Genomic DNA, 54,363 nt, shown 5'->3' with positions numbered 1-54,363 from the left:
AATTGAAAAATCTGGCTGATACCCTGGAAGAAGTGCTGAGCAGCTCAGCAGATAAATCCAAAGGTGAGCTGGATAAACTGCGTCATAAAGCGCGCGGCGCTATTGAAAGCTCCCGTGAACGTCTCGGCGATTCCGGCGAACGTATTGCACAAACCACGCGTGAAGCAGCGGAAAAAGCGGACGAATACGTGCGCGACAATCCGTGGCACGGCGTGGGTATCGGTGCAGCGGTAGGTATTCTCATCGGCATTTTAATCTCACGGCGTTAATGATGAGTGATAGTCAGCAAAGCCACGGCCCCGGCAAAGGGGTCTTTAACATCGGTCAACGGGTCGTTACCACGCTGGTTAGCATGGTCGAGACGCGCGTCAGACTGGCAATTGTGGAACTGGAAGAGGAAAAGGCCAACCTGATTCAGATGCTGATGATGGTGGGCCTTACTATGCTGTTTACCGCTTTCGGTCTCATGAGCCTGATGGTGTTGATCATCTGGGCGGTGGACGCACAATATCGCTTGATGGCGATTGCCATCACTACGGCGGTGCTATTTGCTCTGGCGCTCATCTTCGGTTTGTGGACGTTATACAAATCGCGTCAGTCAACGTTGTTGCGCCATACGCGTAAAGAGCTGGATACCGATCGCAAACTGCTGGAGGAGCATCGCTCATGAGCCGCCGCGAACGTGAAGCACGCATTCACGAACTGCTCAATCAGGTGCAGCAGCAGCGGCTTGACCTCAGCGCCGACAGCCGCGACTGGCTGACCAGCACCGCACAGTATGATCGCGGCTGGTTAACCATCATTGGTATGCGTCGTTATCTGGCGATTGGCAGCAGTGCATTGGCCATTTGGTCGATTCGCAGCCCCAATCGTCTGCTGCGCTGGGCCAAGCGCGGTTTCGGCGTCTGGAGCACCTGGCGCATGATCAAATCGACTTTAAATACCCGCTAGCTTCTCTCTCTAAAACCGGATCGAATTGATTCGGTTTTACTCCCCCTCAAATTTACTGAACAACATTGACAGTTTATCTCGCTTACAACTCTTTCAACCTGCGATTATCATCTTCCTCCATCAGCCCAGTGAACTGAAACAACCGGTTCAAGGGGATTCAAAACCCGCAGGCCAACAACCTGCAACAAAAACCTTGTTGGAGTAGATGATGAAAAAATTCGAAGACTCAGGCCTGCTGGTAGCACGCGTATTAATGACCATTCTGTTTATCACCGCAGGCTGGGGCAAAATCACCGGTTACGCCGGTACCGCACAATACATGCAGGCAATGGGCGTCCCAGGCTTCCTGCTGCCGCTGGTTATTCTGCTGGAGTTCGGTGGCGGCCTGGCGATTCTGTTCGGTTTCCTGACGCGCTTTACCGCCCTGTTCACCGCTGGCTTTACTCTGCTGACCGCGTTCCTGTTCCACAGCAACTTCGCGGAAGGTGTTAACCAGCTGATGTTCATGAAAAACCTCTCCATCGCCGGTGGCTTCCTGGTGTTGGGTCTGGTAGGTCCAGGCGCTTACAGCATTGACCGACTGATTCGTCAGCGCGTTCAGCCAGCAACCGCACGCTAAGCAGCACAAGCGTTAGAGAACACATATACTGAATTGCAGGGGCGGGGATTTTCCTCGCCCCTTTTTATTATGGAGGGCTTATGGGACAGCTGATTGACGGTGTCTGGCATGATACCTGGTACGATACGAAGTCAACCGGTGGCCGCTTCAAGCGCACAGAAGCCGTCTGGCGTAACTGGGTTACCGCCGATGGTAGCGCCGGTCCAACCGGCAAAGCGGGCTTCGCCGCTGAGCGTGGTCGCTATCATCTTTACGTCTCGCTTGCCTGCCCGTGGGCGCATCGCACGCTGTTAATGCTTAAACTCAAGGGATTGGAGGAGATGATTTCAGTTTCGGTGGTGCATCCGCTGATGCTGGAGAACGGCTGGACCTTTGACGCCAGCTTCCCTGACGCCACCGGCGATGCGTTGTATCAAAAAGAGTTTCTCTATCAAATCTATCTGCACGCCGATGCGCACTATTCCGGCCGTGTGACCGTGCCAGTGCTGTGGGATAAAACCCAGCAAACCATCGTCAGTAATGAATCTGCCGACATCATGCGCATGCTTAACAGCGCTTTTGATGCGCAAGGTGCCCGCGCGGGTGACTATTATCCGGCGCAGCTACGCGACAAAATTGATGAAGTGAACAGCTGGGTTTACGACACGGTCAACAATGGCGTGTATAAAAGCGGTTTTGCCACTTCGCAGGCGGCGTACGATGAATCGGTAACGGCGCTGTTCCATTCGTTAGCGCGTCTCGAACAGATTCTTGGCCAACACCGCTATCTCACTGGCAACCAACTTACCGAAGCCGATTTGCGCTTGTGGACCACACTGGTGCGCTTCGATCCGGTCTACGTCACCCACTTTAAGTGCGATCGTCACCGCATCAGTGATTACCGTAATCTGAGCGGCTTCCTGCGCGATATCTATCAGATGCCAGGCATCGCTGACACGGTTAATTTGCCGCACATTCGCCATCACTACTACTGCAGCCACAAAACCATCAACCCAAGCGGCGTGATCTCGCTGGGTCCAGCCTTTGACTGGGATGAGCCACACGGCCGGGGTTGATGCTCTTACCCTCTCCCAACGTGGAGAGGGGACTTTAGGCAAACTTAATCAGCACCATACCGACCAACAACAATCCCACGCCCAGCCAGCCAACCCGACTCAGACGCTGGCCAAACAGAATCCAGCCTGCCGCCACGGTGGCGACCAATCCCAGCCCGCCCCATAACGCGTAGGCTACCGTCAAATCAATGCCTTTAACCGCCTGCGCCAGCGCACTGAACGCCGCCAGCACCGCCACCAGCGATAACACGCCAAACAGTGGACGGCGGAAACCGTTGGAGTATTTCAGGAAGATATTGGCGACGATCTCCAGGCCAATGGCCAGCGCCAGCCATGCGATATGCAGCCAGTTAAACGTTGCCATGGCGCAGCTCCTTGCGGCTCAGCGTGCCGGATTTGATCAGGACAATGCCGAGGATCAGCGTCAGCAGGCCGGCTACTTTGATGGCGGATAAGGCTTCATCGAACAACAGCACGCTAAACAGCGTAATAAACAGAATGCCAATGCCTTCCCACATGGCATACGCCACGCCAAGGGCAATACGTTTAATGGCGAAGGATAAACAAATATAAGAAAGTGCGATCATCACCAGCATAAAAATATAACCGGCGTTGCCACCGTTTACGCTGGCCCATTTCATTGAGACGGTGCCAATAATTTCCGCGGCGATCGCCAGCGCTAATAAAATCCAATACAGCATGATTTCTCTCCTGAACGAGAAATAAACGCCACCCACGCGAAAATAGGCGTGTTAGCAAAGTTAAATTAAAAGGTCGGAATAGGAGAGAACGGAACTAAAGCGCGAAGCGCCAGTGCTGATCGCAGATTGAGCAGTTTGATTCAGAGAGAGAGGAGGAGAGTGAAGCCTTATTTGACGCAAACATTTTGTCCATAAAATTACAACTTATCCACGTTGTTGCTTCTCGTCAGTGTGGATTAAATTTGTCCTCAGTAGTTAAACACGCGCTTATTCTGGCATAGCGGCAGTAATGTTTTCAGGGATTTTCATTTCTTTACGTGGAGGCGTTTAATTAATGTTATTAGACTGATGCCCTCACCCTAGCCCTCTCCCACAGGAGAGGGAACTGTTTATTGCGGTTTGAAAGATCGCTCGCTCCCGCCTGCGTGAGAAGGTTAGGATGAGGACCAGCACGCACAAGCCCCAGAAAACACAAAACCCGCCGAAGCGGGTTTTGTGTTTAAAAAAGTCGAAACTGACCGATAAGCCGGGTTCTGTCGTGGACAGTCATTCATCTAGGCCAGCAATCGCTCACTGGCTCAAGCAGCCTACCCGGGTTCAGTACGGGCCGTACCTTGTGAACCCCTATTTGGCCTTGCTCCGGGTGGAGTTTACCGTGCCACGAACTGTTGCCAGCCGCGCGGTGCGCTCTTACCGCACCCTTTCACCCTTACCTGATCCCATTACTGGGCCATCGGCGGTTTGCTCTCTGTTGCACTGGTCGTAGGCTTGCGCCCCCCAGGCGTTACCTGGCACCCTGCCCTATGGAGCCCGGACTTTCCTCCCCTTTGCCCGTCTCCCCCCGAAAGAGGACGACGACAAAGCGGCGACTGTCTGGTCAGCTTCGGCGCGGGATAATAGGCGATCTGCCAGCGTTTGTCACGCCTCTTGCTGCTCCAGCGCGTACTTATAAAGCGCGTTCTTCTTCACCCCATGAATTTCCGCCGTCAGCGCAGCGGCTTTCTTCAATGGCAGCTCTTTTTGCAGTAGCGCCAGCGTGCGCAACGCCTCCGCTGGCAGCGCTTCTTCATCCGCTTTATGGCCTTCAACAATCAGCACCATCTCGCCTTTACGACGATTTTCATCTTCCTGCACCCACGCCAGCAGTTCACCGACCGGTGCGCCTTGAATAGATTCCCACGTTTTGGTGATCTCACGCGCCAGCACCACGTAGCGCTCGCCGCCCCACACGCTGACCATATCCTGCAGGCTATCGATCAGGCGATGGGTCGATTCATAGAAAATCAGCGTACGCGGCTCTTCACCCAGCGCGCGCAGCACATCGCAACGTCCTTTGCTTTTGGCCGGTAGAAACCCTTCGTAACAGAAACGATCGGACGGTAACCCCGCCGCGCTTAATGCTGTAATCGCCGCGCAGGCACCTGGCAACGGCACCACGCGCACACCAGCCTCACGGCAGCGACGTACTAAATGGTAGCCGGGATCGTTGATTAACGGCGTGCCGGCATCGGAGACCAGCGCGATGCTCTGGCCCTCTTGCAGCTTAGCTAACAGCACCTCAGCTTTCTGCTGTTCGTTGTGGTCGTGAAGTGCGAAGAGTCGCGCATTGATGGCGAAATGTTGTAGCAACAGCCCGGTATGACGTGTATCTTCCGCTGCGACTAGATCGACGCTTGAGAGCACCGTCAACGCTCGTTGAGTGATATCACCCAGGTTACCGATCGGGGTAGGAACGATATAGAGCGTGCTGGCAGAAATCTCTGCCCGATCGAGTTGTTTCATTGTTTCATCCGAATTGCCGATTTAATATTGAGCATCTTGAAAAAAACATCACTGGATACAGTATGCTTCCTTCAAAAGTCGTACGTCATAAAGCAGGACGCTTAGTACCTGTTCTTCTCGCTGGGCTGATTTTAGCCGCCTGTAGTGGTCAGGGACCGCAACAAACCTCTAACGTCAATATTCAGGGTCCTGCGACTGGCCGGTCTGACTATTATCTGCAGCAGGTGCAGCAAAGCAGCGATGATAGCAAGACCGACTGGCAATTACTTGCCATCCGTGCCCTGTTGAAGGAAGGAAAGTATCCGCAGGCGGCGAATCAGCTCAATCAATTGCCGCAGCAGTTAAGCGAAGTGCAACAGCAAGAACTGCTGCTGCTGCGCGCGCAGATGCAGATTGGGCAGCAGGATTACACCGGTGCGCAACAGCTGCTGGGCCAGGTGAAAAGCGGCGGCCTGTCGCAGGACCAGCAGGTGCGTTACTACGCGCTGCAAATCGCGGCGGCACAGAATCGCCCTTCACTCTCGCTGCTGCGTGCCTATATAGCGCAGGAGCCGCTGCTGAAAGGTGCCGATCACCAAAGCAATATCGATGCAACCTGGCAAGCGCTGACGCAGATGACCCAGGATCAGATCAACAGCCTGGTGATCAATGCTGATGAAAATACCCTGCAGGGCTGGCTCGATCTGCTGAATACCTGGCGCGCAAACAGCCAGGACCCACAAATGTTGAAAGCGGCGATTCAGGACTGGCAGACGCGTTATCCGCAGAACCCAGGCGCGAAGACACTGCCAACCCAGCTCAGCCAGGTGCAGAACTTCACCAAAGCGTCGACCAATACCATCGCGCTGCTGCTGCCGCTTAACGGCCAGGCGCAGGTGTTTGCCAATGCGATTCAGAAAGGCTTCACCGATGCGCGCAATGGCGTGCTCAATGCACCGGCACCGCAAGCCGCTCCTGAGGCTAATACAGCCGATGCCAGCGCACAGCCGCCAGCGGACGCCAATAGCGTGGTCAGCCCCGCCGTTGCAGGTAACACACCGCCGCAAACCGAGCAGTCACAGCCAGCCGCACAACCCGCCGCCCCACAGGGCAACAGCAATGCGCAGGTGAAAGTGTATGACACCAGTAGCCAGCCGATTGCGCAGGTGATGCAGCAGGCGCAGCAAGATGGCGCCACGCTGGTGGTCGGCCCGCTTCTAAAAAATGACGTTGAAACCGTCGCCAATAGCAACACGCCGCTTAACGTGTTGGCCCTGAACGAGCCAGAACAGATCCAGAACCATCCGAATATTTGTTACTTTGCGCTTTCTCCTGAAGACGAAGCACGCGATGCCGCGCACCATATCTACGAGCAAGGCAAACGCCAGCCATTATTGCTGGTGCCGCGCAGCAGTTATGGCGACCGTATCAGCAAAGCGTTCGCGCAAGAGTGGCAAACGCTGGGTGGCTCAACCGTACTGCAGCAGCGTTTTGGCGGCGTCGGCGAACTCAAGCAAGGCATCAACAGCGGTGCGGGTATCGCGTTAAGCGGCACGCCGCTCAACGTTGAGCCTGCGCAATCGCAGAGCGTGGCGATTGCTGGCCTGACGATTCCTGCACCGCAAACCAGCGCACCGGCGCCAACGGCCGATGCCAGCAGCGGTAGCGTGGATGCGGTGTACATCGTCGCCAGCCAGGATGAGCTGCAGCTGATCAAGCCGATGATTGCGATGCGCACCAGCAGCCGCAACAACACCGCGCTGTACGCCAGCTCACGCAGTGCGCAGGCGGGTGCAGGCCCGGACTTCCGTCTGGAGATGGATGGCCTGCAGTTCAGCGATATTCCGCTGCTGTCCGGTAGCAATCCGGGCTTAATGCAGCAGGCGGCGAAGTCGTTCAACAACGATTATTCGCTGGTTCGCCTCTACGCTATGGGCATTGATGCCTGGACGCTGGCGAATAACTTTAACCAGATGCGTCAGGTGCCTGGCTTTGCCATTGATGGCAACACCGGCAAGCTGAACGCCGACACGGATTGCGTGATCAACAGGAAGTTGGCATGGAACCAGTATCGTCAGGGACAGATCGTTCCGGTGCAGTAAACCGCCAGCGCATTGGCGCTGAGCAGGAACAACTGGCGCGTCGCTATCTGGAGCGCGCCGGGCTGCAGTGGTTTGCCAGCAATGTACGCTGTCGCAGCGGGGAAATTGACCTGATTATGCGCGACGCCGATTGCTGGGTATTTGTTGAAGTGCGCTATAGACGCGATGCGCGCTACGGCGGTGCCGCCGCCAGCGTAACGCGCCAGAAACAACAAAAGCTGCTGCGTGCCGCCGCGCTCTGGTTGCTGGCGCGTGGCGGCAGTTTTGATACGGTGAATTGCCGTTTTGACATCATTGCCATTACCGGGCGTGAGCTGGAGTGGCTGCCCGATGCCTTTAATGCCGATGGATAGAACCAGGTGGTCTTGTGCAGGACAGAATTAAAGCGTGTTTTACCGAAAGTATTCAGACCCAAATCGCCGCAGCCGAAGCGCTGCCCGATGCGATTTCCCGCGCCGCGATGACGCTGGTGCAGTCGCTGCTTAACGGTAACAAAATCCTTAGCTGCGGTAACGGTGCGTCGTCGGCGAATGCCCAGCATTTTGCCGCCAGCATGATTAACCGTTTCGAGACAGAGCGCCCTAGCCTGCCTGCGCTGGCGCTGAGCGCTGATAATGTGATGCTGACGGCGATTGGTAACGATCGTCTGCACGATGAAATCTACGCCAAGCAGGTTCGAGCGCTTGGTCAGGCTGGTGATGTGCTGCTGGCCATTTCCACCCGTGGCAACACCCGCGATATCGTCAAAGCGGTTGAAGCTGCGGTTACCCGCGATATGACCATCGTTGCGTTAACCGGCCACGACGGCGGTGAGCTGGCGGGCCTGCTCGGTCCGCATGATGTGGAAATTCGCATTCCATCACATCGCAGTGCGCGCATTCAGGAAATGCATATGCTGACGCTGAACTGCCTGTGCGATTTGATTGATAACACTTTATTCCCACACCAGGAATGACTGAAGGAGCTCAAATGAAAGCATTGAACGCTGTCGCCATTCTCTTAACCGCCATGCTGCTGCAAGGTTGTGTTGCCGTGGTGGCCGGCGGCGCGGCCGTCGCCACCAAAACCGCCACTGATCCGCGCACCGTGGGCACGCAGGTCGATGACGGTACGCTGGAGCTGCGCGTCTCGAACGCACTGGCAAAAGATGAACAGATCAAAAACCAGGCGCGCGTGGTTGTCACCGCTTATCAGGGCAAAGTACTGCTAACCGGCCAGTCGCCAACCCCGGATCTGGCAAGCCGTGCCAAACAGATCGCCATGGGCGTTGATGGAGCCACCGAGGTGTATAACGAAATCCGTAATGGACAGAAAGTCAGCCTCGGCACCTCGTCATCGGATACCTGGATCACCACCAAAATCCGCTCGCAGCTGCTGGGCAGCGATCAGGTGAAATCCTCCAACGTGAAAGTGACCACCGAAAACGGTGAAGTGTTCCTGTTAGGACTGGTTACTGCAGAAGAAGCGAAGGCGGCGGCCGATGTTGCCAGCCGGGTGAGCGGCGTGAAGCACGTGACTACGGCCTTCACCATTCTCAAATAAGCGTTGCAGCAAAGCATCAGGGCGACTTCGGTCGCCCTTTTTTGTGCGTGAGGGTTAGGCGGGAAGGTCAATCACCAGCGCGCGCAGCGGCGTTCTGGCCTGCAGGTTAATCTGGTTCTCATCGCTGAGAAACGCGCCGTCGCCGCAGCCTAGCGGCTGCTGGTTGGCGCTGCTGGCCTGCACATCCAGCGAACCATGGATCGATTGCAGGTAAGCGCGCGGTCCGTGCAATTTCACCGTGTACTGCTCGCCCGGCGCTAGCGTCACCTGATGCACCCAAACCTGCTGGCGCAGCTGCAGGCTGCCCTGCGCGCCATCGGGCGAGGCGATCAGTACGCTGGTTTGTTGCGGCAGGTCGAGCTTCTGCAACAGCGGGTTTTCACGTTCCGGACAGGCCGCCAGCCACAGTTGCATGCGGGTTAACGGGCGATCTTTGCTGATGTTAATTTCACTGTAATTCACGCCCTGACGCGCAGAGAGCAGCATCGCCTCGCCTTCACGCGCCACCAGATGATTGCCTTCGCTGTCGCGATACTCGGCTTCACCCTGCAACACCAGATTCAGCACATCGACCTGCGGATAACTGCGCGGCTGGAATGCGGCGCCCGGTGCCAGAATTTCCTGGTTGAGTACGCGCAGCGACGCATAACCCATTAATTTTGGATCGAAATAGTGGCCAAATGAGAAGCTGTAGCGCGCCTGCAACCAACCGAAATCGGCCTGGCCACATGCGGACGCGCAGCGGGTTGTCATCATGATAATCCTCCGACGCGCTGCGGTGAGAACCGACCGCAGGCTTGATAGGATTATGGTAAAAGTCTGGACGCCGGATTGTAAGCCAGTTAATCTGCCTGGCATGTTCAAATTTACTGACAGAGAATCGGCATGGCAAAAGACCGCGCGTTAACCCTTGAAGCTTTACGTGTGATGGATGCTATTGACCGTCGTGGCAGCTTTGCCGCTGCGGCCGATGAACTGGGTCGCGTCCCTTCCGCGCTGAGTTACACCATGCAGAAGCTGGAAGAGGAGCTGGATGTGGTGCTGTTTGACCGTTCCGGCCACCGCACCAAGTTCACCAACGTGGGCCGCATGCTGCTGGAACGGGGCCGCGTGCTGCTGGAGGCCGCCGATAAGCTCACCACCGATGCCGAAGCGCTGGCGCGCGGTTGGGAAACGCATCTCACCATTGTTGCCGAGGCGCTGGTGCCTTCCGAGCGTTTATTCCCGCTGGTTGAGAAGCTGTCAGAAAAAGCCAATACGCAGATTTCGCTGATCACGGAAGTGTTAGCCGGCGCCTGGGAGCGGCTGGAACAGGGCCGCGCCGATATCGTGATTGCCCCGGATATGCACTTCCGCGCCTCAACCGAAATCAACACCCGCAAGCTGTACAGCACGATGAGCGTCTACGTTGCCAGCCCGGATCATCCCATTCATCAGGAAGCTGAGCCGCTATCAGAAGTGACGCGCGTGAAGTATCGCGGCATCGCGGTGGCGGACACCGCGCGCGAGCGCCCAGTGCTGACGGTGCAGTTGCTGGATAAGCAGCAGCGTCTGACGGTTAGCAGCATGGATGATAAACGCCGCGCGCTGCTGGCCGGTTTGGGTGTGGCGACCATGCCGTATCCGATGGTAGAGCAGGATATCGCCGAAGGTCGTTTACGCGTGGTGAGCGCCGAGTATACGCGCGAAGTGGACATTATTATGGCGTGGCGCCGCGACAGCATGGGCGAAGCCAAAGCCTGGTGTCTGCGTGAGATTCCGAGGTTACTGGCGAAGCGTGGGTAGATTGTGCGGGGTTTCCCCCTCCTCGGTCCTCCCCCATAAATGGGGGAGGAAGATGCTGCCACATGTTAGTGATGAAGCTGCATGGGGAGGAAGATGCTGCCACATGTTAGTGATGAAGCTGCATCTCCTTCCCCCGCTTGCGGGGGAAGGCCGGGATGGGGGACAGCACGCACAACCCTTACAGCCGACTCAAACAATCGATCGCCACCGCTTTAAAACTGACAAAATCCGCGCAATCACGCAGCCGCGTCATCGCCCTTTCGCGCAGGAAGGTGACGAACAGATCGTAAATCGCCATCGCCTCTTCGTATTCACTCTTGCTGATCGCCAGCAGGAAAATCACCGATGCTGTCTCCTCGCCCCAGCTCACGCCATGCGGCGCCAGCACCGTGTAGACCACGGTTTTCTGCGCCAGCAGTCCGAGTGAATGCGGCAGCGCGATGCCTTCGCCGAGCAGGGTGCTGACAATCGCTTCGCGCTCCTCAACCGACGGATAAAAATCCGCATCGACAAAACCTTCGCTCTCCAGCTGATAGCACAACAGGCGGAACAGCTCTGACTGCGTCATCGGCTTATCCAGCACCATAAAGTGCTGCGCGTCGAAGTACTTCTCCAGCATGTACGGGCGCGTGCGATCCACCAGCACCAACTTGCCGAGCTGCTCCAGCTGGAACTCGGTTGGGAATGGCGACATCACCGCAATCGGCTTGTTCTTCTCGCTGAGCCGCGCGGTGGAGATCACGAAGTCTTCATCGATATGCTCGCGCAGTTCATAGTCGCGCTGCGACAGCCGCGCCGTCACCACCAATTGCGGGTATTTGCGCAGCAGCAGCGCCTCAATCATGCGCAGCGTGGAGTTGCCGCTGTCGCACACCAGCAGCACCTGTGGATGGCGCTGATAGCCGACGTCGTAATGCCTCTCCAGCCCAACACCAATGTGCAGCACCAGAAAACCGATCTCGTTCTCACTGATAGTGTAAGGGGTGTATTTACCCCAGCTGGTCACCGCCGCCAGCGTCACATCGTAGGCCATTGGATAGTGCTGTTTGATGTTGCTCAACAGCGGATTGGGGATATGGATTTGGTAGCGCACCCGCGTGATCATGGTTTTGATATGGGTGAGCAGATCGGCGCGCAGCTGCTCATCGTGCTGCAGCCGATAGTTGTAATGGGTGTTGATGTAATTTAGCAGGTAATCGACCAGCGCATCGGCGTCGTCAGCGTTAATGGTGCTCGGTGCCAGCGCCTGAATCTGGCGTGCGGCGATGTTGACCCGCAGCCAGTTCTCTTCCGCCTGTGAAATCGGTTTGCCGACCAGCGGACGCATCAGGTTAATCAGATCGTGCGCCGCCTCGCGCACTTCCTCGCCCACATCTTCCGCACCCGGATCGTTGAGCGGGAAACCTTCGCTGATGCGTCGTACCGCCACCGCGCAGTAGATTTGCAGATAGCGGTCGCCTTCATCGCTGAGGCGAATGGCGTGCTGGGCGAAGCACTGTTGCAGCAAAGGTTCGAGCTGCGCCAGAATGCCGCTGTGCAGCGCTTCTACCGTCAGCAGCGGGCTGTCCGGCGTCTCCTGATCGATCTGCCACAGCAGGTCGGTTAAGCAGGTGCGGATCGCCGCCTCGCTGCCAAACAGCTTCATGCCATAATGCGGTTTGGTTTCGATATTGAGGTGATAGCGGCCCAGCCATTCGCGCACTTCTGCCATATCGCTTTGCAGCGTGGCGCGGCTGACAAACCACTCTTCGGACAGATCTTCCAGCTTGATCGAATACGCCGCAGTCAGAAAGCGCGTCAGCAGATAGCGCACGCGCTCCTGCGAGGTACGCGGTACGCGCAGAGGCGTCGCGCTCTCTTGCTGTAAGCGGCCAAAGCGCGCCGCATCGTCAATTTTGAGTTGATATCCCGCGCCGCGCGCCAGCACAAACTGCGCGCCATGTTGTTCCAGCAGCGCATTCAGCGCGGTGATATCGGTGCGCACCGTGCGCGTTGAAACGGAAAAGCGACGTGCCAGTTCATCCTGCGGCAGCGTTTCATTTTGCAGCGCAGCGAAAAGCTGAGTCAGACGCTGGTTGGGAAATCTCACGGAGCCTCACCTGTTACTCATTTGTTACAGCAGTTTCTTGCACGTTGCCAGAAGCTGACGTACATCGTCAATGCGCGTGTCGCCGCTTGCGCTATCGATAATCGAACTGTAAACGTGCGGGATCACTTTGCTAACGCCTGCATCGAGCGCAATACGCACAATCTCTTCGAAGTTATTGAGATCGATGCCGCCGGTGGGTTCCAGCCAGAAGTCGTGACGCGCGCAGGCTTCCGCCACCGCGCGATACTCATTTACCGCTTTCAGGCCGCCCATCGGAAAGTATTTCACCGAGCTGCCGCCCATGTCCTGCAACATGGCGATGGCGCTGTCGATCGGTACAATCGCGTCGGCGTTCTTCGAGCTGCGCGGTCCGGTGGAGATTTTCACCAGGCCCGGCGTGCCGGTCGGTGAAATCAAACCATTTACCACGGTTTGATTCTGGCCGAGCAGCGCACGGCTGGTCGCCACGCCGGTGAAGACCTGATTGACGTGCTGCGGTTGCAGCACCGCCGAGATCTCACTCACCATCGCTGACTGGTTGGGATCGCCCGCGCCCAAACCCACGGATAACGCATTGTCGATCAGCGCCGCATACTCGCGCATATCGGCAATGGCTTCTTCGTTGCTGGCGTAGTTTTTTGACAGCACGCCCACCAGCACATGACCTTCAGCCGCCTGCCAGATCGCTTTGGCGTTCTGCTTCGAACCGGCCAGCACGTTAAGGCACAGGCGATCCTGATAGAAATTCGGGTTCAGACTCATGCGCGTTTTCCTCCGCTGATCAACGCCTGAATAGCGCTAAAGATGATGTGCAGCTGATCGGCGCTAACGCTGCGCACATCGGCTTCGATAATGCCTTCGTTGGCTTTGTAGCCACGGAAATAGATGGCGATGTCGCCAGTTTTCAGCGCCTGCACCAGTTCGCCAGTCGGCCAGCCGGTGACCGCTTCATCAAACTTGATCTCGGCACGCGCAATATCGCGTCCGGCGGCATCCCACACCACGCGGGCGGTGACGCCGTTCAGCGTGTTGAGGTTGTCGATAAACGGCGTCATGTTGGCCACCATCTCGGCGCCGGTGGTTTTTGGCTGCACCAGATAGTTTTCAATCGCCTGCGTCAGGCCGAGAATGCCCTCTTTGCCGACTTTCATCGCGCGGCCAATGCCGTTGCTCTGACGCTTCACCCACTCAACGTATTGCGTGCGACCAATCACTAAGCCGCTGGTCGGCCCTTCAATCGCCTTGGCGCCGCTGTAAATCACCAGATCCGCGCCCATTTGGTAGTAGCACTGCAAATCTTCTTCCGCTGCCGCATCAACGATCAGTGGAATGCCGTGCTTGCGCGCCACTACCGCTGCCTGCTCCACGCTAAGATGGCTTTTCTGCACGCAGTGGTGCGATTTGATGTACATCAGCGCCGCCGTGGTCGGCGTGATTGCCGCCGCCAACTGCTCTGGCGAACATTCGTTGCTGTAACCGGCTTCGATCAAACGCCCGCCGCCCAGCGCCACCATCGTGCCAACCGGCGCGCCGAAGTTCACGTTGTGCCCTTTTGGCACCACGATATCGTGCGGCACGCTGAGCGGCGCGGCGTGCAGGTTCTCCAGCAGCCAGTCGTTATCTTTAACAATCACCGCCGCCACGCTCTGCGCAATGCCCGCTGAGGCGCACGACACCACCACCGCGCTCTCCACATCCAGCAGTTTGGCGATGTAAGCGCCGGTCTTGTTGACCAGATCTTTCATCTCGAAATAGTGATTCAGACCGTAGCTGACGGTATCCACCACATCCGCAGACGGCGTGGAGACGCCGAGAATGGTCATGCGGCCCGAGGCGTTGATGACCTGTTTCAGGTCATATTTTTCATAGATCGAAGACATGATTCGCTTTCCCTTCATCAGTCAGATGCCAGTGACCGGCGATAACCACGGCCAGCGGCAGAATATGTTGTTCACCTAATACCCGTTCGCCTTCAGCATCAACGAACGGGCAGGCTTCCTCTTTGACGGTAAAAATGGTCAGGTCGGCGTCATAACCGGCGGTCAAGCGCCCTTTGCCCGCCAGACGCAGGCCAGCAGCGGCATTAACGGTGACGCACTCGACGATTTGCGGCAGCGTCATGCCAATGCTGAAGAATTTCGACATCACGTGCGCCAGGCTATGCACCGGGCCGTTGATGCGGTTACGACAGTAAATGTCGGAGCTGATGGTGTCGGGCAGAATGCCCTGCGCAATCGCCTGACGCGCCACCTCAAAACTGAAGCTGGCGCCGCCGTGGCCGATATCCAGCTTCACGCCGCGCGCGATGGCATTTTTCACCGCCGCTTTCAGTTCGCCCTGCGGTGACAAGATACGGTTCGGCTTGCCGTTAAAGCAGTGGGTAATGATGTCGCCGGAGGTCAGCAGATCGGCGATCTCTTCCAGCACTGGCGGATTGTTGCCAATGTGCACCATCAGCGGCAAGTTTCCGGCTGCCTGCTGAATCGCCTTGGCCCGCACCAGCGGCTGAATGCCGTTCTCGCCCACCACGCTGCTGCTCATGCGCGCTTTCAGGCCAACGATAAAGTCGGGACGGCGTTTCACCGCCTGCACCACCGCATCGCCATCAATCTGCGCCATATCGGCCAGCTCGTTTTGCGTCACAATGCCGGTGCGTGAAATGTTGATCAGCGCGCGTACTTCGGTGGTAGCCGAACGCGTGAGCTGATAAAAGTCGTCGATGTCGTCAGCGCCGGTGCTGCCGGCATCCACCACCGTGGTGACGCCTTGCGCCATGCCAATGGTGTCGGCGTCGTCGTGATAAATCGGGGATTGGGGATAACAGTGCACGTGGCTATCAATCCAGCCAGCGCTGATATAGTAACGTCCGGCAAGATCGCGCTCCTGCTGTGCCGGACCACTCACCTCGCCGACGGCGGCAATTTTGCCGTGCTGGATAGCAATATCCACCAGCTGTTCGTCGCACAGACGTGCGCGGCGCAGAATCAGATCAAACATGCTTACTCCTCACATACAAACGCTCATTTCGTAGCGGCGTGATTTATCGCGCAATAAATGGCGCCGCTACGGATATGTGCAGCCATATGGCCGCACATCGGTATCAGAGTGAGATTGGGAACATCGCACCCAACACCATCGCGCCCAAAATCGCGCCGCCGGTAATAGGCTTATTCCACAGGTAGAACAGCAGCGCGCCCACCAGCGAACCGAGACCAATGGGAATCGACGCCGCCATGGCAGAAAGGATAATCAGCGGCCCGAGGAAACGGCCCGATGCGTTACCCGCGCCCATCATCACGTCTGCGCCGTAGGTTGAGTCGCTCTGGTTGATGGTGAACTTACGCGCCAGGATGATCAGATAACCTATCGCTAAGCCCACCACCAAACCCGTAGCCAGCGATGCGGCAAAGTTGGCGACCGGGAACACAATGCCGGCACCGAGCAGCAGCGCAGGCACGCCGAGGCCGACGCCGGTCTGGATCGCGCCGCCAATATCGAGAATCCCCACCAGCGAACCTTCGATAATGCGTGCAAACAGGAAGCTGGCACCAAACGCCGCCACCGCGCCATACACGCCGGTTTCCATACCGGAGCGCAGCATCGAGACAAACGCCACTTCGTTAAAAGCACCAATGCCGTACAGGTAATACATGTGCGTACCGGCAAATACGCCGGAGGAGAGCAGGCCAACAAAAATCGGGAAAGACCAGTCGGCGTACCAGAACCCTTTGTTTTCGTTCTCGTTCATGCTGATGGCTCCTTATTTGCCGCTGACGCTGTTGTGGATCATATCCAGCCAGCCCGGAATACCTAGCTGGAAGGATTGCAGCAGTTTCAGATCGAAACCGCGGAAGAAGCCGCTCAAGGCAAACAGCAGCACGATGGCAAACATCATCACCTTGGTGACTTTGTTCCAGCCGCTCTCTTCCACACCCTTACCGATCAGGATGCCCAGCACCAAACCCGGTACGGCGTTACCCATGATCAGCTGCGCCAGACCGCCAAAAATGGTGGCCCAGAAGCCAGATTTCTTACCGGCATCAATCGCTGCCAGCCAGAAGATCACTGGCATCACGGTATTCACCAGCAGGTTAGCCGCCGGCACCAGCACTTTTACTGCGGTAACCTGCAGCGCCGCCGGAACCGCAGACGCCGTGCTGTTAAGGAAGGCCACCACAATCATGCCGATGATGCCGCAGGCAATCGCCATGCGTTTCGGGTTGTGCAGCGTTTCCGCCACGTTGCGGTTTTTCACCATCAGTGCCGCCGCGCCCCAGTTCGGCAAAATGCGGTGATCGACGTCCTGCGTGAAGGAACCCGCTGCCACGGATGATGCCCAGGCGTTAAAGAAGAAGCCGAGACCAAAGGAGAAGTGCGATGCCGGATCGCCTTCACAGGAATTGAGTTCTCCCAAGGTACGGAACGCGCCCATACCTTGTGTGGTCGGTGCGTGGAACATGCGCGCTGCGCCCGCTCCCACCCCGACGCCAACCAATCCGCCAATGATTAACGACTTAAACAAAATGATTAAAAACATGTCGTCGTACCCTTGTTGTCGTTTTTATTAAGTCTCTATGAAGTCCACCTTGTCGGTGTCGATCACAGTGACGCTAACGGTAATGTTCAGCTCAACGCTGTAATTCCGTCGCTCACGCGCGAGGAAGAAGAACAAGAATTTTTCCTTGCGCACGCTCTCCTGCGCGCGCAGCACCCGCACATCTATGGGTTCAATGCGCAACAGAATCTTTTGGCTGGTGCGCAGCACTTGCTGCTGCACCTTGCTGAGCGCATCGGCAAAGGCTTTTGCTTTACTGTCGCCTTTGCCCTGCACCGTTACCTGCGTCTCGTATTGCTGTTTCATACTTAGCTGCCGTGTTTTTTAGTCCAGGCCTGCACCAGACGCTCACCCAGCTCTTCTTTATCCATAAAGCCGAAGCCCAGCACGGTGGCACCTTCATTGATGGCGGTAACGCCTTCGTCAATCGAACGCATCCCGTGTTTGGCTTTGTAGCCATATTTGTTCTGCGCGGTAATCGCACCGGCACCGCCGCTGCCGCAGAAGGAGATACCGAAGTCGGCGTTTTCCGCTTTCATCACATCGCCCAGCTTCATGTCGGCTGCCACGCCTGGCACCACCACCGCACGACCACCGGCTTTCTCGATGCCCGCTGCTACTTTCTGACCTTTACCCAGACGATCGCCAATCACTACAGTTACCATGTTCAATTCCTCGCAATTTATGCTTCGTTCGATTTCGCCACTTCGATATGGACGGACAACAACCAGGCTTCCTCTTTGGGCAGATTGCCAAACAGATCCACCACCTGCTGCGCCAGCGCCATGGTTTCCGGCGAGATATCTTCAAACAGCTCAGCTTCTACTTCCGGTAGCGCTTCACCCGTTAAAGAGCGCGATGCCATCGCCCGGACATGCGAAGCCAGCATCTGATGCTGCACGGCGTTGGCTTCGATATGATGTGCGGCGTAGATCGCTGCAATTTGGCTTAACACCTTATCCGCCAGCGCCTGGATCGCTTCCGGCGTGCTCTGTTTCAGCGGGACAGCTTCACTCCTCACCTTGTTACTCCTGTTTACAGCGGACAATTACAGATATTTCTCGTTGATAAGAAAGTACGCTTTCCCCTTGAGGCTGTTGAGTCGCAACTTTTCCACCTCAAAGTGGAAATCCCGCGGGCGAGTGTGCGCCAGATCTCAGGACGCACGAAGTGTGCGAAAGCGGTCACAAAATGCGAGAAGTGATGGATTTAGGCGGATTAAAACGGAGAGAAAGCAAAGAGGAATAAGGCCAGCCACGGGGCTGGCCGGGTTATCAGCGGAATTTCTTATGGTTGGCGTTGCGAATATCTTCCAGTTTCTTCGCTTCGGCCTTGGCTTCGTCCAGCTTGTTGGCTTGCGCCAACTGATCAACCACATCGATCTGGGCAATCAGCGAATCCAGACCGGCGTGATAATCCTTGATCTGCGCGCTATCGGCCGCCTGACCTTCCAGTTTTTCCGGCGTGGATTGCTTAGCATCCGTTGCCGCCTGACGCATTTTGCCCAACGCGGTATGCATTTCCTGCGCGTCAGAGGTTTTCTTCACCACGCTCAGACCATCTTTGAGCGCATCCATATCTTTTTCTAAATCGGCTGCAAACACGCTAGCCGAGGAGAACAACAGCGATAACGACAACACTGCAATCACATGCTTATTACGCATTGGTATGTCCTTTTATTATTGTCGGGCCAAAAAAAAGCAGCCTTGCGGGCTGCTTTCAGAAAGCGATGACTCTTATTGTCCGGCGATTTTCATCTCCGGCAGCAGCACCGAACCGCATTGTATATTGCTGCGGGTTTCAATGTCGTTACCGACGGTTACCATATTGAGCCACATCTCCTTGAGGTTACCAGCGATTGTGATCTCGCTCACAGGATATTGAATCTCACCGTTTTCCACCCAGAACCCGGATGCGCCGCGTGAATAGTCGCCGGTCATGCCGTTGATGCTGGAGCCCATCATCTCGGTTACCACTAAACCGGTGCCCATCTGCTTCAGCAGGTCGTCAAAGCTGTGGCCCTGACCGGCAATACGCCAGTTATGGATGCCGCCTGCGTGGCCGGTGCTCTGCAAGCCGAGCTTGCGCGCCGAGTAGCTGGTCAACAGCCAGTTCTGCAGCACGCCATCTTTAATGATGTCACGCGATTGGGTGCGCACGCCTTCGCTGTCGAACGGCGTGGATGCCAGGCCTTTCAGCAGGTGCGGATGCTCTTTAATGGTCAGCCACTCGGGCAGAATCTGCTTACCGAGCGAATCAAGCAGGAAGGTCGATTTGCGGTATACGCTGCTGCCGCTGATCATGCCCACCAGATGACCAAACAAACCGGTCGCCACTTCTGGCGCGAAGATCACCGGCGCTTTCATGGTCGAAAGCTTGCGCGGTGCCAGACGCGACAGCGTGCGGCGGGCGCACTCGGCGCCAACCCATTCCGGGCTTTTCAGATCGTCAAAAGCGCGGCCAATGGTATACGCGTAATCGCGCTCCATATTGCCGTCCTGCTCGGCAATCACACAGCTGGAGAGCGAATGGCGGCTGGAGCAGTAGCTCTGCAACATGCCGTGGCTGTTACCAAAGACTTTGATACCAACGTGGCTGTTGAAGCTGCCGCCTTCGGTGTTGATGATGCGCTTGTCGGCCTGCAACGACGCTTGTTCCGCCTGAGCGGCCAGTTCGATAGCGCGATCGGCATCGATCTCCCACGGATGGTAGAGATCGAGATCCGGCGCGTCAAACGCCAGCAGATCGGGATCGGCCGGTGCGCCAAATGGATCCACCGAGGTGTAGCGCGCAATGTCGATCGCCGCCTGCACGGTGCGTTTGATCGCGTCCGGGCTGAGATCGGTGGAGGAAGCGCTGCCTTTTCGGTTTTGATGGTAGACGGTGATGCCGAGCGCACCATCGCTGTTGAATTCGACGTTTTCCACTTCGCCATAGCGGGTACTGACGCCGATGCCGGTGGTTTTCGTGACCGCCACTTCAGCGCCATCGGTGCTGGCTTTTGCCAGTTCCAACGCCTGCGCGACAGCCTGTTCCAACACTTTACGTTGTTCTGCAACCTGAGTAGATACGTTCATCGACCTGCCGTCTAATCTTAAGTATGAATTGTTTGAGTCTATCAGACTCAGAGAACAATTTCGCAGTCGCCCGATAAACTGGTAGGATTAGCCTCTTTTTTTTGGGAGCCAAGAGATGACCAAGCAGCCCGAAGACTGGCTCGACGATGTGCCGGATAATAATGACGAAGAAGATGAAGAGATTATCTGGGTCAGCAAAAGCGAAATTAAACGCGATGCCGAAGAGCTAAAACGCCTTGGTGCCGAGCTGGTTGAGCTGGGGAAAAATTCCCTCGACAAGATCCCACTCGACGAACAACTGCGCGACGCGATTGAACTGGCGCAGCGCATCAAGAAAGAAGGCCGCCGCCGTCAGCTGCAGCTGATCGGTAAGATGCTGCGTTCACGCGATGAAGATCCGATTCGCCAGGCGCTGGATAAGCTGAAGAACCGTCACAACCAGCAGGTTGCACTGTTCCATAAGCTGGAGATTTTGCGCGATCGTTTGATCGAGCAAGGTGATGACGCGGTCGCTGAAGTGTTTAACCTCTATCCGCACGCCGATCGTCAGCAACTGCGCAGCATGATCCGTAACGCGCAGAAAGAGAAAGCCGCGAATAAGCCGCCAAAATCTGCCCGCCTGATTTTCCAGTATCTGCGCGAGTTGGCAGAAGCGTAAGTTTTCTGCGGTTTTCCCCTCATCCCAACCTTCTCCCGCAAGCGGGAGAAGGGGCTGACCGAGCTCCACCTAAATATTCCCTCGCCCGCTTGCGGGAGAGGGCCAGGGTGAGGGGAAAACCCGCACCATCACCGCCCTAACCGCTCCAGCAGTTTCTGGTGAATACCACCAAATCCGCCGTTACTCATCACCAGGATCGAATCGCCTGGCTGGGCTTTCTTCGCCACCATTTCCACCAACGTATCGATATCCGCGCTCCACTGCGCTGGTTGAATGCACGCCTCAGCGACATCGGAAACCTGCCACGGAATATGGTGCGGCTGGAACAGGAACACTTCGTCTGCGCGGCCCAGCGATGGCGCTAACTCGTTCTTGCTCACCCCCATCTTCATGGTATTTGAGCGCGGCTCCAGCACCGCCAGAATGCGTGCGGTGCCGCCCACTTTGCTGCGCAGCGCCGCCAGCGTGGCGAGAATCGCGGTAGGATGGTGAGCGAAATCGTCGTACACCTTGATGGCATTCACTTCACCACGCAGTTCGAGACGACGACGCGCATTGATGAAGCTGCTCAGTGCTTCACCGGCATCCCCCGGTTTCACCCCAACATGACGCGCCGCTGCAATCGCCATCAGGCCATTGTGCATGTTGTGCTCGCCCACCAGCGCCCAGTTCACTTCGCCGACTTTCTCGCCGTCGAGCCAGATCTCCCAATGTGAAGAGTCGGGCGTCAACTTTTTCGCCTGCCAGTGACCGTTATCGCCCACCGTTTCCTGCTCGCTCCAGCAGCCCATCGCCATCACTTGCTTGATGTTGTTGTCGTGCTCCGGCAGCAGGATCTTGCCCTGGCCCGGCACGATACGGATCAAATGATGGAACTGCTTCTGGATGGCGCGCAGATCGTCAAAGATATCCGCGTGATCGAATTCGAGGTTGTTGAGGATCAGCGTGCGCGGGCAGTAATGCACAAACTTGGAACGCTTGTCGAAGAACGCGCTGTCGTACTCATCCGCTTCGATGACGAAGAATGGACTTTTTCCTAATTTTGCCGAAACCTCGAAGTTTCCTGGCACACCACCGATGATAAAGCCCGGTTCCAGGCCGCAGGCCTCGAGAATCCACGCTGCCATGCCGGCTGTGGTGGTTTTGCCGTGGGTTCCCGCCACCGCCAGCACCCAACGATCGCGCAGGACGAAATCGTGCAGCCATTGCGGGCCGGAGAGGTAAGGAATGTTGCGTTCCAGTACCGCTTCGACACAAGGATTGCCGCGCGTCATCGCGTTACCAATGATCACCAGATCCGGTTGCGGATCGAGCTGGCTGGCATCGTAACCTTCAGTCAATTCAATGCCTTGCTGTTCCAGCAACGTGCTCATCGGCGGATAGACATTGGCGTCTGAGCCGGTCACTTCGTGTCCCAGCGAGCGCGCCAGCATCGCCAGTCCGCCCATGAAAGTGCCACAAATCCCGAGGATGTGAATACGCATAAAGAGATCCATTACTCAAAAGTTCGGCGCACAGTGTAACGCCGAGTTGAGAGGGAAGAAACGGATTAGGACTATGGTTTTTAAAGTTCAATCGGCTAAACTGCGCTCATACGTTGGTAGCTTGTTACAGCTGCTGCCACTCCATCGTAGATGCAGGGAATGTGTTATGAAAACGTTAGGCGAATTCATCGTCGAGAAGCAACACGACTTTCCACACGCCACAGGTGAACTGACGGCGCTGATTTCTTCCATTAAGCTTGGCGCTAAAATTATCCACCGCGACATCAACAAAGCGGGTCTGGTGGATATTCTGGGTGCCAGCGGCGTGGAAAACGTGCAGGGTGAGCAGCAGATGAAGCTTGATCTGTTTGCCAACGAAAAGCTGAAAGCCGCCCTGAAAGCACGCGGCGTGGTGGCCGGTATCGCGTCGGAAGAAGAAGACGAGTTCGTCATCTTTGAAGGCTCTGAGAATGGCAAATACGTTGTATTAATGGATCCGCTGGACGGTTCTTCAAACATCGACGTTAACGTTTCCGTCGGCACCATTTTCTCTATCTACCATCGCATCAGCGAGCCGGGCACGCCAATCACCGAAGCCGACTTCATGCAGCCGGGCAACAAGCAGGTTGCCGCGGGTTACGTGGTTTACGGTTCTTCGACCATGATGGTTTACACCACTGGCGTGGGTGTGCATGCGTTTACTTACGATCCGTCGCTCGGCGTATTCTGCCTGAGCCACGAGCGCATGACCTTCCCGGAGAAGGGTTACACCTACTCGATCAACGAAGGTAACTACATTCGCTTCCCGCAGGGTGTGAAGAAATACCTGAAGTTCTGTCAGGAAGAAGATATCGCCACCAAGCGCCCGTATACCTCGCGCTACATTGGTTCACTGGTGGCCGATTTCCACCGTAACCTGCTGAAAGGCGGCATCTATCTCTATCCAAGCACTGCCAGCCACCCGAAAGGCAAGCTGCGTCTGCTGTACGAATGCAACCCAATGGCCTTCCTGGCGGAGCAAGCGGGCGGTAAAGCCAGCGATGGTGCCAATCGCATCCTCGACATCCAGCCAGAAACGCTGCATCAGCGCTGCCCGTTCTTCTGCGGCAACGACGCAATGGTAGGCGACGTTGAACGCTTTATCCGTGAATATCCGGACGACCATTCAGCCTAAGTTTTTTCCCGCTGTGCAAAGCCCGCCTCCGTGCGGGCTTTTTGTTGCTGCCTACGAAGGCAGAGCCGCGACTACGCGGAATTGCGCCATCGAATCCTGCAACTGCTGCGACTGCGCTTCCAGCGATTGGGTGGCAGCGCTGGCTTCTTCGACTAACGCGGCGTTCTGCTGCGCGGCTTCATCCATCTGCGTCACCGCCTGATTTACCTGCTCGATACCGCGACTTTGCTCTTCCGAAGCAATGGAGATCTCTTTCATCAGCGTGGTCACGCGCATCACTTCACTGGAGATCTCATCCATGGTTTCGCCAGCGCGCGTGGCCATATCGCTGCCCTCTTGCACCCGCGTCTGCGATTCTGCGATGAGCTCGCGGATCTCTTTGGCGGCGGTGGCGCTGCGACCAGCCAACGTGCGAACTTCATTAGCGACCACAGCAAAACCGCGCCCTTGTTCACCGGCACGCGCGGCTTCAACCGCAGCGTTCAGTGCCAGGATGTTGGTCTGGAAGGCAATGCCATCAATCACGCTGAGGATGTCGCCAATGCGATTGGCGCTTTGGGTGATCTCCTGCATCTTCTCCATCACGTAGCCGACCACTTCGGCACCGCGATCGGCACTGTCGGAGACATTGCTGGCGAGCTGATTGGCCTCTTTGGCGTTGCTGGCATTGAGACGCACGGTGGCGGTAAGCTGTTCCATGCTGGCCGCGGTTTGCTCCAGCGAAGCGGCGGACTCTTCGGTACGCTGCGAGAGATGCACGGTGCCCGCCGCTAACTCGCGGCTTCCCACATCAATCTGTAAGCTGGCTTCGCGCACCTGACTTACCGAACTGCTGAGCGCCAGCTGCATATTCGCCAGCGCCTGATTGAGACGGCCTAATTCACTCTTTCCGGCTGCGGGCAGCGGCTGGGATAAATCGCCGGCCGCAATTTGCTCCAGATGCAGAATCGCGCCATCGAGTGGACGCAGCAGCAGACGACGCAGCAGTTGCCAGGCAATGACGATCAGCAGTAGCGTCAACGCCATCGCCACGCCAATCATGATTTTCATCTGCCACTCATTGTGTGCAGCTTGCGCCAGACGTGTAGCTGAGACTTCATCAGCATAAACGGCAAAATCATGCACGGCTTTCGCGTAGTTGCTTGCCAGCGTTGAGAGGTTGCCTTCCAAAACCTGGTAATATTCGTCGGTATACTGCTTTTGCAACGCATCCATCATCGGCACGATGGCGCCCTTATGATAGGCAGCGAACGAAGTAGCTACGGCATCGGCCAGGATTTTACCCTGAGCCGTTACCGTTCCGGCATCAATAAAGGCTTTCAGATGACGCTGGGAACTGGTGACATCCTCCTCAGCTTGTTTGGTGACGCTGGCGCCGTCCTCCAGTAATCCGATTTCGATTTTGCGCACGGCCAATGCGGCGCTGCCACGCGCGCGCATGAGATCGGCGTTGCTTTGGTACAAACTGTTCAGTTCGATTCCCTGAATGCGGTTAATAGCATCCAGTGATTGATTGCCTGCGTTGATGGCAGAGATGCCCATCGCGCTGACTGCCAGCAGCAGCAGCGTCATAAAAGCCAAAAGCGTGAGTAATGCAGTACGAATTGATAGCTGTTTGAACATGATTATCCCCGTTTGCAAGAAAAGGCAGAAATCCGCTGGCCCTAAAACGGAAAGATTATCGGCAGTTGATCGCGGAAACTTTATCCATTGTTGATGGTCAACTGGCTGACGATCATCCAGACTTCACTTTTACTGAACTCTGCCCCCGCAAAATCTAAGGAATGAAACGATGAAAAAATGGCTCCCGATGGCGTGTTTGTTGGTCAGTGGTTTTGCGGCAGCGCAACAAAACCCTATCGATCAGCAGCTCGATCAGTGTCTGAATAAGGAATCCAGCACCGCCGGCATGTCTCAATGCTACGGCACCGCCAATAAAGCCTGGGATAAAGAGATGAACGCGCAGTACACCCAAGCAATGAAAAAATTAACCGGCGCACCTAAAGACAAATTGCGCAGCGCCCAGCGCGCGTGGCTGACCTATCGCGACAGTTGGCTGGATGCCAGCCGCAGCTATTTTGTTAGCAGCCAGGGCACGATGGCCGCGCTGTCAGTTGGTGCGCAGGGCGTCAGTCTGGTGCGTAATCAGGCGCTGATGTTGCAATCAATTAACAAAGGCAGTTGCGCCAACCCCGACGATTGTTGATTAATGTAAGCGTTTAATACGCTTAGCGCTGGCATCGGCCAGCGCGCCCATTAATCTGCAGGGAGAAACCATGGCTGCTTATGCCTCCACCATCATTCTTGTTTGCCTCGCCGTCCTCAGCTATTTCGTTCATAACAGCGCCGTTACCATCTCGATTCTGATCCTGCTGGCGATCAAGCTCACCCCGCTGTCGCAATTCTTTCCCTATGTGGAAAAACAGGGCATTCAGATTGGCATCATCATCCTCACCGTTGCGGTGATGGCGCCGCTGGCCAGCGGTACGCTGCCGGCTTCTTCGCTGTTGAAATCGTTCGCCAACTGGCAATCAATTATCGCGATTGTGGTGGGGGTTTTCGTTGCCTGGCTGGGCGGACGCGGCGTGAACTTTATGAGCGTGCAGCCGTCGGTGATTGGTGGGCTGTTGATTGGTACGGTGATTGGCGTGGCCTTCTTCCGTGGTGTGCCGGTTGGACCACTGATTGCGGCGGGGATCGTCTCGCTGTTTGTCACGGCGAAGTAGCGGGTTGGAGCATTCCGAAACGCCAAAAAGGGGGCATACTTTCAGAGTCAGTTGGCTATAATAGCCGTCACTCAACATATGACTAATGAAGGAAAGCCAGATGAGTTTGAACCAGGTGCCTGCAGGTAAAGAGTTGCCAGAAGATATCTACGTTGTCATTGAGATCCCGGCTAACGCCGATCCGATCAAATATGAAGTCGACAAAGAGTCTGGCGCCCTGTTTGTAGACCGTTTCATGTCTACCGCCATGTTCTATCCGTGCAACTACGGCTACATCAACCACACCCTGTCTCTGGATGGTGACCCGGTTGACGTGCTGGTGCCAACCCCTTATCCGCTGGTACCGGGCTCAGTGATCCGCTGCCGTCCCGTTGGCGTGCTGAAAATGACCGACGAGTCTGGCGAAGATGCCAAACTGGTTGCGGTGCCGCACACCAAGCTGAGCAAAGAGTACGATCACATCAAAGATGTGAACGACCTGCCAGAACTGCTGAAAGCGCAGATCACCCACTTCTTCGAGCACTACAAAGATCTGGAAAAAGGCAAATGGGTGAAGGTTGATGGCTGGGACAACGCAGAAGCGGCCAAAGCTGAAATCATCGCCTCTTACGAGCGCGCGCATAAGAAATAAGATTCTTTTCTGCCACGCATAAAAAAACACCGTCCAATAGACGGTGTTTTTATTTATGCCTCTGTTTCGCCATCTCGCCTTAACCAGTCACCGCTCGCGATATGCGTGCGACCCGCAACTGAACGCTGATAGACATACAGCCAGGCACTGCCGTAAGGCGTCTGAATAAGCTGGCGTTTGTATTCGCCATTTTTGGTGCGCAAGGCATCAAGTTCGCCGAGCGTGCTGGCGTCAATGCGATACACCTCGCAATAAACGCTGCCTTCTCCTTCCACCACGCCCGGATAGTGACCCAGATTGTAGAGATCAAACCCCACAATCTGATGGTCGCCGAGCCACTGCGCATTCGTCATCCAATGACTGTTTCCCTGTTTGCGCCGTAAACTGCCATAGACAATTATTCGCATTGCTAAAACTCAAACTGATAGAGCAGATCCAGTGCCTGATCGAGACCCGACACGGCTTCTAAATAGAGTTTGGGCATCAGGCGATAACGCAAGGTTAAGGTCGCCAGTGAATCAAATATGCCAACACCGTATTTTACTTGTAGACCCGGCAACACGTAACCACTCACCTGCACCTGCTGGCTATCGCCTACGCCAGCGGTATCAACCGCGAGATTACTGACACCGAAGGTCTCGCCGATTTTACCCACAACCTGACCACTTTGCGCAACCCCCAATCCCACCAGCGCGGAAGTTAATGCGTTGCTGTCGCCATCGCTGTTGAGTCCCTGACCACGTAACAGGTAAGAAAGCGCTTCCTGCTGTGACATCGCCGGATCGGAGAACACTTCCACTTTCGGCTCATCCGCCAGCCCGGTTACCCGTAATCCGGCGGTGACATCGTCTTCAGTGGCCTCAGGATTACGGATCGCCTCGAGATTGACGTAAGGCTGGTCCGGCGGTCCGGCGAATTGCAGCTCACCTTTACGCACCAGCAGATCCTGACCATAAGCGTGGAAGCGGCCGGATGGGATGTTGATCTGACCATTCAAGCCGAGGCCGTTTTTATCCTGCACCAGTTTGAGATCGCCATTCAGCCTAGCTTTTAGGCCAAACGCCGAGAGCCGCACATCATTACCGACGTGGATCACCAGATTGCTGTTGATCGGGATCGCCGCCGTTTTCGGCTGAATCGGCTTAAGATTTTGATCCAGCATCACTTCATCAGAGGAGACGCCGGTGGCGCTTTCCGGCACTTCCTGCACGGTAATGCGCGCCCACGGAATATCCACTTTGCCGTCGAGGCTGAACGCGGCCGGCGTGGCTTCAAACACCAGATCCGGCGAGACATCCATGCGCACCATTGGCGGCACGGTAACGCGGATGCGGCTACCTTGCGCCGCCACGCGCGCGCGCCAGTTATCCAGCTGGCTCCAGTCGGCGTTACCGCTCAGGTTAAGATTGCCCTGCGCCGTCTGAATCATGCCGTTGAGCGTTGAGCTCATGCCGTTGAACACCATGTTGAGGTTGGCAGCGGTGAGATCGACTGGCATAAAGCTGCCGTCGACATCCACATCGCTCAGCCCCAACTGACCAAACACCTGCGGCTGCTGCAGCGTGCCGCCAAGGCGCAGGTTGCTGTTCAGGTTGCCTTTGATCTTCTCGCCCTGCATCAGCGCCGGATTCAACATCGCCAGCGAAATATTGCTGATGCCGATGTTGCCCGACAGCTGACGCCGATTCTCAGGATCGGCGATCTGCACATTGCCGCTCAGCTGGCCGTTGTTGACGATATGGATCAGCCAGTCAAGCTGTGCGCGACCGTTACGCAGCGCCGCATTCAGGTTCAGCGTGTCGAAGGCGATAGGCAAACTGTTGCCCTGTACGTCTTGCTCCACTTTCACGCCGCTGCCTTTCAGCGCTAAGGTGCCGGTTGGCAGCGCGCCGTCGGCGGTCCAGTTAACGCGCGCATCACCACTGAACACGCCGTTCAGTTTGGTGGCATCGGTGAGGAACGGTTTGATCATCGCCAGATCGAAGCGATTGAGCACCACATGCGCATGTCCGCTGGCACCGGCTTCAATCGGTTCCGGTACGCACAGCTGCGCGTTCGGGTTCTGCCAGCAGTGCGGCCCAATGGTGGCGGTCTGCTTGCTGTTGAGGTAATCAATCGCCATCGCCCGCGTCAGTCGCCATTCGCCTATCGGCGTGTCGAAACGCGTGTTGTTGAGATTGCCCTGCCAGCGCTCGGTTTTGCGATCAAAGCTGCCGTTCAGCGCCAGCTGACCGGAAACCGGTTCGCCCTGTACCTCGAGCTTCAGCTGATGCTGCTTTTCGTTGCCGTCGGCGTTCAGCGTTAACAGGTTCACTTTCAGCGCGTCCTGCTGCAGCTGTTCCACGCGCAGTTGCAGCTTACCGGCGATCTGATCGCTGGATTTCACATCGCCCTGTAACGCCACGCGACGGATCTGCAGCTGCTGCCAGCGCAAACCGGTAGCCGTGAGATCGGCCAGCAGCTGCGGCGCTTGTAAGGTGCCGCGTGCTTTGATGGTACCTTTGGCGACGCCGCCCAGGCCCGGCAGCGCGTTATCCAGCTTTGGCGCATCGATGTTAGCGTCGAGATTGAGCGTGTCGCCCAGCTCGCCCTTCACGTCCAGATGGTTGCGACCCAGCGCAATGTTAAGGCCGGGCACTTTCCACTGGTTGTAGCTGTTGCCGGTCAACGTACCTTTGGCGCTCACCGCGTTCTGCTTAACGTTTCCTTTCAGCTCCAGCTGCGGCACGCTGAGCTGCCAGGTTCCGCCGTACAAGCTGCCGCGCGTGGCAATTTTGCCCTCCAGCTTCGCTGGCCAATCCGGATACTGTTTGGCAGTGTTGATGCCGGACAGCGTCAATTCGCTGCGCCAGCTGATGGCTTTGCTCCAGTCCACCAGCGCCGTCAGATCGATATTGCCCTGCAGCGCCGCCACGCGCAGCTTATCAAGATTGAACTGCTGCTCGTTGCCTTTGCCGTCCAGCGCAATGCTGGCAGGCGGCACGCCTTCGCCTTTCACCGCAGTGCGCAGCGACATCACGTAATCGGTGGCTTTGCCTTTGAACTGATAATCGAGATTATCCGCCTGATACTGCACTGCGCCGGTGAGCGGCCAGCGCAGCTGCGGGCTGGTGAGTTTTAGCGCCAGCGGCAAACCAGCGACCGCAGGTTGCGTGGTCGCATCCAGCTGCGCACGCACCGGACCGGAAAGATTCAGCCCGAGCTTCAGCTCGTCACGCATCGCGCCTGCAAGGTTCATTTTGATCTTCTCGCCCTTGATCGGGTCGAGATTGAGCGTGCCGTTCAGCGCAAAATTCACCGGCCAGTTATCGGCCAACGTTGCTTCACCGCTGGCGTTCACCTGCCCTTGCGGCGAATCGACATCAAAGGTTTCCAGTTGGAGATGACGATCGGCGGTTTTGGCTTTTAACAGCAGACGCGTGATTGAGATGTCGGTATCGCCGGTGATGCGCAGCTGTTCGCCCAACAGTTCCTGCACGGTGATGTTCAGCGGCAGCTGGAAGTCCGGCATCTCTGGTAATAGCGGCTTAGCGAACATCGCCTGCAGCGTTTCGCCCAGCGGCTGTTCATCCGGCTGCGGCTGCTGCACTTTTGGCTGCACCACCTGCTCATCCACCACCTTGGCCGCTTTCGGCAGCGCAATCAGCAGGCTTTGGATATGGGTTGGCGTCAGCGTCAGTGCACGATCCTGCCACTGCAGGCCGGTGGTAAAGTCGAGCAGGGAAATTGCGGTGTCATCCACTTTAACGTTGATGTTATGCAGGCCGACTTTGCTGAGCGTGATGGGATACGGCGTGCTGAGATTGGTGCTGCCGCTTTCCTCTTCCGGCGGCGGGGCGCTGGCCGGTGCCATTTTTTTGCTATCGACCACCACGCTGACATCCTGCAGCGCGATGTCATTGACACACACCGACGAATGCAGCAGGCAGTTGAGATTCAGCGCCAGGTGGAAACGTCCGGCATCCACACTGACGCCCGGCATCTCATACTTCACGCCGCTTAGCGTTAGATCGCGCCAGCCACCTTCCACCTGTTTGATCGACAAACCTGGCACCCAGCGATCGGCGCCTTTCAGCAGCAGATGCAAACCCGGCGTGGTGCCCACCAGAAACGCGATGCTGCCCAACAGCAGCACCAGAAAAATACCGATGCCAATCAGGACCTTTTTCCACAGCTTCATAGTTCAGGCCCCAATCCTACATAAAATTGCAATCCATGCTCCTTGTCGTCGCCAATCGGCCGCGCGATATCAAACTTGATCGGCCCGACCGGAGAAGACCAGCGCACGCCGAAGCCGGCGCCGGTTTTCAGGTTGCTCTGCTTGATGTCGTTGACCGCTTCGCCGGAATCGACGAACACCGCGCCCCACCATTTGCCGGTCACGTTGTATTGATATTCAAGCGAGCCGGTGGCCATTTTCGAGGCGCCGGTCAGCTTGCCGTTATCATCACGTGGCGATACGTCTTTGTATTTGTAACCACGAATACTGCGATCGCCACCGGCGAAGAAGCGCAGATCCGGCGGCACTTTGTCGAAGTCGTTGGTTTCGATCCAGCCCACATTGCCGCGCGCCACAAAGCGATGCTTATCGGCGAGCGTGCGAATCCAGACGTTTTGCGCCTGCATGATGACGAAATCAACGTCCGAACCCCATGTGGTATCCGACACGTCCACCGAGTAGCGCTGCGAATCGCCCCACGTCGGCATCAGACCGCCGCGCGAACGGGTGCGGTTCAGGCTAACGCCCGGATAGAGCAGCATAGTGGTGTTGGTCACGCTGGCCTGGGTAAAGTGATCGAGGCTCCAGCGCAGGTTGATTGCCTTCTGCCAGCCGCTGCTGCTGTCCCAGTTTCGCGACATCGCCAGCGTGGTGGTATCGGCTTTGGTGTCGTTGAGATCGGTACGCTTCACGCCGCCGGAGAAGGTGTAATACTGCTCCAGCGGACTTTTCAGCAGCGGGACTTTGTAGCTGAGATCGAGCTGTTGCTCCGGCGCAGAAACGTAGGCGCTGGCGGCCAGGCTGTGGCCGCTGCTGTTAATCCACGGTTTTTTCCACGTGCCTTTAATGCGCGGCCCGACATCGGTGGAGTAACCGACGCCGGTTTCAATGGTGTTTTCCACGCGTGGCGATACCACCGCATTCAGCGGCAGCACTTTGCTTTGACGACCTTTATCAAACTCAGGCGCGACCACCACCGAGTTGAACCAGCCGGTCGCCGACAAGCGGCGGTTAAGTTCGGCCAGATCGCGCGAGCTGTAGTAATCGCCCTTTTTGAACGGCACCAGATTTTGCAGATAGGCTTCGTCGATTTGCGAGCCCTGGAAACCGACATCACCGAAACGGTAGCGCGGGCCGCTATCGTAATTGATGTCCCAGAAGGCTTCGCGCCGTTCAACCGAAACGCCAAGCTGGCTTTGCTTAAAGTCACCGTCGAAGTAACCATTACGCAATGCCAGGCTGGAGAAGCCGTTTTTAAATTTGTCATAGGCGCCGTGATTCAGCTGTGTACCGACTTTCGGCGTGCCCTGTTTGACCCAGGCTTGGTAATCCTTGTCGGTGCGGGCTTCACCTTCGATCACAATGGTGCTGCCGCCGATCTTGACCGGTTCGCCGGGCTTAACGTGTGCGATCAATACCGGACGACCACCTTGCGGCGGTGCCGGGCGCGATTCAAAATCGATCTCCGGTTCGTAATAACCCAGCGCCCGCAGGCCTTCTTTGATCGCTTCCGCAACGCGCGCGCGGAAACGGCCGTCGTTCGACACCTCGTCACTGCCGATGGTGGACAAGCGTGCCCTGACGTTCTTTTGCAAATCCCCGCTAAGACCGTCCAGCTGCAAGCGCACTTTGGCTGCCTCAACGGCAGGTGCAGCAAGCAACAGGCTGGCCAACCAATAAATATGAAATCGTGGCACACGTACTCCTGTTAATAATGCCGGCCCCTATTCCGCAGGGGCATTTATTCTCTGGAAGGGTATCACCAGCGCGCGTTTACCCATCAGCATAGCCGCTCTTTTCCCCCTACTGGCGCAAATTTAGCGACTAAGCCAAATTGTGACCTATTGTGGGTAAATGTGCTAAACGATACAACAACCAAGGCGATTCTTGAGCTCGCGAATGACGCTCACTCAGATTAATCCGACCCCCTGATGCGCGCCTATAGCGGCATGATAAGCGCTGCTGCTATAATCAGCGACCAGCAGGCCTCGCCTGCACCCTTTCTGCCCCGACGTTAACCTTATCTTGTCGAAATGGCGCAGACATTTTTGGCACGGATAGCCTGTTTGACTGGCAAGTACCGGACGTACGCCCATTCCCGCGCTGCCCAGGCCAAAAATGACAAGTGATTAACCCAACGGACCTTTTATGCTCGATAGCTTGCTTGTCATTCTTTTACTGATCGTCATCAGTTCATTTTTCTCCCTTTCGGAGATCTCGCTGGCCGCCGCCCGTAAGATCAAACTGAAGCTGCTGGCTGACGAAGGCAATATCAATGCCCAGCGCGTGCTGAAGATGCAGGAACAACCTGGCATGTTCTTCACCGTAGTGCAGATTGGCCTGAATGCCGTGGCGATCCTCGGCGGTATCGTCGGCGATGCGGCGTTTTCGCCCGCCTTTAATAGCTTATTCAGCCGCATCATGGCACCCGAATTGGCTGAACAGCTCAGTTTTATCTGCTCCTTCACCATCGTGACCAGCCTGTTCATTCTGTTTGCTGACCTGACGCCAAAACGCGTCGGCATGATTGCACCGGAAGCCGTAGCGCTGCGCATTATCAACCCGATGCGCTTCTGCCTGGTGGTGCTGCGTCCGCTGGTGTGGCTGTTCAACGGCCTGGCGAACGTCTTCTTCCGTCTGTTCAAACTGCCGATGGTGCGTAAAGACGACATCACCTCCGACGATATCTATGCGGTGGTGGAAGCCGGTGCGCTGGCGGGTGTGCTGCGTAAGCAGGAACATGAGCTGATTGAGAACGTGTTTGAGCTGGAATCGCGTACCGTGCCGTCATCAATGACCTCGCGCGAGAACGTGGTGTGGTTCGATTTGCACGAAGATGAAACCACGCTGAAAACCAAAATCGCCCAGCATCCGCACTCGAAATTCATCGTCTGCGATGGCGATATCGACCACATCGTCGGCTATGTCGATTCCAAAGAGCTGCTGCTGCGTGTACTCGGCAATCAAAGCCTGACGCTGAACAGCGGCGTACAGATTCGTTCAGCGCTGATTGTGCCGGATACGCTGACGCTTTCTGAAGCGTTGGAAAGCTTCAAAACCGCTGGTGAAGACTTCGCGGTGATCATGAACGAATACGCACTGGTGGTGGGCATCATTACGCTGAATGATGTGATGACCACGTTGATGGGCGATTTGGTGGGTCAAGGTCAGGAAGAGCAGATTGTCGCGCGCGATGAGAACTCATGGCTGGTCGAAGGCGGCACGCCAATTGATGACGTGATGCGCGTGCTGGATATCGATGATTTCCCGCAGTCTGGCAATTATGAAACCATCGGCGGCTTCATGATGTACATGCTGCGCAAGATTCCGAAGCGTACCGACTTTGTGAAGTTTTCCGGCTACAAGTTTGAAGTGGTGGATATTGATAGCTACCGTATCGACCAACTGCTGGTTACGCGTATTGATGAACGCCCGCCGGTGCTGAATGTGAACAAAAATACGGTGGATGAATCTGAGTCGTCCCAGGATCGCAATTGATGGCGACAAGCCAACAACCGCACTAAAAACTGAGGGCGCCATCGGCGCCCTTTCTTATGCTTACTTAGTTGTACTCGGCTTGCAGCCGCAGCACCTGGCGATTGATTTCTGACATCACGCTGAGATGCTGTTTATCTTTGACACGCGGCAACATCACTTTGCCCTTATCAAACTCGAACGCGCCCACGTCCTTGATGTACAACCTTCCTCTAAATAGCGTTTTGACATATTTCGCAATTTGCAGCGGATTATAGCGCTGGAAGATCTTCATGCTGTTTAACTCCTAAAATGTTTAATACGCTCCGTCGTCACCAAATTTGGTACGAACCCGTGAAGCGCAAATGAGGCATAACTATAGAGCATCCTTTCTTAGCCGTGTTCCGAAAAGGTGAATTATTTACTGAATTGACACATCATTACAGAATACTCTGTTATCAGCCTCACTAAACCCAGTATAAACCTTCACTCATTATGGAATTGTGGCATAGGTTGCAAACCTGTTAACTCATTGCGACAGACGCATCATCCACGCCTAATATTGCAGGAACATGAACAACTGGTCGGATCACCAAGGAGAGTAATAAATGCGTTTGAGACACACTGTGATAGCACTGGCACTCTTGCTGCCGGGCCTGGCTGCGGCACATGCCTTCAAACTGGGTGAACGCGTGCCAGCCGTTGGCGTTAACGACAAAGGAGAGCTGGTTTATCAACAAGATGAAGATAAGTTTAGCTACAAATCCTGGAATAGCGCGCAGCTAAGCGGAAAAGTTCGCGTTATCCTGCATATTGCCGGGCGCTCTTCTGCTAAAGAGCAGAATGCGGCGTTAATTGAAGCCATCAAAGCTGCGCATCTGCCGCACGATCGTTATCAAACCACCACTATCGTCAATACCGACGATGCGATTCCGGGCACCGGCATGTTCGTGCGCAGCAGCCTTGAGAGCAATAAGCAGCAGTTTCCATGGTCGCAGTTTATCGTCGATAGCAACGGCAGCGCGCGTCAGGCCTGGCAGCTGGAGAAAGGCGGATCCGCGATTGTGGTGCTGGATAACACCGCACATGTGCGCTACGTCAAAGATGGTCCGCTGACGCAGGACGAAGTGCAGCAGGCGATGAAGTTAATTCACGAGTTGTTGCAGAAGTGAACGGAAGTTGCCGTGGACGGCCAATACGGATGCATCCATGCATTGCACATTCTTTAGCGGCGCAATTTATTACGTATTAAATTGCGCCGCTGAAAGCCTAAAACAATGAAACGCGGAAACCGGGATTGAGGAACGATTCGCGTGGGGTGTAATCGAGGGTTTTGCCCTGCCAATCGTGGACATGCGCACCGGCGGCAATCGCCACCGCATGGCCTGCGCCGGTATCCCAGATGTTAGTGGGCCCGAAGCGCGGATAGAGTTGCGCGCTGCCTTCAGCTACCAGACAGAACTTCAGCGATGAACCAATCGCGGTGGTTTGATGCTCGCCGAGCTGGTGCAAATACTCCTGCAACTCGGTATCGCTCTCAAAATGCGAACGGCTAACCACCACTAACGGTGGACGCGCTTCACGCGCATGAATCTGCGTCTGCTGGCCGTTCTCTTCCTTCCAGGCTTTACCTTCAGCCGCCGAGTACATCACGCCTAGCACGGGCGCATACACCACGCCCAATACCGGTTTGCCATTTTCGATCAGCGCAATGTTGACCGTAAACTCGCCGTTGCGCTTGATGAACTCTTTGGTGCCATCGAGCGGATCGACCAGCCAGTATTTCTGCCAGTGCTGACGCACGTCCCAGCTCGGGGGATCCTCTTCAGATAGCACCGGCACCCCCGGCGAAAGCGCCGTCAGACCTTGCACAATCACGCGATGCGCCGCGAGATCGGCCGCGGTGACCGGAGAATCATCCGACTTACGGGTCACGTCAACCGGCTCTGCGCCGTTATATACCTGCATAATGGCATCGCCCGCATCACGCGCCAGCTGACAAATTTTATCTAACATTCTTTACCTCTTTTCCGCTGATTCTGCTGTCAGACACCAACTGCCAATCTGTCCTTATTTTAGCAGTTGTCATTCAACAGCCTGCGACTGTGCTGTCTGCTACAGCAATCTATTTGAATATCAATACCATAGTTCATCGTCGGCGGCTATGGCGGGATGCTGAATGCGCTTTTAGCGCGGCCCGGCGGGAGATATTGGATGAAAGTCCGAGCTTCATCACAAATTGAAATGATAATTCGTCATGGTTTTACATTATTTTGAGAGGCCCATTGGACCGAACAAGGAGCAAGCGATGTTCAAAGCGAGCATGTCGTTATTGGCACTCTGTATAACTGCCGCCACGGTACAGGCTGCTACGGTGGATCTGCGCATTCTGGAAACCACCGATCTGCACAGCAACATGATGGATTTCGATTATTACAAAGATACGCCGACGGAGAAATTTGGCCTGGTACGCACCGCCACCTTAATTCAGCAGGCCCGCGCGCAAGCGAAGAACAGCGTGCTGGTCGATAACGGCGATATCATTCAGGGCAGTCCGCTGGGCGATTACATGGCGGCGAGAGGGCTAAAACCGGGCGAAGTTCATCCGGTATATAAGGCGATGAATACGCTGGATTACGCCGTCGGAAACCTCGGTAATCATGAGTTCAATTACGGTTTACCTTATCTGCAAAAAGCGCTGGCCGGCGCGCGTTTCCCTTACGTCAACGCCAACATTATCGATGAAAAGAGCGGAAAACCGCTGTTTACGCCCTACTTAATCAAGGAAACCACCGTTACAGACCGTGACGGTAAGCCGCATACGCTGAAAATTGGTTACATCGGCTTCGTTCCCCCGCAGATTATGGTTTGGGATCGCAACAATCTGCAGGGAAAAGTGCGGGTTGATGACATCACTGAAACAGCGAAGCGCTATGTGCCGGAAATGCGCGCAAAAGGTGCTGAAATAATCATCGCTATTCCGCACTCCGGTTTGAGCAGTGAACCCTATCATGCCATGGCCGAAAATTCGGTCTATTACCTCAGCCAGGTTGCTGGCATCAACGCCATCATGTTCGGTCACGCTCACGCGGTCTTCCCGAGCAAAGAGTTTGCGGCAATTAAAGGCGCTGATATCGCCCAGGGCACACTTAACGGTATTCCGGCGGTGATGCCCGGTATGTGGGGCGATCATCTGGGTGTGGTCGATCTGGTGCTGAATAACGAGGGCGGCAAATGGCAGGTTACGCAGGGCAAAGCCGAGGCACGTCCAATTTATGACAGCGCGGCGAAAAAATCGCTGGCTGCCGAAGATGCCGATCTGGTGAAAGTGCTGGAGCAGGATCACCGCGCCACGCGCGATTTTGTTGCCAAACCGATCGGTAAATCCGCCGACGTGATGTACAGCTACTTGTCGCTGGTGCAGGACGATCCCACGGTGCAGATCGTTAACAACGCGCAGCGCGCTTACGTCGAGCACTTTATTCAGGGCGATCCTGATCTTGGCCGCTTGCCGGTGCTCTCCGCCGCCGCGCCGTTTAAAGCTGGCGGCCGCAAAAACGATCCCGCCAGCTATGTCGAAGTGGAGAAAGGTAACCTCACTTTCCGTAACGCCGCCGATCTCTATCTCTACCCCAATACGCTGGTGGTGATGAAAGTCAGCGGTGCACAGGTGAAAGAGTGGCTGGAGTGTTCAGCCGCGCAGTTTAATCAAATCGATCCGCACAGTAGCAAACCGCAAGCGCTGATTAACTGGGATTTCCGTACCTATAACTTCGATGTGATCGATGGCGTGCAGTATCAAATCGATGTCACGCAGCCGGCGCGCTATGACGCAGAGTGCTCGCTGATCAACAAGGGGGCTTCGCGCATTAAGGATCTTAGCTGGCAAGGCAAACCTATTGATCCTCAGGCCAGTTTCCTGGTCGCCACCAATAACTATCGCGCTTATGGCGGCAAGTTTGCCGGCACCGGCGATAAGTATGTCGCCTTCGCGTCGCCGGATGAGAACCGCTCGGTGGTTGCCGCCTATATCAGCAGCGAAACCAAAGCGCACGGCGAAGTGAAACCGCAGGCCGATCACAACTGGCGTTTAGCGCCGATTAACAGCAGCACGCCGCTGGATATCCGTTTTGAGACCGCGCCTGGCGCGAAAGCAACGAAGTTTATCGAGCAGCACGCCGATTACCCGATGAAAGCGGTGGGCAGCGATGAGATAGGTTTTGCGTTGTGGCAGGTGGATTTGCAGAAGAAATAGTTGTTATAAGCGGGTTGCCAGATGCGTAGCTGGCACCCTGCTCTGATGTAATACCGCCAAAATAATAATGCCTTTCTGGCCTGGCTGGTAATAAACCATGTGGCTAACATAGGGAAAGCTGAGCACACCTTCTGCAACATCCAGCGCTCTGCTTTTTCCCAATGCCGGCATTTCTGCCAGCGTGCGTAACGTCTCCTGCAAACGCCTTAAATAGATTTTTGATTGCGCATCACCCCAGTTCTGCATAGTGAACCGGCGAATATCGACAAGATCCTGTCGCGCTTCATCCGTAAGCTGATAATTAGCCATTTAATCCAGCAGTTGGTCGAAAAAGGTTTCACCATCGGTCAGTTGTCCGTTGGCAATATCATTTCTGGCTCGGGCAATTTTTTCCTGCAAAAATTGCTGCTTCATGGCCTCTATCGCCTGATACTCCTCAGCGGAGATGACCACTGCTACCGGCTTTCCATTACGGCTAATCTGGACCGGCTCACGCTGCGCTTTCAGCAGCATATCGCCAAATTGGGTTTTGGCTTCGTTGGCGGAAAGTGAATGCATACCGCACCTTTCGTGTGAATCGTTCGATTCGCACATTATATACGCTGATTAATTTAAAACCAGCTTGTTCTACAGATATAAAAAAACCGGCACGATCGTGTGCCGGTTTTGAGAATCAACTTGGCGACTTACAGAATTTCCAGCAGTTCAACTTCGAAGATCAGGGTGCTGAATGGCGGGATGGAGGCGCCAGCACCGCGCTCGCCGTAAGCGAGGTTGTGTGGAATCGCCAGTTCCCACTTCGAACCGACCGGCATCAGCGTCAGCGCTTCGATCCAACCGGCGATTACGCCGCTAACCGGGAATTCTGCGGGTTCGCCACGCGCGACTGAGCTGTCGAATACCGTGCCATCGATCAGTTTGCCGGTGTAATGCACGCGCACACGATCCTGACGTGAAGGAATTGGACCTTCGCCCTGCGTGATGACGCTGAACTGCAGACCGGTTTCGGTGCTGCTTACGCCTTCGCGTTGTGCGTTCTGCTCAAGGAAAGTCTGACCTTCAGCCGCCATCGCTTCTACACGCTCACGACGCACGCCTTCAGCGCGCTCGTGCACTTCACGCAGTGCGCGATGTACCACGTCAACCGGGACGGCCGGTGAGTTCCCTTCCAGCGCGTCGCGCAGGCCGGCGAGCAGTGCTTCTGGCTGCAGACCCTGCAGTCCAGACTCTTGCAGCTGCTGGCCTACCTGTAAACCGATACCGTAACTTGCTTGTGATTCGACGCTGTCGAATGAAGGGGTCGTCATCTTGATTCCTTAATCCCGGAGAAAAATAGAACCGGCAGCATACCAGCGCGGGCGGCTGGCGTAAAATCTCACGCGCCGCAGATGACATTTCCCGGCGAAACGGAAACAATACAGCGGTCAAATTTTTCAATGCTGCCAGGCACTTCCTGTCAGCATTGCTCATACTATAGCTGTGGCGAGGTTTTCACCCGCCACCGTCGGAACAAGAGAGAATACATGGGCCAGATCGCCCCACGACGTCGCAGGACGCGCGCACCGCGTACTTTATTACCTTGGTTGCAACGTTGGCTGCCGCGCATTCCGCGCCAGGCCGCCAGCGAGGAGGATTCACGAATGGCTTCCGATCACCCTTCCCGCGTTCCCGCCGCACTACAGCGCGTCTGGCATTTGCTGGATGATGTGCGCTGGATGGATCCGCTACCCGCTTTGCATCGTCGCGGCATCGTCATTGCCCTGCTGGTGCTGCTGCTGGCGTTTCTCTGGCCGAGCAGCACGCCGCAATATCCGGTTGAGCGTCCGGCGGACACTGGCGCTAAAGAAGTGCCGATGCAGGCGGAGATTTACGACAATAATCAACAGCAAAACACGCCGGCGAAAACCGATTCGCAGGGCGAGTGGCGCACCTATAATGTGGCATCAGGCCAGACACTGGCACAGCTGTTCCGCGACAATAATTTGCCGGTGAATGATGTGTTTGCCATGGCGCGAGTCGAAGGTGATGGGCAGCCGCTGAGTGCGTTACAAAATGGTCAGCAGGTGAAGATTCGTCAGAACGCGCAAGGCGTGGTGACCGGTTTAACGGTCGATGGCAGCAACGGTCCGGTGCTGTTTACGCGCCAGCCAGATGGCAGCTTTATCCGCGCTCAGTAAAACGCAGAAACAAAAACGCCGGCACATGGCCGGCGTTTTCGCATTACTGAGTGAACTTACTCAGCAACTACATTCACAACCAGTTTAGCGAAGACTTCGCTATGGATCTGGAAGTCAACTTCGTGCTCACCGGTGGTGCGCAGTACGCCTTCTGGAAGACGAACTTCGCTTTTAGCCACTTCAACGCCAGCTGCAGTTACTGCATCAGCGATGTCACGGGTACCGATGGAACCGAACAGCTTACCAGCGTCGCCTGATTTAGACGCGATGGTTACGTTGCCCAGTGCGTTGATTTTCTCTGCACGTGCGTTAGCAGCAGCCAGAACGTCAGCCAGTTTGGCTTCCAGTTCAGCGCGACGTGTTTCGAAGAACTCAACGTTTTTCTTGGTAGCAGGAACAGCTTTACCCTGTGGAACCAGGAAGTTACGAGCGTAGCCCGCTTTAACGTTAACCTGATCACCCAGGCTGCCCAGGTTTGCTACTTTATCAAGCAGAATAACTTGCATTACCTTATCCTCTTAAAGTCGTTAATGGACAACTACCGATTACTGATGACGATCAGTGTACGGAAGCAGGGACAGGTAGCGAGCGCGCTTGATGCAACGAGCGAGCTGGCGCTGGTATTTTGCACGAGTACCGGTAATACGGCTCGGGACAATTTTACCGCTTTCGGTAATGTAGTTTTTCAGTGTAGCGATATCTTTGTAATCAATCTCTACAACGCCTTCCGCGGTGAAACGGCAGAACTTGCGACGACGGAAATAACGTGCCATTTGGCTAGTCTCCAGAATCTATCAAATCAATCTGCTCGGCATGTAACACCATTCTGCTCTGACCATTGCGTGCCTGATGGCAGCTAATGAAGCCTTCGAGAGTGAGTTGCGTGCCGACCGTTATATGTTGAGTAATCACCTGATGGGTGCTGCCGCTGATAATCACCGGCATTTGACACCAGGCTTGCCGGTGGAAACCGGCTTCCTCTTGCACAGAACGATGCTCAAGCACGAACTGGCAATGAGGAATCCCTGACGGACTGACTTTTCGAACCGGCGTCTTGCACACAGTGCCAGACAGGCGCAGTCGATTTGCCGTCATGTCGGATTACTCTTCAGAATCCCCAGCATCTGAGTCATCAGCCGATTCGTTAGCAAAGTCTTCGCGGCGATCACGACGCTCATCTTTAGCTTTAACCATCGGAGATGCTTCAGTTACCGCGTGCTTAACGCGCATAACCATGCTGCGGATAACGGCGTCGTTGAAGCGGAAGTTAGTTTCCAGCTCGTCAATCACTTCCTGCGGCGCTTCTACGTTCATCAGAACATAGTGAGCTTTGTGCAGTTTGTTGATTGGGTAAGCCAGCTGACGGCGGCCCCAGTCTTCCAGACGGTGAATCGTGCCCTGTGCACCGGTGATAGCACCAGTGTAACGCTCGATCATACCTGGAACCTGTTCGCTCTGGTCAGGGTGGACCATAAATACGATTTCGTAATGACGCATCGATAGCTCCTTACGGATTATTCAGCCTCCTGTCAGGGTCAGCTGCGGCCCACGGAAGCAAGGAACGTTATAGGTTGCGAATCATTTAAAAAATGAAACACACCTCTGAATGCAGCTGAAAAATTGACGCGTAATCATACTGGCGTCCTTGCGGAAACTCAAGCGCACAATTCATCAAATGGCGACTATCGTGCCAGCTGAAGCGGCTTTTTGTGCTAAGTGAAATGCATCAGTGAGTTAGAGAAGGTTTTATCAAATTCTCTGAAGAAGGCGTTCAAAGGGACGATCTGGCGGCAAATTGGTTAAGAACTACACTGTTTACAGGCGCAACGAATTCCGCTTTTCGCCGCGTCTGAGAGTGCAATCCCTGGAGTGAGGAGTCGATAATGAAAACGATCATTTTCGCCACTTTACTGGGTCTCTTCCTGTCTACACCCGCTCTTGCCAGCTCCGCTGACTTCGCGCAGCAGATGAGAAGTCACAGCAGCAACGCGGCATCAGGCTATGTCTACGTCAATCGGCTGGATGCGCCTGCAAGCAGTAACCCAGTCAGTGCCAATACCAGCGCCGCCGAACGGTTGTCATCACAACTCTGATTCGGCAACCTAAACGGGCTGGCGCCAATCACGCCAACCCGCATTTTTATAAATGATGTTTAAAGAAACTGACCAGCGCCGTCAGGGCCGCTGGCGTGATTTTATGGCCGATGTTTTTTTCAGATAGCGTGGTCACATGGTGATCGAGTTCTGCCTCGCCTAAGGCTTTCTGCAAACGCGCCGTTTCAGCAAAGGGCACCACTTCATCCGCTTCGCCGTGCCACAACAGCAAAGGTCGATTCGCCAGTTTCTCCAGCTGTTCGCTGGGATCGTAAGGCGCCAGCGGTGCTAAACGCGCGGCAAAAGCCTCTTTCTGCTCTGGCGTGCGCGCCACCAGCGGCGGAAACAGCGTATGACTCAGCTGCATGAAATAGCCGGAACCCATCAAACACGCCACGCTGTGAATCTGTGGATAGCGTGCCATCGCGCCCAGCGCGGTCATGCCGCCCATTGAGGCGCCTGCCACGGCAAAACGCTCATCCGCAATCCAGTCGTTATCGCGCAGCGCCTTTTCCAGCAACGGCACTTCATCGATGTTCTGTTTAAGGATCTCCCAGAAGTGGGTCATCCGCGCGTCGGTATCACCGTTGTAACGTGCGCCGTGCATGTCCGCATCGGGCATGACCACGCGGAAACCAGCCTGCGCCAGCGCCACGGCAAAGTAGCTGTAAACCTCTTTCGATGAGGTAAAACCGTGATAGAACAACACCGTCGGCAAGCGCGCCTGGCGCTGCCCGGCCGGTGATGCATGAATACATTCAATGCCTGCCAGATTCTCCGTTGCCAACTCAATCATACCGCCTCCATTGAGAATGATTATCACTGGACTCAGTGTAAGCGCTGCCTGATAAAACGCGAGCCACTTCACATTAAGTTTGAATAATTTCTGCCCTAAACATTTAGCCCACTTTGCCGTTGATCTTGTACCCCTTCAATAATCTCAAAAGGTACTTTATGAAGCGTCTTTCTCTCAGCGCCATGGGTCTCGGAATCAAGCTGTCTGTATTGACGTCTTTGAGCGTGGCAATTGTGCTATTTACGCTGACATTGACCCTGAGCCATAACGCGGCACGTCAGCTGGAGCAGCTGGCAACCGATGATATGCAGAATCAGGTGCAAGGCATTAATGAAATGGCCACCATGTTCAACGCCACGCTGTCGGAAGAGGTGGCCAATTACACCAAACTGTTCCAAAGCTTCCTGCCAAAACGTTTTAGTCGTGACGACAGCGAACGTGTGCAGGTAGGTGAATTCAGCACGCCAACGCTGCGAGCGGGATTGAAAACCCTCAACCTCGATCAGATCGCGGTAGATGATTTTCTCGATCGTACCGGTGCGGTATCCACCATCTTCGTGCGTGACGGCGAAGACTACATCCGCATCGCCACCTCGCTGAAAAAAGAGGATGGCAGCCGCGCGGTGGGCACCAAACTGGATCGCAGCAGCGCCGCCTGGCGCAGCGTCAATCAGGGCACGGTCTATCGCGGCCTGGCGACGCTGTTTGGCCATCGTTACATTACGCAGTATCAGCCGGTGCAGGATAGCAGCGGCGCGGTGATCGCTATTCTGTTCGTCGGGGTACAGATCGACGCGCAGTACGCGCTGATGCGTGACAAAGTGCTGGCGCGCCATCTTGGTGACAGCGGCACCTTCTCGGTGTTGAATGGGACGCCGGGCAGCAGCCAGGGCCAATATCTGTTTGATCGTCACGCTGAAGGCAAACTGCCGCGCTGGGATAACGCCACGCAGCAGCAACTGCTTAGCCAGCCGAAGGGATTAGTGGCGATTGAACTGGATGGCGAAACCAAACTGCTGGCGTGGCAGCAGCTGCCGGGCTGGAACTGGATCATCGCCGGTGAAGTGAGCCGTGCCAGCCTGCTGGCGCCAATCACGCACAGCCGTAACCTGTTTATGGCGATTGGCCTGGCGTTGGTGATCGCGTTTGCCATTGGCTTTATGTGGTACAGCCGCCGCGCCATCACGCGTCCGCTGCAGCAGGTGATCCATCTGGCAGAACAGTACGCCGCTGGTAATCTGCAGGCACATCTCGACTCTTCACGTCGTGATGAGATTGGTCAGCTGGTCAGCGCGATCAACGGCATTGGCGATGGACTGGAGAAAGTCGTCAGTCAGGTACGTTCGGCGGCGCAGGAAATCAGCAGCGGCACCGATACCATCGCCGCCAGCAGCTCCAGCATCAGCGAGCAGATTGGCCGTCAGGCCAGCAGCGTGGAGGAAACCTCGGCCAGCATGGAGCAGTTTGGCGCCACCGTGGCACAAACCGCTGCCAACGTGCGGCAGGCGATGGCGCTGGTTGGTGAAGCGGCTAATACCGTGAATCACGGCGGCAGCACCGTGGCACGTTCGGTGGAAACCATGTCGGAGATTCGCGTGGCGTCGCAGAGCATCGCCGATATCACCCATGTGATTGAGTCGATCGCCTTCCAGACCAACATTCTGGCGCTTAATGCCGCGGTTGAAGCCGCTCGCGCCGGTGAACACGGTAAAGGCTTTGCTGTGGTCGCGGCGGAAGTGCGCGCGCTGGCACAGCGCAGTGCTACGGCAGCCAAAGAGATTGATGGGTTGATTGCCAGCTCCATCGATAAAGTGGCGGCCGGCCATACGTTATCTGAGCAGACGCGCGATGCAATGAGCCATATCGTCAATCACATCGAGCAGGTTAAAACGCTGATGGGTGAGATCAATATTGCCGCGCAGGAACAGGCGGCGGGCATTGGTCAGGTGAACCTGGCGATGAATCACATCAGCCAGGCCACGCATCAAAGCAGCGATATGATTAACCAGTCAGAAACCACCGCCAATCATCTGAGTAAGAAAGGGCATCATCTGACGCAGCTGGTGAGCATTTTTCATCTGAAGGACTAAAAGCCACAGGAAGATGGCTTACACTTGAGCCATCTTCCTGCTTCAGGAGTTGCTATGCGTACTCTCTATTTGGCCTTAATGCTGCTGCTCAGCGGCTGCGCCGCTTTCACCACCACGCCACAAGCTCCGCCGCCGCCCACGCAGCACGCGCAGGAGATTTCACGCGCGCAAAGTGTTGGTCTGCCAAAGCTCGGCACTATCACCGCCACCACACGCGGATCGCCGGATGATGCGCAGCGCGCTATTGCCGCTAAAGCCAATCAGGCGGGTGCGGTTTACTATCAAATTCTGATGCTGGATGAAACCACCCTTCCCAGCTTCTGGTACGCCACTGCCATTCTGTATGGCGCGCCTTCAACCGGCGCTGCAGCGCAACAGTAAGCGCGCGCAGAGATCGTCGCTTAATGCCCGTGTGCCGCGCAGATCAAGCTGCTGCTGACACCAGCCATCGGCCAGCGGCGGCTCTGCCACTTTCAGCAGAATCGCGGCACTTGCCAGCTGCAGTAACTCGCGCGTGATTTCTCGCGCCTGCCCTTCACGCGGGTTGGCGAGCTGCAAGCGTAATTGCCGCCAGCGGCGATCAAAGTGACGATTACTGCCCTTCACCGCCTCAAACTCATCATGCAGCATGGTCATCACCTCGGCGTGACGGCCGAGCACCCGCATGACATCCAGGCACATCACATTGCCGGCGCCTTCCCAGATGCTATTAACCGGCATCTCACGATAAAGACGCGGCAGCTCGCTCTCTTCGCAATAGCCAATGCCGCCCAACACTTCCATTGCTTCTGCCACATAAGGCATGCCCGCCTGGCAGATCACAAATTTGGCGGCGGGTGTGAACAGGCGTGCGTATAAACGCTCATGTTCGCTGGCCGGTGTTGACCAGGCGCGCGCCAGCCGCAGCAGCAGTGCGGTTTGCCCTTCCAGCTGCAGCGCCTGTTGCGCCAGCACCGCGCGCATCAGTGGTTGATCGATAAGGTTCTTGCCCATCACCTGACGCTGCTGCGCATGATGCACGGCAATCGACAGCGCACGGCGCATCTGTCCGTGACTGCCCAGCGCGCAGTCGAAGCGCGTCATGCCGCCCATTTTGAGGATCAGCCGTACACCTTCGCCCTCTTCGCCCATCAGCCAGCCGATAGCATCCTGAAATTCCACTTCAGCGCTGGCGTTGGAGCGATTGCCGAGCTTGTCTTTAAGGCGTTCGATGCGAATGGCGTTGCGCGTGCCGTCCGGCAGCAAGCGTGGCAGGAAGAAGCAACTCAATCCCTGTGACGTTTGTGCCAGAATCAGATGCGCATCGCTTTGCGGGACCGAGAAAAACCATTTATGGCCGGTGATGCGATACGCTTCGCCCGGCCCGCGCACGCCGAGCGGTTCGGCGCGTGTGGTGTTGCTCAACACATCGGTGCCGCCCTGTTTTTCCGTCATGCCCATGCCAATCAACAGACCGCGTTTCTTGTTGCCAGGCAGATGATGCGCATCGTAACGATCGCTGAGCAGCGCTTCGCGCCAGTCCGCGTAGGGTTCAGGCAGATGATTCTGCAGCAGCGGAATGGCGGCGTGCGTCATCGTCACCGGACAGAGCGAGCCGGCTTCCACTTGGGCATGCAGGATAAATCGTGCGGCACGCGCCACCATCGCCTGTGGCTGAACGTCGGGCTGCCAGCTGAGATTGTGAAGCCGACTGGCGCATAATCCCTGCATCAGCAGATGCCAGGCGGGATGAAAACGCACTTCGTCGAGGCGTTCACCGCGCGCGTTGTAGCGCAGCAGTTCAGGCGCTTCGACGTTAGCTAAGCGGCCTAGTTCAAGGGATTCGGCGCTGCCGAGTTGCAAGCCGACGGAAGCCAGCCATTCGCGATCCCAGCTGGCACCTTCGCGTGCAACGGCCTCGCACAGGGCGATATCACGCGAGAATAGGTTGCTGTTGCTGAGCGGTTGGGGCTGATTGAATACGGTGTGAGTGGTCCAAATCATATAACGTCCTCCTCATACTCATTTTTCAAGTATGAAGAGGATGTGCAGTTATGCCTGGCCTGGAAAACTTTTTGCGGTGGGGATCACGCCTGACGCTGACGTACGGCTTCGAACAAGCACACGCCGGTGGCAACTGACACGTTGAGTGACGAGACGCTGCCTGCCATTGGGATGCTGATCAGCTCATCGCAATGCTCACGCGTTAAACGACGCATACCTTCACCTTCCGCGCCCATCACCAGCGCCATTGGGCCGGTCATTTTGCTTTGGTAAACGGTGTGATCGGCTTCGCCTGCGGTACCAACCACCCAGACGTGGTATTCCTGCAGCAAGCGCAAGGTGCGCGCCAGGTTGGTGACGCGAATCAACGGCACGTTTTCCGCTGCGCCGCTGGCCACCTTCTTCGCGGTGGCATTCAACGGTGCTGCACGGTCTTTTGGCACGATGACCGCATGCACGCCCGCAGCATCCGCGCTGCGCAGGCAAGCACCGAGATTATGCGGATCGGTAACGCCATCCAGCACCAGCAGGAACGGCTTCTCAAGGCTCTGCAGCAGATCCGGTAAATCACCCTCCTGATACTGCTTGCCCGGCTTCACGCGCGCCACGATGCCCTGATGCACGCCGCCTTCAACCTGGCTATCGAGCCATTGACGGTTCGCCACCTGCACCGGGATTCCCTGAGCTTCCAGTGCGAGGATCAGCGGCTGCAGGCGACGATCGTCGCGGCCTTTAAGGATAAAGACTTCCTGAAAACGCTGAGGATCGCGCTCCAGCAGCGCCTGCACGCTATGAATACCAAAAATTATTTCACTCATTACTTTGCTCAAGGTTGGATTTAGATCGTTGAATACGGAGATTCAGGTGCGCATGAATGCGCACCCTACAACGGTTTCGTCAGGTCGCCCTGCAAGGCGACCAAACTATCAGGCTTCGTCAGGCTGCTTCTTCGACGCGCGCTTAGACTTGGTGGCGGCGGCGATTTTACGGGTTTTCTCGGAGACTTTTTTGCCTTTTTTCTCGGTTTTAGCCGGTTTTTCAGCAACCGCAGTCTTTTTCTTTTCGCCGCGGAACGCTGAATCAGGTTCGAAAGTGCCCTTCTTGCCGGCATCACGACGACGCTTGGCTGGCGGTTTGCCACCGCGTTTCTCGCGCTCACGTTCGGTTTTGCCTTCGCCGCGCGGTACACGCTTGCTGGAGATCAGCGCGAAGTCGATTTTACGCTCGTCCATATGCACGGCTTCAACGCGCACTTCCACCGCATCGCCCAGACGATAAGTACGGCCGCCGGATTCACCAATCAGACGCTGACCCACCGCATCGAAGCGATAATAGTCGTTATCCAGCGAGGAAACGTGCACCAAACCATCGATAAACAGTTCGTTAAGACGCACGAAGAAACCAAAGCCGGTCACACTGGAGATCACGCCGTTGAACACGTTGCCGACCTGATCCTGCATGAAGTCACACTTCAGCCAATCGGCAACATCGCGCGTGGCTTCATCAGCACGGCGCTCGGTCAGTGAACAGTGCTGGCCCAGCTGCAGCATCTGCTGCATGTCGTAGTGATAGCCGCCGGTCGGCGTGGTGATGCCGTCCACTTCGCCGCGCTCTTTTGCCAGCAGATATTTGATGGCGCGATGCAACAGCAAATCCGGATAGCGGCGAATCGGCGAGGTGAAGTGCGCGTACGACGCCAGCGCCAGGCCGAAGTGACCCCGGTTTTCAGGATCGTAAACCGCCTGTTTCATCGAACGCAGCAGCATGGTTTGCAGCATTTCTGCGTCTGGGCGATCGGCCACTTGCTTCAGCAAGGCGGCATAATCGGTCGGGTGTGGCTTAGTGCCACCCGGCAGGCTTAAGCCCAGCTCGTTCAGTACGGTACGGAAGCTTTTGATGCTGTCTTCGCTTGGACGATCGTGATCGCGGAACAGCGCAGGCTCTTCATTTTTCTCAACAAAACGCGCCGAGGCGATGTTGGCGAGAATCATACACTCTTCAATCAGCTTATGCGCATCATTGCGTGAGGTGCGCTCAACGCGCTCAATGCGACGCTCGGCGTTGAAGATGAACTTGGGTTCATCGGTCTCAAACGAAATGCCGCCACGCTGCTCGCGCGCGGTTTCCAGCACCTGATACATGTTGTGCAACTCGTGCAGATGAGGAACCTGAGCCGCGTATTGTTCACGCAGATCGGCATCACCTTGCAGAATGTTCCACACTTTGTTGTAGGTCAGTCGCGCATGGGAATTCATCACCGCTTCATAGTGTTTGAAACCGGTAAGTTTGCCGCTGGAGGAGATGGTCATCTCACACACCATGCACAAACGATCAACCTGCGGATTCAGCGAGCACAAGCCGTTGGAGAGAATCTCCGGCAGCATCGGGATAACCTGCGACGGGAAATAGACCGAGGTGCCGCGCTGATGCGCTTCATCGTCCAGCGGCGTGCCCGGACGTACGTAATAGCTGACGTCGGCAATGGCCACCCATAAACGCCAGCCACCGCCGCGCTTCTTCTCGCAGAAAACCGCATCATCAAAGTCACGCGCATCTTCACCATCAATGGTGACCAGCGGCAACTTACGTAAATCAACACGTCCCAGCTTCGCCTCTTCCGGTACTTCTTCTTTCAGCTTAGCGATCTGCTTCTCAACTTCTTCCGGCCATGTGTGCGGGATTTCATGGGTGCGCACCGCCATATCGACCGCAAGGCTGGTGCCCATATCGTCACCCAGCAGCTCGGTCACTTTGCCGAGCGCTTTGGTGCGACGCGTCGCACGTTGGGTGATTTCAACCACCACCACTGAACCCATACGCGCGTTAAGCGTTTCTTCTTGCGGGATCAGGATGTCGAAACTCAGGCGGCTGTCATCCGGCACCACAAAACCGGTACCAGCATCGGTAAAGTAGCGGCCGACGATCTGGCTGTTACGTGGCTCAAGCACGCGCACCACGCGCGCTTCACGACGACCTTTACGATCGGCGCTGCCTGGCTGCGCCAGAATCACGTCGCCGTGCAGGCAGAATTTCATCTGCTCAGCAGAGAGATAGAAATCATCTTTCTGACCTTCTACGCGCAGGAAGCCATAGCCATCGCGATGGCCAATCACTTTACCGCGAAGCAGATCAAGACGTTCTGGCAGGGCGTAACATTGACGGCGAGTAAACACCAGCTGGCCATCGCGCTCCATGGCGCGCAGACGACGACGCAGCGCTTCCAGCTGCTCTTCACTGGTGATATTCAATTCCTGCGCGATGTCATCGCGGCTGGTCGGCTTTTCGCGTTTTTCCAGCAGTGCCAGAATAAATTCGCGGCTTGGAATTGGGTTTTCGTATTTTTCAGCTTCTCTATCCTGATAAGGATCTTTTGACATTACGGTTCCTCCGATGTCATTTAATTTGGATTGCCACCGGCGGTTCGGACAATAAAAGTTGGTACAGTGAATCGTTATCTTTGACCAAATCGGCCAGCGTATACTTGTCCAGTTCCTTGAGGAATAGCTGGACCGCATCGTGCAATGCTTTACGCAAACGACAGGCTGGCGTGATCACACACTCGTCGCAGTTCACGAGCTGCAATGGCTCCATTCTTCGCACCACATCGCCAATGACGATTTTTTCCGGGTCCATGCCTAAACGAATTCCGCCGTTTTTACCGCGTGTTGCGGCGACAAAGCCAGCCCGGCTAAGTTGATTGATGATTTTAACCATATGGTTACGCGACACCCCGTAGGTATCGGTGACTTCGGTAATGTTGGTCTGCTTACCTTCCGGTAACGTCGCCATGTAAATCAAGGCACGCAGACCATAATCGGTAAAACTTGTTAGCTGCACATATACCTCAGTGAATCATCGAACGTTATGGTTATGCGCCGGTCGGCGTGATGTTTAAATATGATGATAAACCAGAGCGTGGTGGCCGGTGCGTTTTTTTCCGGCAAGTATCGATATTTGCAAGAAAAAATAGAGTGAGTGGAGTCAAAGATTAGAAATACAAAGGCCGGACAGAGTCCGGCCTGAGGAGATTATGCGTCGAACGGGTCGCGCAGAATCATGGTCTCACTGCGGTCTGGGCCGGTAGAAATAATATCAATCGGCACACCGGTCACTTCTTCTACACGTTTGATGTAGTCACGTGCAGCTTGCGGCAGACCTTCCAGCGTCTTGACGCCGAATGTGGTCTCGCTCCAGCCTGGCATGGTTTCGTAAATCGGCTCAATGCCTTCCCAGCCTTCAGCTGCCAGCGGCGTGGTGGTCATTTCGCGGCCATCTGGCATGCGATAAGCCACACAGATTTTCACTTCTTTCAGGCCATCCAGCACGTCCAGTTTGGTCATGCAGAAACCTGACAGGGAGTTGATCTGTACGGCACGGCGAACGGCAACCGCATCCAGCCAGCCGGTACGACGACGACGACCGGTGGTCGCGCCGAACTCGTTACCTTGTGCACACAGGAACTCACCGGTTTCATCGAACAGTTCGGTCGGGAATGGACCGGCACCCACGCGCGTTGAGTAGGCTTTCACGATACCCAGCACGTAATCAACATAGCGTGGACCAATACCTGAACCCGTCGCTACGCCACCTGCGGTGGTGTTTGAGGAGGTCACGTATGGATAGGTACCGTGGTCGATATCCAGCAGCGTACCCTGCGCACCTTCAAACATGATCAGGTCGCCACGCTTGCGCGCGCCGTCCAGCAGATCGGACACATCAACCACCATGCTGGTAATGATATCGGCCACCGCCAGCGTATCACTCAGCACTTTTTCGTAGTCAACTGCGTCGGTTTTGTAATAGTTAACCAGCTGGAAGTTGTAGAAATCGACGATCTCTTTCAGCTTCACCGCAAAGGTTTCTTTGTTGAAGAGATCGCTCACGCGCAGACCGCGACGTGCCACTTTATCTTCATAGGCAGGACCGATACCGCGACCGGTGGTGCCGATAGCTTTAGCGCCACGCGCTTTTTCGCGCGCCACATCCATTGCTACGTGGTACTGCAGAATCAATGGGCAGGCTTCAGAGATCAACAGACGTTCACGTACCGGCACACCGCGCTCTTCCAAACCTTTCATCTCTTTCATCAGCGCTTCAGGCGACAGGACAACGCCGTTACCAATGATGCTGGTGACGTTTTCACGCAGGATGCCAGATGGAATTAAGTGGAGGACGGTTTTTTCACCGTTGATGACAAGTGTGTGGCCTGCATTATGGCCACCTTGGTAACGCACGACGTAATTCGCGCGCTCTGTCAGAAGGTCTACGATCTTACCTTTACCCTCGTCACCCCATTGGGTGCCCAGTACGACGACGTTCTTACCCATTTTTTCAAAATCACCGATTGCTTAAAAATGGATTCTACCACCTGACTTTTACTCTTTCAGCACTTTTAGCATACGATTGCGCTGTTTTTTGCCTGAGTTTTGCTCAGCTCACAACATGTTGGGGGAACAGCGGCCAACAGACACAATTGAGTCGGGCGGCCTCACATAATTTCAGGCTGATTAACGCGCATGCATGCTGATCATGGCGTAAATCACCACGCCGGCCACCACTAAACCGCCACCAAAACGATGTAAGAGACGATCGGGCAACTGCGTCATCGCCAGAATCATCCGCCGCCACACGCGTGGCATTAACATCGGTCCAAGTCCTTCCAGCACCAAAACCAAAGCCAGCGCCATCCAGATGGTTGAGTTCATGATTTTTTCCCAAAAAAAAGGCCGACAACATTGTCGGCCTGGACTTTATATCAGTTCTTAACGCGTGGCGTTAGAGGGCGCTTTCATATAGCGGAAGAAATCGCTATCCGGGCTCAGCACCAGCACATCCTGGTTGTCTGAGAAGCTATTCTCATAGGCGCGCAGGCTGCGGATAAAGGCATAGAAATCCGGATCCTGGCTGAAGGCATCAGCAAACAGTTTTGCCGCTTCACCATCACCTTCACCGCGCGAAATCAGCGCTTCACGCTGTGCTTCTGCCAGCGTGCGCGTAACCTGATAATCGGCCTGTGCACGCAGTTTCTCTGCCTCTTCCTGACCTTGTGAACGCTGACTACGCGCTACCGCTTCACGCTCGGCGCGCATACGGTTGTAGATCGCGTCAGACACTTCAGTCGGCAGGTTGATCTGCTTGATGCGCACGTCGACAACTTCAATACCTAACGCAGCCATGCTGTTCGGGTTTGGTGCCGGCTCACTGCTGTTGGTTTCACGTTCTACACGTGCTGCAGCACTCGCAATCGCATCATCCGCTGCTGGCGTCTGAACGTCATCATCATTGCCAGCGCTGCCGGTGTTCAGGGCATCACGCACGTCGGTGGTTAAACGGCCACGTGAATCAGTCACGATGTCTTTCACATCC

At 55.8% G+C, this 54,363-nt stretch carries 59 protein-coding genes and 1 other RNA gene (2 of these 60 running past the window's edge); 22 read left to right on the top strand and 38 right to left on the bottom strand.

The annotated features are described in order from the left end of the window. From PZBJ_RS13645 to PZBJ_RS13625, 5 genes are all read left to right on the top strand, one after another. Nucleotides 1-269: the 3' portion of an ElaB/YgaM/YqjD family protein gene (locus PZBJ_RS13645; RefSeq protein ID WP_007890363.1), read on the top strand. The gene continues 37 nt to the left of window position 1, outside the view; 269 of the gene's 306 nt are visible here — the last part of the coding sequence; the start codon falls outside the window, past its left edge; the stop codon is at nt 267-269. Nucleotides 270-271: 2 nt separating this feature from the next. After that, complete coding sequence (locus PZBJ_RS13640; protein WP_192236531.1) at nt 272-670, top strand: phage holin family protein; 399 nt, start codon at nt 272-274, stop codon at nt 668-670. Beyond that, nucleotides 667-951, top strand: a complete 285-nt coding sequence (locus tag PZBJ_RS13635; RefSeq protein ID WP_008103516.1) for a YqjK-like family protein — start codon at nt 667-669, stop codon at nt 949-951. Before PZBJ_RS13640 ends, PZBJ_RS13635 begins: the two co-directional genes overlap by 4 nt. Before the next feature lie 208 nt (nt 952-1,159). Beyond that, complete coding sequence (locus tag PZBJ_RS13630; protein ID WP_008103518.1) at nt 1,160-1,570, top strand: DoxX family protein; 411 nt, start codon at nt 1,160-1,162, stop codon at nt 1,568-1,570. 80 nt (nt 1,571-1,650) lie between these two features. Continuing rightward, the gene (locus tag PZBJ_RS13625) at nt 1,651-2,625 is read left to right on the top strand and encodes a glutathione S-transferase family protein (RefSeq protein WP_101762904.1); all 975 of its coding nucleotides are present in this window, start codon (nt 1,651-1,653) and stop codon (nt 2,623-2,625) included. Between the two features lie 34 nt (nt 2,626-2,659). Here PZBJ_RS13625 and mdtI read toward each other — a convergent pair whose 3' ends face one another. From mdtI to rsmI, 4 genes are all read right to left on the bottom strand, one after another. Beyond that, nucleotides 2,660-2,989, bottom strand: a complete 330-nt coding sequence (gene mdtI / locus PZBJ_RS13620; RefSeq protein WP_101762903.1) for a multidrug/spermidine efflux SMR transporter subunit MdtI — start codon at nt 2,987-2,989, stop codon at nt 2,660-2,662. Continuing rightward, entirely contained in the window at nt 2,976-3,326 is a 351-nt protein-coding gene (mdtJ, locus tag PZBJ_RS13615) for a multidrug/spermidine efflux SMR transporter subunit MdtJ (protein WP_101762902.1), read from the bottom strand. The genes mdtI and mdtJ overlap by 14 nt, the downstream gene beginning before the upstream one ends. 506 nt (nt 3,327-3,832) lie before the next feature. Then, an RNA gene (rnpB, locus tag PZBJ_RS13610) (RNase P RNA component class A) lies at nt 3,833-4,211 on the bottom strand. 33 nt (nt 4,212-4,244) lie between these two features. Continuing rightward, nucleotides 4,245-5,108: a 16S rRNA (cytidine(1402)-2'-O)-methyltransferase gene (rsmI, locus tag PZBJ_RS13605; RefSeq protein ID WP_101762901.1), complete on the bottom strand. Its 864-nt coding sequence runs from the start codon at nt 5,106-5,108 to the stop codon at nt 4,245-4,247. A 62-nt stretch (nt 5,109-5,170) separates the two neighbouring features. Between rsmI and PZBJ_RS13600 the strand changes: the two genes are divergently transcribed. From PZBJ_RS13600 to dolP, 4 genes are read left to right on the top strand one after another with little or no spacing between them, the layout of a single operon-like run. After that, on the top strand, nt 5,171-7,189 hold the full coding sequence (locus tag PZBJ_RS13600) for a penicillin-binding protein activator (protein WP_101762900.1): 2,019 nt from the start codon (nt 5,171-5,173) through the stop codon (nt 7,187-7,189). Continuing rightward, a complete protein-coding gene (locus PZBJ_RS13595; RefSeq protein WP_008103534.1) occupies nt 7,147-7,542 on the top strand; it encodes a YraN family protein in 396 nt (131 codons plus the stop codon). Before PZBJ_RS13600 ends, PZBJ_RS13595 begins: the two co-directional genes overlap by 43 nt. Nucleotides 7,543-7,556: 14 nt before the next feature. Continuing rightward, a complete protein-coding gene (diaA, locus tag PZBJ_RS13590) occupies nt 7,557-8,144 on the top strand; it encodes a DnaA initiator-associating protein DiaA (protein WP_007890352.1) in 588 nt (195 codons plus the stop codon). Between the two features lie 14 nt (nt 8,145-8,158). Then, the gene (dolP, locus tag PZBJ_RS13585; protein WP_101762899.1) at nt 8,159-8,731 is read left to right on the top strand and encodes a division/outer membrane stress-associated lipid-binding lipoprotein; all 573 of its coding nucleotides are present in this window, start codon (nt 8,159-8,161) and stop codon (nt 8,729-8,731) included. A 54-nt stretch (nt 8,732-8,785) separates the two neighbouring features. On the opposite strand, the gene PZBJ_RS13580 is transcribed toward dolP, so the two are convergent. Further along, entirely contained in the window at nt 8,786-9,487 is a 702-nt protein-coding gene (locus tag PZBJ_RS13580) for a pirin family protein (RefSeq protein WP_101762898.1), read from the bottom strand. Between the two features lie 129 nt (nt 9,488-9,616). Between PZBJ_RS13580 and PZBJ_RS13575 the strand changes: the two genes are divergently transcribed. After that, entirely contained in the window at nt 9,617-10,516 is a 900-nt protein-coding gene (locus PZBJ_RS13575) for a LysR family transcriptional regulator (RefSeq protein WP_101762897.1), read from the top strand. 178 nt (nt 10,517-10,694) lie between these two features. Here PZBJ_RS13575 and PZBJ_RS13570 read toward each other — a convergent pair whose 3' ends face one another. The 11 genes from PZBJ_RS13570 to pmbA all read right to left on the bottom strand — a co-directional run bounded on the left by PZBJ_RS13570 (nt 10,695) and on the right by pmbA (nt 20,237). After that, on the bottom strand, nt 10,695-12,605 hold the full coding sequence (locus PZBJ_RS13570) for a BglG family transcription antiterminator (protein ID WP_101762896.1): 1,911 nt from the start codon (nt 12,603-12,605) through the stop codon (nt 10,695-10,697). 24 nt (nt 12,606-12,629) lie between these two features. Continuing rightward, the gene (gene dagF, locus PZBJ_RS13565) at nt 12,630-13,367 is read right to left on the bottom strand and encodes a 2-dehydro-3-deoxy-phosphogluconate aldolase (protein ID WP_101762895.1); all 738 of its coding nucleotides are present in this window, start codon (nt 13,365-13,367) and stop codon (nt 12,630-12,632) included. Beyond that, nucleotides 13,364-14,485: a DgaE family pyridoxal phosphate-dependent ammonia lyase gene (locus PZBJ_RS13560; RefSeq protein WP_101762894.1), complete on the bottom strand. Its 1,122-nt coding sequence runs from the start codon at nt 14,483-14,485 to the stop codon at nt 13,364-13,366. The genes dagF and PZBJ_RS13560 overlap by 4 nt, the downstream gene beginning before the upstream one ends. Then, nucleotides 14,469-15,602: an amidohydrolase/deacetylase family metallohydrolase gene (locus PZBJ_RS13555; RefSeq protein WP_101762893.1), complete on the bottom strand. Its 1,134-nt coding sequence runs from the start codon at nt 15,600-15,602 to the stop codon at nt 14,469-14,471. The genes PZBJ_RS13560 and PZBJ_RS13555 overlap by 17 nt, the downstream gene beginning before the upstream one ends. 103 nt (nt 15,603-15,705) lie before the next feature. Further along, nucleotides 15,706-16,353 carry a DUF4310 family protein gene (locus PZBJ_RS13550; protein ID WP_064738408.1) on the bottom strand — a complete coding sequence of 216 codons (648 nt, stop codon included), beginning with the start codon at nt 16,351-16,353 and terminating at the stop codon, nt 15,706-15,708. Nucleotides 16,354-16,365: 12 nt separating this feature from the next. Continuing rightward, nucleotides 16,366-17,142: a DUF4311 domain-containing protein gene (locus PZBJ_RS13545; RefSeq protein ID WP_101762892.1), complete on the bottom strand. Its 777-nt coding sequence runs from the start codon at nt 17,140-17,142 to the stop codon at nt 16,366-16,368. A 27-nt stretch (nt 17,143-17,169) separates the two neighbouring features. After that, nucleotides 17,170-17,466 carry a DUF4312 family protein gene (locus tag PZBJ_RS13540; protein ID WP_101762891.1) on the bottom strand — a complete coding sequence of 99 codons (297 nt, stop codon included), beginning with the start codon at nt 17,464-17,466 and terminating at the stop codon, nt 17,170-17,172. Between the two features lie 2 nt (nt 17,467-17,468). Next, a complete protein-coding gene (locus PZBJ_RS13535) occupies nt 17,469-17,825 on the bottom strand; it encodes an SFCGS family glycine-rich protein (protein ID WP_008103553.1) in 357 nt (118 codons plus the stop codon). A 17-nt stretch (nt 17,826-17,842) separates the two neighbouring features. After that, complete coding sequence (locus tag PZBJ_RS13530) at nt 17,843-18,181, bottom strand: glycine dehydrogenase (RefSeq protein ID WP_101762890.1); 339 nt, start codon at nt 18,179-18,181, stop codon at nt 17,843-17,845. 253 nt (nt 18,182-18,434) lie between these two features. Further along, nucleotides 18,435-18,824 carry a cytochrome b562 gene (gene cybC, locus PZBJ_RS13525; RefSeq protein WP_061720170.1) on the bottom strand — a complete coding sequence of 130 codons (390 nt, stop codon included), beginning with the start codon at nt 18,822-18,824 and terminating at the stop codon, nt 18,435-18,437. A 72-nt stretch (nt 18,825-18,896) separates the two neighbouring features. Then, nucleotides 18,897-20,237 carry a metalloprotease PmbA gene (pmbA, locus tag PZBJ_RS13520; RefSeq protein WP_101762889.1) on the bottom strand — a complete coding sequence of 447 codons (1,341 nt, stop codon included), beginning with the start codon at nt 20,235-20,237 and terminating at the stop codon, nt 18,897-18,899. 115 nt (nt 20,238-20,352) lie between these two features. Between pmbA and yjgA the strand changes: the two genes are divergently transcribed. Further along, the gene (yjgA, locus tag PZBJ_RS13515) at nt 20,353-20,895 is read left to right on the top strand and encodes a ribosome biogenesis factor YjgA (RefSeq protein ID WP_101762888.1); all 543 of its coding nucleotides are present in this window, start codon (nt 20,353-20,355) and stop codon (nt 20,893-20,895) included. A 128-nt stretch (nt 20,896-21,023) separates the two neighbouring features. Here the strand turns inward: yjgA and mpl are convergent, their stop codons facing one another. Continuing rightward, on the bottom strand, nt 21,024-22,379 hold the full coding sequence (mpl, locus tag PZBJ_RS13510) for a UDP-N-acetylmuramate:L-alanyl-gamma-D-glutamyl-meso-diaminopimelate ligase (protein ID WP_101762887.1): 1,356 nt from the start codon (nt 22,377-22,379) through the stop codon (nt 21,024-21,026). Nucleotides 22,380-22,545: 166 nt separating this feature from the next. Here mpl and fbp point away from each other — a divergent pair, with 166 nt between their 5' ends. Continuing rightward, nucleotides 22,546-23,553: a class 1 fructose-bisphosphatase gene (gene fbp / locus PZBJ_RS13505; protein WP_008103565.1), complete on the top strand. Its 1,008-nt coding sequence runs from the start codon at nt 22,546-22,548 to the stop codon at nt 23,551-23,553. Between the two features lie 51 nt (nt 23,554-23,604). Here fbp and PZBJ_RS13500 read toward each other — a convergent pair whose 3' ends face one another. Beyond that, on the bottom strand, nt 23,605-25,176 hold the full coding sequence (locus PZBJ_RS13500; RefSeq protein ID WP_101762886.1) for a methyl-accepting chemotaxis protein: 1,572 nt from the start codon (nt 25,174-25,176) through the stop codon (nt 23,605-23,607). Between the two features lie 169 nt (nt 25,177-25,345). On the opposite strand from PZBJ_RS13500, the gene PZBJ_RS13495 reads away from it, so the two are divergent. The 3 genes from PZBJ_RS13495 to ppa all read left to right on the top strand — a co-directional run bounded on the left by PZBJ_RS13495 (nt 25,346) and on the right by ppa (nt 26,910). Further along, nucleotides 25,346-25,759: a lysozyme inhibitor LprI family protein gene (locus PZBJ_RS13495; protein WP_101762885.1), complete on the top strand. Its 414-nt coding sequence runs from the start codon at nt 25,346-25,348 to the stop codon at nt 25,757-25,759. Between the two features lie 70 nt (nt 25,760-25,829). Beyond that, entirely contained in the window at nt 25,830-26,279 is a 450-nt protein-coding gene (locus PZBJ_RS13490) for a DUF441 domain-containing protein (protein WP_008103576.1), read from the top strand. A gap of 100 nt (nt 26,280-26,379) precedes the next feature. Next, entirely contained in the window at nt 26,380-26,910 is a 531-nt protein-coding gene (gene ppa / locus PZBJ_RS13485) for an inorganic diphosphatase (RefSeq protein ID WP_101762884.1), read from the top strand. A gap of 53 nt (nt 26,911-26,963) precedes the next feature. Here ppa and PZBJ_RS13480 read toward each other — a convergent pair whose 3' ends face one another. From PZBJ_RS13480 to tamA, 3 genes are read right to left on the bottom strand one after another with little or no spacing between them, the layout of a single operon-like run. Continuing rightward, nucleotides 26,964-27,317 carry a gamma-glutamylcyclotransferase family protein gene (locus tag PZBJ_RS13480; protein WP_101762883.1) on the bottom strand — a complete coding sequence of 118 codons (354 nt, stop codon included), beginning with the start codon at nt 27,315-27,317 and terminating at the stop codon, nt 26,964-26,966. A 2-nt stretch (nt 27,318-27,319) separates the two neighbouring features. Further along, a complete protein-coding gene (gene tamB / locus PZBJ_RS13475) occupies nt 27,320-31,090 on the bottom strand; it encodes an autotransporter assembly complex protein TamB (protein ID WP_101762882.1) in 3,771 nt (1,256 codons plus the stop codon). After that, nucleotides 31,087-32,826, bottom strand: coding sequence for an autotransporter assembly complex protein TamA (gene tamA / locus PZBJ_RS13470; RefSeq protein ID WP_101762881.1), 1,740 nt, complete (start codon nt 32,824-32,826; stop codon nt 31,087-31,089). The genes tamB and tamA overlap by 4 nt, the downstream gene beginning before the upstream one ends. Nucleotides 32,827-33,277: 451 nt before the next feature. Between tamA and paeA the strand changes: the two genes are divergently transcribed. Further along, entirely contained in the window at nt 33,278-34,627 is a 1,350-nt protein-coding gene (gene paeA, locus PZBJ_RS13465; RefSeq protein ID WP_101762880.1) for a polyamine export protein PaeA, read from the top strand. Between the two features lie 64 nt (nt 34,628-34,691). Here the strand turns inward: paeA and PZBJ_RS13460 are convergent, their stop codons facing one another. After that, a complete protein-coding gene (locus PZBJ_RS13460) occupies nt 34,692-34,898 on the bottom strand; it encodes a DUF1107 domain-containing protein (protein WP_007892150.1) in 207 nt (68 codons plus the stop codon). 313 nt (nt 34,899-35,211) lie between these two features. On the opposite strand from PZBJ_RS13460, the gene PZBJ_RS13455 reads away from it, so the two are divergent. Beyond that, nucleotides 35,212-35,775, top strand: a complete 564-nt coding sequence (locus tag PZBJ_RS13455; protein WP_101762879.1) for a YtfJ family protein — start codon at nt 35,212-35,214, stop codon at nt 35,773-35,775. A 97-nt stretch (nt 35,776-35,872) separates the two neighbouring features. Here the strand turns inward: PZBJ_RS13455 and cysQ are convergent, their stop codons facing one another. After that, entirely contained in the window at nt 35,873-36,619 is a 747-nt protein-coding gene (cysQ, locus tag PZBJ_RS13450; protein ID WP_101762878.1) for a 3'(2'),5'-bisphosphate nucleotidase CysQ, read from the bottom strand. A gap of 292 nt (nt 36,620-36,911) precedes the next feature. On the opposite strand from cysQ, the gene PZBJ_RS13445 reads away from it, so the two are divergent. Beyond that, nucleotides 36,912-38,858, top strand: coding sequence for a bifunctional 2',3'-cyclic-nucleotide 2'-phosphodiesterase/3'-nucleotidase (locus PZBJ_RS13445; RefSeq protein ID WP_101762877.1), 1,947 nt, complete (start codon nt 36,912-36,914; stop codon nt 38,856-38,858). Nucleotides 38,859-38,861: 3 nt separating this feature from the next. Here the strand turns inward: PZBJ_RS13445 and PZBJ_RS13440 are convergent, their stop codons facing one another. The 3 genes from PZBJ_RS13440 to fklB form a co-directional block, all read right to left on the bottom strand. After that, complete coding sequence (locus tag PZBJ_RS13440; RefSeq protein ID WP_101762876.1) at nt 38,862-39,167, bottom strand: type II toxin-antitoxin system RelE/ParE family toxin; 306 nt, start codon at nt 39,165-39,167, stop codon at nt 38,862-38,864. Then, nucleotides 39,168-39,416 (bottom strand): type II toxin-antitoxin system Phd/YefM family antitoxin, encoded by a 249-nt coding sequence (locus tag PZBJ_RS13435; RefSeq protein WP_101762875.1) that lies wholly within the window; start codon nt 39,414-39,416, stop codon nt 39,168-39,170. Between the two features lie 128 nt (nt 39,417-39,544). Next, complete coding sequence (fklB, locus tag PZBJ_RS13430) at nt 39,545-40,165, bottom strand: BamJ family beta-barrel-assembly machinery protein (RefSeq protein ID WP_008103590.1); 621 nt, start codon at nt 40,163-40,165, stop codon at nt 39,545-39,547. A gap of 216 nt (nt 40,166-40,381) precedes the next feature. Between fklB and PZBJ_RS13425 the strand changes: the two genes are divergently transcribed. After that, a complete protein-coding gene (locus PZBJ_RS13425; RefSeq protein ID WP_158238609.1) occupies nt 40,382-41,035 on the top strand; it encodes a LysM-like peptidoglycan-binding domain-containing protein in 654 nt (217 codons plus the stop codon). Nucleotides 41,036-41,091: 56 nt separating this feature from the next. Here the strand turns inward: PZBJ_RS13425 and rplI are convergent, their stop codons facing one another. From rplI to rpsF, 4 genes are read right to left on the bottom strand one after another with little or no spacing between them, the layout of a single operon-like run. Then, nucleotides 41,092-41,541 carry a 50S ribosomal protein L9 gene (gene rplI, locus PZBJ_RS13420; protein ID WP_008103594.1) on the bottom strand — a complete coding sequence of 150 codons (450 nt, stop codon included), beginning with the start codon at nt 41,539-41,541 and terminating at the stop codon, nt 41,092-41,094. Nucleotides 41,542-41,580: 39 nt separating this feature from the next. Next, nucleotides 41,581-41,808: a 30S ribosomal protein S18 gene (rpsR, locus tag PZBJ_RS13415; protein ID WP_002210155.1), complete on the bottom strand. Its 228-nt coding sequence runs from the start codon at nt 41,806-41,808 to the stop codon at nt 41,581-41,583. A gap of 4 nt (nt 41,809-41,812) precedes the next feature. After that, on the bottom strand, nt 41,813-42,130 hold the full coding sequence (priB, locus tag PZBJ_RS13410; RefSeq protein WP_007892027.1) for a primosomal replication protein N: 318 nt from the start codon (nt 42,128-42,130) through the stop codon (nt 41,813-41,815). A gap of 6 nt (nt 42,131-42,136) precedes the next feature. Further along, complete coding sequence (gene rpsF, locus PZBJ_RS13405) at nt 42,137-42,532, bottom strand: 30S ribosomal protein S6 (protein WP_101762874.1); 396 nt, start codon at nt 42,530-42,532, stop codon at nt 42,137-42,139. A 386-nt stretch (nt 42,533-42,918) separates the two neighbouring features. On the opposite strand from rpsF, the gene PZBJ_RS13400 reads away from it, so the two are divergent. Continuing rightward, nucleotides 42,919-43,128, top strand: a complete 210-nt coding sequence (locus PZBJ_RS13400) for a hypothetical protein (RefSeq protein ID WP_101762873.1) — start codon at nt 42,919-42,921, stop codon at nt 43,126-43,128. Between the two features lie 46 nt (nt 43,129-43,174). On the opposite strand, the gene yjfP is transcribed toward PZBJ_RS13400, so the two are convergent. Then, a complete protein-coding gene (gene yjfP, locus PZBJ_RS13395; RefSeq protein WP_101762872.1) occupies nt 43,175-43,924 on the bottom strand; it encodes an esterase in 750 nt (249 codons plus the stop codon). Nucleotides 43,925-44,082: 158 nt separating this feature from the next. On the opposite strand from yjfP, the gene PZBJ_RS13390 reads away from it, so the two are divergent. Then, nucleotides 44,083-46,014 carry a methyl-accepting chemotaxis protein gene (locus PZBJ_RS13390; protein ID WP_101762871.1) on the top strand — a complete coding sequence of 644 codons (1,932 nt, stop codon included), beginning with the start codon at nt 44,083-44,085 and terminating at the stop codon, nt 46,012-46,014. Between the two features lie 54 nt (nt 46,015-46,068). Beyond that, nucleotides 46,069-46,395, top strand: coding sequence for a biofilm peroxide resistance protein BsmA (gene bsmA, locus PZBJ_RS13385; protein ID WP_101762870.1), 327 nt, complete (start codon nt 46,069-46,071; stop codon nt 46,393-46,395). On the opposite strand, the gene PZBJ_RS13380 is transcribed toward bsmA, so the two are convergent. The 7 genes from PZBJ_RS13380 to hflC form a co-directional block, all read right to left on the bottom strand. After that, complete coding sequence (locus PZBJ_RS13380) at nt 46,369-47,997, bottom strand: isovaleryl-CoA dehydrogenase (RefSeq protein ID WP_101762869.1); 1,629 nt, start codon at nt 47,995-47,997, stop codon at nt 46,369-46,371. The two genes, bsmA and PZBJ_RS13380, sit on opposite strands and share 27 nt — an antisense overlap. Before the next feature lie 83 nt (nt 47,998-48,080). Beyond that, the gene (gene rlmB / locus PZBJ_RS13375; RefSeq protein WP_101762868.1) at nt 48,081-48,815 is read right to left on the bottom strand and encodes a 23S rRNA (guanosine(2251)-2'-O)-methyltransferase RlmB; all 735 of its coding nucleotides are present in this window, start codon (nt 48,813-48,815) and stop codon (nt 48,081-48,083) included. Between the two features lie 108 nt (nt 48,816-48,923). Beyond that, nucleotides 48,924-51,374, bottom strand: coding sequence for a ribonuclease R (gene rnr, locus PZBJ_RS13370; protein WP_101762867.1), 2,451 nt, complete (start codon nt 51,372-51,374; stop codon nt 48,924-48,926). Between the two features lie 16 nt (nt 51,375-51,390). Beyond that, entirely contained in the window at nt 51,391-51,834 is a 444-nt protein-coding gene (nsrR, locus tag PZBJ_RS13365) for a nitric oxide-sensing transcriptional repressor NsrR (protein WP_008103609.1), read from the bottom strand. A gap of 191 nt (nt 51,835-52,025) precedes the next feature. Next, the gene (locus tag PZBJ_RS13360) at nt 52,026-53,324 is read right to left on the bottom strand and encodes an adenylosuccinate synthase (protein ID WP_008103611.1); all 1,299 of its coding nucleotides are present in this window, start codon (nt 53,322-53,324) and stop codon (nt 52,026-52,028) included. 180 nt (nt 53,325-53,504) lie between these two features. Continuing rightward, entirely contained in the window at nt 53,505-53,702 is a 198-nt protein-coding gene (locus PZBJ_RS13355) for a DUF2065 domain-containing protein (RefSeq protein WP_101762866.1), read from the bottom strand. Nucleotides 53,703-53,759: 57 nt separating this feature from the next. Beyond that, nucleotides 53,760-54,363 carry the 3' portion of a protease modulator HflC gene (gene hflC, locus PZBJ_RS13350; RefSeq protein WP_101762865.1) on the bottom strand. 401 nt of this gene lie beyond the right edge of the window, so 604 of the gene's 1,005 nt are visible here — the last part of the coding sequence; its start codon lies beyond the right edge, outside the window — the gene reads right to left on this strand; the stop codon is at nt 53,760-53,762.

The organism is Pantoea endophytica (assembly GCF_002858935.1).
GTDB classification, from domain to species: domain Bacteria; phylum Pseudomonadota; class Gammaproteobacteria; order Enterobacterales; family Enterobacteriaceae; genus Pantoea; species Pantoea leporis.
The sequence above is the reverse complement of the archived record's forward strand: the minus strand, read 5'-3'. Positions and strand labels throughout refer to the sequence as shown.

What these genes read in the sequence shown, in the direction of transcription:
- PZBJ_RS13440 (WP_101762876.1), bottom strand. Translation starts at nt 39,167, where the DNA reads ATGGCTAATTATCAGCTTACGGATGAAGCGCGACAGGATCTTGTCGAT.
- cysQ (WP_101762878.1), bottom strand. Translation starts at nt 36,619, where the DNA reads ATGTTAGATAAAATTTGTCAGCTGGCGCGTGATGCGGGCGATGCCATT.
- PZBJ_RS13425 (WP_158238609.1), top strand. Translation starts at nt 40,382, where the DNA reads ATGGGCCAGATCGCCCCACGACGTCGCAGGACGCGCGCACCGCGTACT.
- PZBJ_RS13540 (WP_101762891.1), bottom strand. Translation starts at nt 17,466, where the DNA reads ATGAAACAGCAATACGAGACGCAGGTAACGGTGCAGGGCAAAGGCGAC.
- dagF (WP_101762895.1), bottom strand. Translation starts at nt 13,367, where the DNA reads ATGAGTCTGAACCCGAATTTCTATCAGGATCGCCTGTGCCTTAACGTG.
- bsmA (WP_101762870.1), top strand. Translation starts at nt 46,069, where the DNA reads ATGCGTACTCTCTATTTGGCCTTAATGCTGCTGCTCAGCGGCTGCGCC.
- mdtI (WP_101762903.1), bottom strand. Translation starts at nt 2,989, where the DNA reads ATGGCAACGTTTAACTGGCTGCATATCGCATGGCTGGCGCTGGCCATT.
- PZBJ_RS13560 (WP_101762894.1), bottom strand. Translation starts at nt 14,485, where the DNA reads ATGTCTTCGATCTATGAAAAATATGACCTGAAACAGGTCATCAACGCC.
- PZBJ_RS13495 (WP_101762885.1), top strand. Translation starts at nt 25,346, where the DNA reads ATGAAAAAATGGCTCCCGATGGCGTGTTTGTTGGTCAGTGGTTTTGCG.
- PZBJ_RS13500 (WP_101762886.1), bottom strand. Translation starts at nt 25,176, where the DNA reads ATGTTCAAACAGCTATCAATTCGTACTGCATTACTCACGCTTTTGGCT.
- pmbA (WP_101762889.1), bottom strand. Translation starts at nt 20,237, where the DNA reads ATGAACGTATCTACTCAGGTTGCAGAACAACGTAAAGTGTTGGAACAG.
- PZBJ_RS13580 (WP_101762898.1), bottom strand. Translation starts at nt 9,487, where the DNA reads ATGATGACAACCCGCTGCGCGTCCGCATGTGGCCAGGCCGATTTCGGT.
- PZBJ_RS13550 (WP_064738408.1), bottom strand. Translation starts at nt 16,353, where the DNA reads ATGAACGAGAACGAAAACAAAGGGTTCTGGTACGCCGACTGGTCTTTC.
- rplI (WP_008103594.1), bottom strand. Translation starts at nt 41,541, where the DNA reads ATGCAAGTTATTCTGCTTGATAAAGTAGCAAACCTGGGCAGCCTGGGT.
- yjgA (WP_101762888.1), top strand. Translation starts at nt 20,353, where the DNA reads ATGACCAAGCAGCCCGAAGACTGGCTCGACGATGTGCCGGATAATAAT.
- PZBJ_RS13555 (WP_101762893.1), bottom strand. Translation starts at nt 15,602, where the DNA reads ATGTTTGATCTGATTCTGCGCCGCGCACGTCTGTGCGACGAACAGCTG.
- fbp (WP_008103565.1), top strand. Translation starts at nt 22,546, where the DNA reads ATGAAAACGTTAGGCGAATTCATCGTCGAGAAGCAACACGACTTTCCA.
- PZBJ_RS13400 (WP_101762873.1), top strand. Translation starts at nt 42,919, where the DNA reads ATGAAAACGATCATTTTCGCCACTTTACTGGGTCTCTTCCTGTCTACA.
- cybC (WP_061720170.1), bottom strand. Translation starts at nt 18,824, where the DNA reads ATGCGTAATAAGCATGTGATTGCAGTGTTGTCGTTATCGCTGTTGTTC.
- tamB (WP_101762882.1), bottom strand. Translation starts at nt 31,090, where the DNA reads ATGAAGCTGTGGAAAAAGGTCCTGATTGGCATCGGTATTTTTCTGGTG.
- dolP (WP_101762899.1), top strand. Translation starts at nt 8,159, where the DNA reads ATGAAAGCATTGAACGCTGTCGCCATTCTCTTAACCGCCATGCTGCTG.
- PZBJ_RS13535 (WP_008103553.1), bottom strand. Translation starts at nt 17,825, where the DNA reads ATGGTAACTGTAGTGATTGGCGATCGTCTGGGTAAAGGTCAGAAAGTA.
- PZBJ_RS13360 (WP_008103611.1), bottom strand. Translation starts at nt 53,324, where the DNA reads ATGGGTAAGAACGTCGTCGTACTGGGCACCCAATGGGGTGACGAGGGT.
- PZBJ_RS13630 (WP_008103518.1), top strand. Translation starts at nt 1,160, where the DNA reads ATGAAAAAATTCGAAGACTCAGGCCTGCTGGTAGCACGCGTATTAATG.
- PZBJ_RS13640 (WP_192236531.1), top strand. Translation starts at nt 272, where the DNA reads ATGAGTGATAGTCAGCAAAGCCACGGCCCCGGCAAAGGGGTCTTTAAC.
- mpl (WP_101762887.1), bottom strand. Translation starts at nt 22,379, where the DNA reads ATGCGTATTCACATCCTCGGGATTTGTGGCACTTTCATGGGCGGACTG.
- PZBJ_RS13455 (WP_101762879.1), top strand. Translation starts at nt 35,212, where the DNA reads ATGCGTTTGAGACACACTGTGATAGCACTGGCACTCTTGCTGCCGGGC.
- rlmB (WP_101762868.1), bottom strand. Translation starts at nt 48,815, where the DNA reads ATGAGTGAAATAATTTTTGGTATTCATAGCGTGCAGGCGCTGCTGGAG.
- rpsR (WP_002210155.1), bottom strand. Translation starts at nt 41,808, where the DNA reads ATGGCACGTTATTTCCGTCGTCGCAAGTTCTGCCGTTTCACCGCGGAA.
- PZBJ_RS13390 (WP_101762871.1), top strand. Translation starts at nt 44,083, where the DNA reads ATGAAGCGTCTTTCTCTCAGCGCCATGGGTCTCGGAATCAAGCTGTCT.
- PZBJ_RS13595 (WP_008103534.1), top strand. Translation starts at nt 7,147, where the DNA reads ATGGAACCAGTATCGTCAGGGACAGATCGTTCCGGTGCAGTAAACCGC.
- PZBJ_RS13625 (WP_101762904.1), top strand. Translation starts at nt 1,651, where the DNA reads ATGGGACAGCTGATTGACGGTGTCTGGCATGATACCTGGTACGATACG.
- PZBJ_RS13635 (WP_008103516.1), top strand. Translation starts at nt 667, where the DNA reads ATGAGCCGCCGCGAACGTGAAGCACGCATTCACGAACTGCTCAATCAG.
- priB (WP_007892027.1), bottom strand. Translation starts at nt 42,130, where the DNA reads ATGACGGCAAATCGACTGCGCCTGTCTGGCACTGTGTGCAAGACGCCG.
- PZBJ_RS13460 (WP_007892150.1), bottom strand. Translation starts at nt 34,898, where the DNA reads ATGAAGATCTTCCAGCGCTATAATCCGCTGCAAATTGCGAAATATGTC.
- PZBJ_RS13575 (WP_101762897.1), top strand. Translation starts at nt 9,617, where the DNA reads ATGGCAAAAGACCGCGCGTTAACCCTTGAAGCTTTACGTGTGATGGAT.
- rsmI (WP_101762901.1), bottom strand. Translation starts at nt 5,108, where the DNA reads ATGAAACAACTCGATCGGGCAGAGATTTCTGCCAGCACGCTCTATATC.
- yjfP (WP_101762872.1), bottom strand. Translation starts at nt 43,924, where the DNA reads ATGATTGAGTTGGCAACGGAGAATCTGGCAGGCATTGAATGTATTCAT.
- PZBJ_RS13600 (WP_101762900.1), top strand. Translation starts at nt 5,171, where the DNA reads ATGCTTCCTTCAAAAGTCGTACGTCATAAAGCAGGACGCTTAGTACCT.
- PZBJ_RS13480 (WP_101762883.1), bottom strand. Translation starts at nt 27,317, where the DNA reads ATGCGAATAATTGTCTATGGCAGTTTACGGCGCAAACAGGGAAACAGT.
- fklB (WP_008103590.1), bottom strand. Translation starts at nt 40,165, where the DNA reads ATGACGACCCCTTCATTCGACAGCGTCGAATCACAAGCAAGTTACGGT.
- PZBJ_RS13355 (WP_101762866.1), bottom strand. Translation starts at nt 53,702, where the DNA reads ATGAACTCAACCATCTGGATGGCGCTGGCTTTGGTTTTGGTGCTGGAA.
- PZBJ_RS13490 (WP_008103576.1), top strand. Translation starts at nt 25,830, where the DNA reads ATGGCTGCTTATGCCTCCACCATCATTCTTGTTTGCCTCGCCGTCCTC.
- mdtJ (WP_101762902.1), bottom strand. Translation starts at nt 3,326, where the DNA reads ATGCTGTATTGGATTTTATTAGCGCTGGCGATCGCCGCGGAAATTATT.
- PZBJ_RS13445 (WP_101762877.1), top strand. Translation starts at nt 36,912, where the DNA reads ATGTTCAAAGCGAGCATGTCGTTATTGGCACTCTGTATAACTGCCGCC.
- paeA (WP_101762880.1), top strand. Translation starts at nt 33,278, where the DNA reads ATGCTCGATAGCTTGCTTGTCATTCTTTTACTGATCGTCATCAGTTCA.
- ppa (WP_101762884.1), top strand. Translation starts at nt 26,380, where the DNA reads ATGAGTTTGAACCAGGTGCCTGCAGGTAAAGAGTTGCCAGAAGATATC.
- PZBJ_RS13545 (WP_101762892.1), bottom strand. Translation starts at nt 17,142, where the DNA reads ATGTTTTTAATCATTTTGTTTAAGTCGTTAATCATTGGCGGATTGGTT.
- PZBJ_RS13380 (WP_101762869.1), bottom strand. Translation starts at nt 47,997, where the DNA reads ATGATTTGGACCACTCACACCGTATTCAATCAGCCCCAACCGCTCAGC.
- rnr (WP_101762867.1), bottom strand. Translation starts at nt 51,374, where the DNA reads ATGTCAAAAGATCCTTATCAGGATAGAGAAGCTGAAAAATACGAAAAC.
- rpsF (WP_101762874.1), bottom strand. Translation starts at nt 42,532, where the DNA reads ATGCGTCATTACGAAATCGTATTTATGGTCCACCCTGACCAGAGCGAA.
- PZBJ_RS13435 (WP_101762875.1), bottom strand. Translation starts at nt 39,416, where the DNA reads ATGCATTCACTTTCCGCCAACGAAGCCAAAACCCAATTTGGCGATATG.